Below are 57,671 nucleotides of genomic sequence, written 5' to 3' on the forward strand. Positions count from 1 at the left end.
CCATACAAACCACCTATACCACAAGCTTTAACGGAGGGTCGTTAGAAATTATCGAAAAAAGAACTTCGGACAATTATGCTCAGATAATAAACATGAATGGTAATCCAATGATGTCTGTACTTATTAACGACCAGGAAACTATCATTAAACAAGGACCTAACACGGTACCTGTTTCACCTGAGATGATTAATGATCTGCAGAACGCCGTAGGTGTGTTCCCAGAGCTTAAGTTGCTCAGTAACCAAAGCGTTACCCTTGCAGGCATTGCCAAAGTTGAAGGAAAAGACACCTATCAGATCGATGTTCCAGGGGAGGTTATTACTACCTCTTATTTTTATGATGTAGAAAGCGGACTTAAGCTCAAAGAACAGTCCATTACTTCAATGAGTGGCCAAAGTCAAACGAATGAAGCTTTCTTATTTGATTATAAAGAATTTGACGGTATTAAACTACCTTCATTAAAGAAAGCTTCTATTGGAGGAATGCCAGTTGAAAACACGCTTTCAGAAGCCTTGATCAATATCGAATTTACAGCTGAAGATTTTAAGTAATCCAGCAACGTAATAAACTCTTTGGAAATCCCCGACTCAGTCTAAATGACCAGGTCGTGGGATTTCTTTTTTCTTAGTCCTATTGGAATTTACCACATATACTCCTAAGAGTATAACTCCCGTTGCCCCGAGATGAACCAAGCCAAACTTCTCCCCATCCAAAACACCCCATAGTATTCCCACAACAGGTGCTAAATAGGTCACCGAGGTGGAAAATACAGGTGACGTAATCTGGATCAACCGATTAAAAACAATAATGGTAATACCAGTTCCAACTACTCCTAAAATGGCCACATAGATCAACGAATTTACAACCCTAGGCTCCTGGAAAGTATAGGAATCAAAAAAGCCAGTGTAAATTAGAATAACTAAGGCAGGTATTACTATAACCACAAAACTCCCTACCGACATTGCCATTACAGAAACATCTTGAAGTTTCGATTTGATCACATTTGCATTTGTGGCATATAAACAAGCTGCAAGAACAACGAACAAGGCATAATAATAATTTTGACCAGGATTAATTCGTGCTCCTTGTACAATGAGCAGAATTGCACCTATCAGACCAATGATAACACCTACTAATTGATTGCCCTTAAACCGAATTTTAAAAACTACAAATCCGATCAGGATGGTAAACAATGGTACCAATGAATTTAATATCGCCGCGATACTGCTGTCAATTTCTTTTTCTGCAAAAGCGAACAAATAAGCAGGTGCTAATATACCGCAAAAGGAAGATAGAGCGACCCACTTCCATTGCACTAAGGTTAATTGGAAGACAGATCTAAAACCGATGCAAAAAAGGAAAATAGCAGAAAACAATACCCGAAGAGACCCCAACTCAATAGGGGTTAATCCTATAAGACCTTTTTTAATTAATATATAGGAACTACCCCAAATTACAGACAAAAAAAGCAGGTAAACCCACTTTAATTTATTTTCATCCATAGAATCAATCTTTTGACGACAAAGATCCTAAAATTAAGTTTAAAATGATTTCCTTTGTAGTTCTTTTTATAACATGTTTTACTTGTGAAAACAAGATGGATTCCAATAGCGTTTACATTTCTTTACATGCTTGCCATGCTTAAGCCTGTAATGCCAGTATTCGACTATGTTATCAATCAAGATTACATTGCAGAGTATTTGTGTATTAATAAGGACAAACCTGAGATGGACTGTAATGGTAAATGTTACCTTATGGAAATGTTAGAAGAGGAAAATCAACAAAAGAAACAAAATCTTCCAGCGATTGATCTTAGAGAATATCCCATTGGTTTTGTTCAAGTACTCCATATTCCTTCTGTCACTCAGCTGAGCTTTAAAACTAAAAACAACACTATTTACACAAGGCAATACAGCTCCCTATTTAATGATAGTTTGTTCCACCCTCCCATTGGATGTTAGTATATTTTTCCCTTTTGTAAGAATTCACCCAGGACCTTTTTTGGATGTGATTTGATATGAGGTTTACCTAATTTTTTAAACTGGGTTTACTAGACTGAATGGAATTGAACTCTTACCCATCAATAAAGATATATTTAACTATATAATCGCACTATTACGATTATACAATTTACACATTTAACTCAAAAAATGAAACACATATTTGTGCTTATTCTATACCTTGGAATAAGCATTCAAACTATCGCACAAACCACTTACAATGGACGGATAATGGATACGGGCGAACACCCAATTAGTGGGGTTAGTATTCAGTCCAGCACGAATCCTTCTATTGGTGTTGCCACAAACATCAACGGAGAATTCACTATAGAACTTGACCACAAAGAGGTCAACATAACGGCTATGGGATATCAATCCGTGGTTGTTACACTACAACCTGGAAACAATACAATTGTACTTAAGCAATCCCAAGAGGAACTACAACAGATTATTGTCTCAGCTAGTAGAGAAGCTCAAAAGCGGGCAGAAATTCCAGGTGCTATTTCAGTAATTACATCTGGGAGATTGGAAGAATTAAAACCATTCACAATAACACAAATCGTAAATCAAGCCCCTGGAGTATTTATGTCCAGCTCTGTAGCTTCGGGAAATGAACAGCATATGACTTCGGTTCGATCTCCGATCTCTACCAAGTCCCTCTTTTTATATTTAGAGGATGGTATTCCAATTCGTCCGACCGCAGTGTTCAACCACAACGCTTTACTTGAAATGAATGATGTTTCTTTTGACCGAGTAGAGGTTTTAAAAGGGCCAGCTTCGAGCATTTATGGAAGTGAAGCCATTGGAGGGAGTTTTAACTTTATCACTAAGCATCCCAGCAGAGATTTTAGTGGGAGTTTGGGGTTTCAAATAAACGATCTTGGGCTATCAAAGTACACTCTGGAAGTATCTGATTATGCAAATGAAAAGTTTGGTTATTATCTAGGTAGCCAGTACACTAAACGAAATAACGGCCCTATAGGACACAGTGATTACGAGAAATTCTCGACCACCTTTAAGACCGTTTATCACTTTAATTCCTCCACCACTTGGATAAATACCATCGATCTGATCGATTATCGCACAGATACTTCTGGATCCTTAACAGAATCAGATTATAACACCGGGGATTACATAAGTGATCAGACTTTCACTGAGCGTAGCGCTAATGCGTTTCGATTAAAAAGCACTTTGAATAAGTACTGGAATGATCGAAGCAAAACTACCTTCAATGTAATTTTAAGAGATAATCAAACGGATCAAATCCCCTCTTACAGAATTCGGCAATTCCGTGAGCAAGGAGAACTTACCGGTAAAGGAGAAGGAGAAATTAACTCAGATCGTTTTCAAAGTATTGTTGGTTTGATCCAACACAAAATTGATTTTAATTTAGCTAATGCATCCCTTATACTAGGATCAAGCATTGACTATTCTCCTCAAAGGTATCTAGCTCAAACTATAGAGGTAACAGTAGACACACAAACTGCTAAAAACAGTGCATATAGGATAAATCAAGGGGATTATATCTTGAACTATAAGGCAAATATTTTAAATTATGCAGGCTACGCACAATTTGAATTTAACCCTATGACCAATCTTAAATTCACCACAGCGTTACGATACGATGGCTTCAATTATGATTACGACAATCAATTAGATGGACAGGTTGGAGCAGCAGATGCTGTTAATAATTACAACAATTTTTCACCTAAAATCGGACTCAACTATAACTTCAGCAAAAATTCAGGTTTGTACATCAATTACGCCAATGGATTTTCACCTCCGCAAACCTCAACCCTGTACAGAAACAAATATGTTGAAATCGAGGGGCAAATCCTAGGTCTTAAACCTTCTAGATATAACAACTATGAAGTTGGAGGTTATTTTGCTTCAAGGAAATGGAAAGTTGATTTTGCCCTATATGTCCTGGATGGGAAAAACACCTTGGTTACCCTTAGAAATGATCAAGATCAGTACTATAATTCCAATGCAGGTAAAACACGATCATACGGTATAGAATATGGGATTAACTATACTATATTACCAGAATTAAGAATTTCACATAATGGTAGTTTTGCCAATCATCGTTATTTAGAATTTTACGATTCTGGTGTAGATTATTCAAACTCTAACATGGAAACTGCACCACAACTATTAGGAATTACCCAGGTAAATTATACGCCTTCATACTTACCTAAACTTGATCTCGGATTGGAATATGAATTGGTAGGTTCCTATAATACTAGTCTGGAGAATCAACGCCAAAATCAAGATGGAAATTTAGGCACTTCCACCTATGGAGGCCATCATATTTTTAATCTAACGGCTAGCTATAGTTTGAAAAACCTGGTGCTTTGGATGCATGCATTAAATATTTTTGACCGTCTCTACTCCACTCGGGCTTCCTACAATGTGTACACCAATGAGAATAATTATGAGCCTGGAGGACCACGCGCATTCCATCTCGGAGTTCGTTACAAATTTTAAGTATTGAAAATGAAAAATAAAAAGTTAAATAAATGGATGTGGAAGTGGCATTTTCTCTCAGGAATCATTGCACTTCCTTTTATAGTTCTACTATCTACAACCGGGATCATCTATTTGTTCAAAGACACCTATGAGCAAAAGGATGTTCTATCTTATAAAGAAGTAGCTGTCACATCAAAATCACTTTCCTACCAACAACAATGGGAAGTAGCTAAGACTCAAACAGAGCAGCATCTCTCCTCAATGGTTATTCCTAAGGCGGATAATCAAGCTACAGAATTTGTATCAGGCATGTTTGAAACCCATCACAGCCTTTACATTGATCCTTATAAAGGGGTTGCCACTGGAATAATTGAAACACGCAGTACAGACATGTACAAGGTGAGAAAGCTCCATGGAGAGCTCCTTTTGGGAAGCTATGGGACTAAAATTATAGAACTGATAGGGAGCTGGATGGTCGTCTTAATTATTACGGGGCTCTATGTCTGGTGGCCCAAGGATTCTTGGAGGTTAAAATCTTACTTTATACCACGAATTAAAAGTGGTCGCCGCACTTTTTTTAGAGATGCTCACGCTATCACGGGTTTCTGGCTATCGGCTCTTTTTCTTCTTATTCTTGCTGGCGGGCTTCCTTGGACCGATGTATTTGGAGGGGGATTTAAATGGATACAAGAACAAACCCAAACGGGATATCCTACTACATGGAATAGTTACTCACAAAACAATTACGCGCAAGGTACTGAAATGGTTTCTTTAGATGCCATTGTTGAAAAAGCTAATTCATTACAGCTCCCAGGAACAGTAAGTGTATCATTTCCGAAAAGTGAAAAAGGGGTGTTCAGCGTCCAGAACACTTACTACAAAGATCTCAGCAAGCAAAGCAAGTACCATTTTGATCCTTATAGCGGTAAACTATTAAAGGAACATACCTGGGCAGATGTTGGTATTCTTATGCAGGGTCGTATGTGGGTTATGGCTTTTCATCAAGGGAAATTCGGCCAATGGAACTGGATCCTAATGCTAATTACCTCCTTTTTATTACTCGCAATGAGTCTTTCTGCCATAATCTCCTATTGCCTTAGAAAAAGAAAAAATAGCCTAGGTGTTCCCAAAGTTCCTAAGAAGTTTTCTTTAGGAATTGGAATGTGCATAATTATTGGATTTCTTTGTCTCTTATTACCACTATTTGGCCTGAGTGTGATAATAATCCTTATTTTTGAACAATTGAGAACCTACCGTAAATCGGTCACATTAAATTAAAAAATATGAGGAAATTTAGTTTATTATTATTGATTTTAACCATGGCAGTAATATCTTGTAAAAATGGTGAAAAGAAATCAGAAGGGCCTACTCAAATGGAAGAAGTGATGGCGGTACATGATAATTTAATGCCTAAAATGAGTGATATATCAAGCCTGATGAGTGAATTAGAAACCAAAATCGACAGCAGTGAGTCAAGCGCAAAGTATCAAAAAGCAATTGATGATCTTGCAGCCTCACATACAGCTATGATGGACTGGATGAAGGATTTTGGAGCTAAATTTGATGTCGATGAAATTCTAAGAGGTAAACCACTCACAGAGCAAAAGCAGCAACTTTTAGATCAAGAACAACAAGAGGTAGATGAGCTTAAGAAGCAAATCGAATCCAGTATTGCAAATGCAAAGAGCTTGCTAGGAAATTAAAGCAATTCCACTATCTTTTAAAAAAATGTAAATAACAAAGAAGTCTTTTGAGTTTATCTCAGAGGACTTTTTTTTAGCCAAAAATTAATTAACAACGGTCCAACTAAAACTTTCCATGATTTTACGGATGTCGTTCTGCAGATACACCACAGCTGGTAACAAAGAGTCATAATTGGGTTTTGCCTTAAAATATAAAGAACCCGTCACAAAATGACTTGTGCTATCCGTTAGATAAAATTGTGAATTTGAAGCAGCATCTCCAGTTATGACATAAAACATCCCATATACACTTCCCTTTGTATTTACAAAAGGCTGTTCTGTGATATTATCAGCCTTGGCCACATGCTCATAGGTGAGTTTTTGAGCATCCCTTAGCAATACATCCAAATCTTGGTGCACTTTTTTATATGTTATATACATGGTAGCATTCATTTTAGGATACTCTATGAGCATAGAACAATCACTTTTTGAGCTCACCCTTGCATTGACATTTGATTGAAAAACAAATGGACATCCTTTTGAAATATTATGGTAGGCAGGCTGTGGGAATTCAAGTTTGAGTTCAGCCTGAGGTTTTGGAATCGGATCATCAGCACATGAACACACCATTACTGCTAGGCCAATAAGTGACCATATATATCTTAAGATTCTCAATCTATTGTAACTTTAATTTGTTTAATACGCTTATTATCCAAAGCTTCCACTACAAAAGTGATGTCGTTAAAGATTACTTTTTCCCCTTTTTTAGGAAAGCTTCCAGCGATTTCCAACACAAAACCAGCAATGGTTTCTGATTCTCCTTTATTATCTTCGAATGCTGATTCATCATCAAGGGCAATGACCTTATAAAAGTCCTTTAACACCGTTTTGCCTTCAAAAACGAAATTCTTTTCATCTAACTTAGAGTACACTAGATCTTCATCGTCAAATTCATCGCTTATGTCTCCGACAATTTCTTCAATGATATCTTCTAATGTCACAACCCCTGATGTCCCACCATACTCATCTACGACAATAGCTAGGTGAATTTTCAAATCTTGGAACTCCCTTAATAGGTCATCAAGCTTTTTATTTTCTGGAACAAAATAGGCATCTCTTTTTAATGAAATCCAGTCAAAGTTTTTTTTATCGATATGTGGCAACAGATCCTTTACATATAACACGCCCGTTACTGTATCCATATTCTCTTTGTAAACTGGAATTCTGGAATAGCCATTTTTAACGATTTGCTTAACTACTTCCGAAAACTCCATGTGCTCACCTAGAGCAAAAACATCGATTCTAGGTTGCATTACCTGCCTGGTATCTGTATTTCCAAAAGATACGATCCCGTGTAGTATCTTTTGTTCTTCTTCGGTGGTATCACCTTCAGTTGTGATTTCCAGAGCATGGGATAGCTGATCCACGGAAATATCCGATTTCTGTTTTCCCAAACGCTCGTGAAAGTACAAAGTTATGGCTTGCATTGGTCTATTGATTGGGGTAAGAATTTTATCCAAAATATTTATTGGATTAGCCATTAAATGAACAAACCTGTAATTATTTTTACTCGCATAGAGTTTTGGAAGTATTTCACCTAAAAGCAATATCAAAAAGGTGACTATGACAAGTTCTATAACAAGCCGCAGTTCTATTACCCCGAACAGTTCTTTTTCAAAACTTGGGAACAGCCGATCCCCCACGGAGATGAACAGCAGCACAAAACTCAAGTTAAAAAGAGTTTTGGCTACCATTAGGGTGGCCAAAAGTTTTTTAGGTTTTTCTATTAGCCTCACAATGGTTTTCCCATGCCTTGTCTTGGATTCTAATTCACATTGAATATCTGTAGATGACAGTGAAAAGAAAGCTGCCTCCGCTCCTGAGACAAGTGCGGTGGAAATTAATAAAACGATGAGTACTGATAAATTAACAATTGTTACAGTATCCACTTCAAAAAACAATGGAATAAAACTCGAGGGCTCTGGGTCCAATATAAGTTATTTTAGTTCTACTTGATTAAAATGGCAAATCATCACCTTCCTCTTCCGGATTTGATGGTGTTTGAGATTCAACCTTTTGTGTCGTTTGAGAATTTTGCTGTGATCCAACATTTTCAGTTTGACCATCTCCTTTGTTAGAAAGGAAAGTAAAATCAGTAACCTGGACCTCGGTGGTATATCTGGTTACACCATCCTCACCTTGCCATTGTCTGGTTTTTAATCGTCCTTCTACATAAACCTTATCCCCTTTACTAAGGTATTTTTCGCAAATCTCAGCAGCCTTATTTCTAACTACAACATTATGCCATTCGGTATTACTCACACGCTCCCCGGTTTGCCGGTTCGTATAGGTTTCATTAGTTGCTAGTGGGAATCGCCCAATGCATCCACCCCCATCAAAATACGTCGTCTTAACATCGTCACCTAAATGACCAATCAGCATTACTTTGTTTAACGTTCCACTCATTTGATATTATATATTTAATTTTAAAAACTTCTTTAAATTTAAGAAAAATTCCAACTTTATAATCCAAAATCTTTCACAAAATTGGCAATTAGTACTGGCACTGGATATTCACGAATGTTTTTCCTGTGAATTCCATTTGGAATTGGTTCCTTTAGTTCGACAATCCAAAATTGTGTATAAATGTGTTGATGCGACAATTTATGAACTGATACCTTTGGATTGAACAAGCGAATATCGTAAGATTTACCTGAAATCAAATCCAAAAAGTCTTCTTTTTTCGTCAGCTCATCTAAGCTGAGATTATCGTTGGATTCCACGAGTGGAAACTGATACAAATGTTGCCAAATATCTTTTTTGGTTCGAGCCTGAAGTAAGGTGTGCTGGTGGTCTAAAAGAACAATATAATTGAAATAGCGCTTTTTAATTTTATTCTTTTTTAATTTAACGGGGAGTTTATCCACCCTCTGTAACTGAAACGCAACACAGCTTATTTGTAAACCACAGCTGGCACAAAGTGGTAATTGTGGTTTGCATTGCATTGCCCCAAATTCCATTATGGCCTGATTGTAATCCCCTGGATGTTCCAAATCCAATACTCTTGTAGCTAATTCCTTGAAATAACGTATTCCTTCGGTAGCATTTATAGGGGTATCCACCCCAAAATATCTACTTAAAACCCTGTATACATTTCCGTCTACTACAGCCACAGCTTCGCCATAGCAAATGGAAGCAATTGCACTAGCAGTATACTCTCCCACGCCTTTTAGCTTTTTTAACTCGCTAAATGACTTTGGAAAAATACCCTCCATTTCATAAGCCACTTCTTTTGCTGTATAGTGTAAATTTCTAGCCCGAGAATAATACCCGAGGCCTTGCCAAAGTTTAAGAACTTGCTGTTCAGAAGCTTCCGCTAAATCAAACACTGTTGGAAAGGTTTTTATAAAACGAAGATAATACGGCAGTCCTTGATCGATTCTAGTTTGTTGTAATATGATCTCAGACAACCAAATACGATACGGGTCACTACTTCTTCTCCAAGGTAAATCCCTTTTATTCTGCAAGTACCAAGAATTTACAACTTCCCTAAAATCAATTTCATTAGCCCTATTTTTCAATACGATTTCTTTATTTGGTTAAATTTTAATTATTTACGCTTTATTTATTGGTTAATTAATTTATATATTTGCATCCCCTAAATTGACAACACTGTAAAACAAATATATAAAAATGACTAAAGCAGACATTGTAGCTAAGATTTCAGAAAAACTTGGCATGGAAAAAGGAGATGTTCAGGCAACTGTAGAATCTTTTATGGAAGAGGTTAAAAATTCACTCGAAAGTGGTGATAATGTTTACCTTAGAGGTTTTGGAAGTTTCATTATTAAAACTAGAGCTGAAAAAACTGGAAGAAATATTTCGAAAAACACTACAATCAAAATTCCAGCGCATAATATTCCAGCTTTCAAACCCGCAAAAGTATTTGTTGAGGGTGTTAAGACTAGCGTAGAAGTAAAATAAAGTATTAACATAAAACATTTAAGTAGATGCCAAGTGGTAAAAAAAGAAAAAGACATAAGGTAGCAACGCACAAGCGTAAAAAGCGAAACAGAGCTAACCGACACAAGAAAAAGTAGTTAATCTAACTACTTTTTCTATTTTTGAAGTGTATTCACTAGAATACGATCGTTCATTGAAATGAAATTCCCTCCAAAAAGAGGAGTTTCACAGGGTTATCAAAAGAAAACCTGTAATAAGAATTTATTACATTGATAAATGTGATATATTTATTGTTTAATCCATCGGTCATTCCCATGTATTTATGACAAGGTTTGACAGATAAAATTTCATTCAGAGTGAATAAAGAAATTATTGTTAGATCTAGTTCCTCTGACGTTGATTTTGCCATATTAAAGGATGGAAAACTTAGTGAATTGCACAAGGAAGCTGAAAGCAGTGACTTTTCCGTGGGTGATATTCTACTAGCAAAGGTACGAAAACCAGTAACTGGTTTGAATGCCGCATTTGTAAATGTAGGATACGAAAAAGATGCATTTTTGCATTACCACGATTTAGGACCTCAACTTAGTTCCTTGCTGAAATTCATAAAACGTGTAAGCACAGGTAAATTAAAAGATTTTTCTTTAAAAGACTTCCCATTTGAAAACGATATAGACAAAAATGGTACTATTAATAATGTATTAAAGGCCAATCAATCTATATTAGTACAAATTGTCAAGGAGCCTATTTCAACCAAAGGTCCTAGAATTAGTTCCGAATTGTCCATCGCTGGGCGTTATTTGGTACTTGTTCCCTTCTCTGACAGAGTCTCTGTCTCGCAAAAGATAGAGAGCAAAGCAGAAAAGGATCGATTGAAAAGGCTAGTACAAAGCATAAGACCTAAAGGTTTTGGTGTTATTGTGCGCACTGTGGCAGAAGGCAAAAAAGTCGCCGAACTAGATAAAGATTTGAACAACCTATTTAAGAAATGGAATGGGTTGTGTAAAAAAATTTATAAAGCGCCTCACCCCTCTAAAGTCCTTAACGAAATGAATCGAGCAGCCTCTATTTTAAGAGATGTTTTTAACGATGATTTCACAGGGATCTATGTAGATGATGAAACGCTTTATGAGCAAATTAAAGAGTACGTGCATGAAATTGCACCAAAGAAAGAATCTATTGTAAAGTTGTATGAGTCTAAAGTTCCAATCTTTGAAAAGTTTGGAGTAGAAAGACAAATCAAAACCTCTTTTGGAAGAACCGTATCAACCAGTAAAGGAGCCTATTTAGTTATTGAACACACCGAAGCACTACACGTGGTCGATGTCAATAGCGGAAACCGCTCTAACAAGGCAAAATCTCAAGAAGAAACTGCATTGGAGGTTAATCTTATTGCTGCCACCGAATTGGCTAGACAATTGAGATTAAGAGATATGGGAGGAATTATAGTTGTCGATTTCATCGATATGACAAACACTGAAAATCGAAGAAAGTTATTCGACCATTTAAGAGAGGAAATGAAAGATGATAGAGCCAAACACAAAATCCTACCTCCTAGTAAGTTTGGCCTTATACAAATTACAAGACAGCGCGTCAGACCAGAGGTAAATATTAAAACCCGAGAGGAGAACCCCAATGGTCGAGGTGACGAAATTGAAGCACCTATAGGATTGATCGACAAAATCAATATCGATCTTGAGCGCATATTAAATTCAGAAAATGGCACAAATGGAATTATACTTAATACACATCCATTTATTGCCGCATATTTAACAAAAGGATTTCCATCCATACGTTCTAAATGGTTTTTAGAACACAAAAAATGGGTCAAGATTTTACCTAGAGATGCTTACACATATTTAGAATACCGTTTTAAAGATAAAGACGGAAAAGTCTTAAAATAACATAAAAAGTCACATTGTAAAAAGTGTGACTTTTTTTTATGCCTAAAATTTTGAGAGTACCTTTCTAAGGATTCTTAAAAAGTTTCCTTGACAGATTCCTTCGATGTCACTGCTTTGATACCCTCTTGCCTCTAATAAGCCTTTTATTTTCTGAAGATCAGCAATGGTATCTACATCATAAGGTGATTGCTCCTTACCAAATCCGCCGTCCAAATCAGATCCTATCCCCACATGCTTTGAATTACCTGCGAGCTGACATATATGATCAATATTGTCGACGATTTGCTTTAATCCAGCATCTGCACTTTGAGGAGTTGAAACACCCTTTTTCCAATTTGGAACCATCATCCATGTATCCAAAACCCCACCAATAACAGCACCTCTACCTATGAGTTCCTTTAATTGCTGGTCTGAAAATTGTCGGTTATGGTTAACGAGTGCTCTACAATTGTTATGACTCGCCCATAGAACACCATCAAAAACCTCCAAAGCCTCCCAAAAACTTTGATCGCAAAGGTGGGTAACATCAAGAATTAGACCTAGCTTTTCCATTTCTTGGAGTAAGTTTTTACCTTTCTCACCTATTCCACCTGTGGAGTTCGTACCAAAAGCGTATGTTCCAGGCCCGTAATGTGCAGGGCCTACAGCTCTAAGTCCATAATCAACTGCTTGGTGCAGATGCTCCATACTTACGATAGAATCTGCTCCTTCCAAGCTCAGTACAAAACCAATCGATTTTTTGGCATCCATTGAGGTTTCCCAATAATTTAAATGCGACTCAAGGGTTTGTAAGTTGGTGATTTGGGTGAGCTCCTTAACTCTTACCATTTCTTTGTACCATGCGAGTTGCGCCTGGGTATGAGCCCAAGCTTGCTCAGGAGAGTTCCATCCTGGAAGGGAGTTTGTTGGCTTTACATACCGAGCAATTTGTGTAGCCACACATAAACCAATATTACCCTTACGCATTTCTTGAAAAGTAACGGTGTTTTGACCACGTCCTGGAAGATCCTTGAGATCTTTTTCAAAGTTTCGCAGTGTTACTATGTCTGTTCGAAGATCGCGATTCCAGTCAATAGCATTCATAGAAAGATCTAAATGTGCATCGAGTATCATTTGGAAATTAGAGTTTTTAAGTGAAACGAAGTTTAATTATTAGCTAAATGGATATTTTTTGCCCTCTTGCACCCACCTTCCAACGGCCCACAACTTCGCCGGATTTTACTACCTGCAAATGCTCATATTTAGCCACCGTTGGGCAAATATGCATCGGTATACCATAAATCAAGTCTCCGATTTTATAAGATGCCCAGTGATCGGAATTAAAGACAAAGTGTTCTTCACTTTGACTAACTTGTTCTAAATCCTTTGCGTTTAATAGTTTAATTCTTGGAAAGTTCATTTCAGGTGCTATAGATTTATGCCCTAAATCAGATGTTATAACTCCTTGTGAAGGTTTACTGATAATCCTTGAAATCAATACTGCCGCTTGTTGCATTTGCATTTCAGGGAATCGTTTACCATATCCAGCATCCCATAATAATACTGTCCCAGGGCTTAGTTCCACCTGTTGTCTTAAAGCGTGAATCGGAAAGCTAGGTGAACCTCCAGCAATAATGGTATCTACGCTAATGCCTTGAACTGAGAGCTCATCTTTTAATTGAAGTACAGCCTGAAAACATTCATCACATTGCTTTTTTCTTTGTTGAAAATCTGAATCCCGAAGGTGGCCATCATATACATGAAAACCCATTGCTTGTACATGGTTATTCTCTGACAGAAACTTAAATAGTTCTTGGGCGCTTTCATCTGGAAGAATTCCTGTACGATTCATCCCAACGTTAATATCCATCCACAAAGGGGTTATTACCTTATTGTGACTAGATCCTTCGCAGAGCAATTTTGCGTGCTCTAAATCATCTACAAGCATCGAAAATTTAGTTGCAGTATAAGTTTTGACAAGCTCAAAGAAGCGATCGACATTTTGACCTACTAACTGCATAGCTATTAATACATCCTTCGCCTCACACTGTGCCAAGAGTTCAGCCTCAGCAATGGTAGCGCATTTAAACTTCTCTATGCCATAGGCCTGTTGCATCCGAATTATCTCGGCATTCTTATAAGTTTTAACATGTGGTCTGAGCCTATTCACATCACCCGCAATCTCAATCATGCGTTTAATATTATGCGTAATTCGTTCTGGATACACTAGCAAGGCAGGTGTTGCTACCTGGTGAGCATTTTGAATTTCATACCAATTATTTCCCTCCAACATCATTTTCTATTTATTTGTGTAGTTCAAAAATAGCTTCGACCTCAGCTGGAATATTATCAGGCAGCATCATTCCAACTGCACTTCTGACGCCAATTCCGTTTTCAGTTCCGAAAATCTCCGCCATTAATTCACTAAATCCATTAATCACCATGGGATGTTTTCTAAAATCAGGCGTGCAGTTAACCATACCGAAAACTTTCACTACTCGTTTTATACGATTAATATCTCCAAAATGATTTTGAATGGTTGATAACATAGTAAGACCTACCTGTCTTGCACCTTGATAACCAGCCTCCACGTCCAAATCATCACCTACCCTACCTGACATCAGGCTCCCATCTTCCAAAACAGGACCCTGCCCTGAAACATATAAAAAATGGTCAACCACTAGAATTGGACGGTATACTCCAGCAGGTTTGGGAGCAGGTGGCAAAATAAGGCCTAATTCGGAAATTCTCTCAGAAGGTTTTTTCATAAACATACTGTGGAAACCCATGTTTTATTTAAATATGGGAGGAAAGCAGTTGTCCCCTTTGTTACTAATTATTTTTACTTGCATGACAACTAATGTACAATTTCAAATGACAATACTCACCCATAAAACTAAGGTAAAGTATGTAGTACACAAGTAACCTCATAACAACTAACCATAGGAAAGCTGTACCAGTCCCTACATTGGTTAGTGTTTTTCTAACTAATATTAACTTTAAATATTATGCTAATTATACGAAAAAATTCAAAATTAATACCCCTATAAGCCCCATGACACCTACAGAAGTTTCCATCACAGTCCAAGTTGATAAAGTTTCCTTTACAGAGAGATTAAAATACTCCTTAAACATCCAAAAGCCACTATCATTTACATGAGATAACATAAGACTACCAGAGCCAATGGCAAGAACCATAAGTTCAGCACTTACTCCTTGACTTTGCGCTAGAGTAGACACGATTCCTGCAGTAGTTAATCCTGCAACAGTTGCCGAGCCAACACACACTCTAATAACCGTAGCAATAAGCCATGCTAAAAACAATGGAGATAGATCGGAGTGTTTAATTAAGTCAGCGATGTAATCACTTACACCACTATCTACTAAAATTTGTTTAAGTGCACCTGCTCCTGCAATAATCAGTAGTATCATGGTAATACTAGAGATGGAATCCGTTAGCGAATTCATTAGCTCAGTCATTTTCTTTCCTCTTGACAACCCTAAGGTGTAGATTCCCACTAATACAGCGATAAGCATCGCAATTACTGGGTCACCAACAAAGCGTAAAAGAGTTGAAAAGGTGGTCTGGGGATCTAAAAAGTGTGTTCCGATGGTTGAAATACCAATGAGAATAACAGGAAGTAAAGCAGTGACAATACTCACTGTCATTCCTGGTAATTTACTTTTTTCAATAGGTTTTGCATTGTAGAATTCCTTTAAAGGTGTTGCATTTACCCGTTGGATCAAAGAAGTCCTAGCAAGCAATGGCCCACAAATTATTATAACTGGTACCGCTATAATTATTCCGTACAATAAGGTTTTTCCGATATCTGCATTAAACTGTTCCGCAATGGCCGTTGGCGCTGGATGTGGTGGTAAATACCCATGAGTTACTGATAATGCGGTGAGCATTGGCAGTCCAACATATAACAATTTCACTCCACTAGAAATTGCGACGGTGAATATTAGTGGTATAAGAAGTACAAATCCAACAGAATAAAACATGGGAATCCCTACAATAAATCCTGTTAATACCACAGCCCATTGGATGTGTTTCCTCCCAAATTTTTCAATGAGTCTATCAGTAATTTTCTGGGCTGCTCCACTATCGGCAACTAACTTTCCTAACATGGCTCCAAGACCCAGTATAAGTACTAAAAAGCCTAGTGTACCACCGATTCCCGTTTGAATCGAGGAAACAACCGCATCGAGTTGCATGCCGCCGGCAATACCGACAAATAAGGACACAATGACAAAGGTTAGAAAGGCATTGAGTTTAAATTTTACAATAAGCAGAAATAGCAATAGGATCCCAAGAAGAACTATAAATAATGGCATTGGTTGGTGTTTGATTAAAAATTAAAAACTCAATTAAAGGAGATTCTTTTGGTTAGTTTAACCTTTAATGAGCTATTGTTAGGTATTGTGTTTTCCACTGTTTTGAAAAAAATGAGACTTGGTCAAAACACTTGAATTTCTCCACAACCCAGACAATAAATATACAATAATAGTTTTTAATTCTAAGCTCCCTTAGCTCCTGTTGAAGTTTGTTAACAATTTTTTCCTATTGGACAAAATTTATAAAATTTTTTAAATCCCTCAATATCAGGAATAATCTTCTATACTTTGATATATATTTTTCGTTTATCCATCACGTAGGCAATTCCCCAAAGAATCATAGTAAAGCACACAGCAAAGACAAAGGATCCAAAATAATCACCTAGCCAGGACATAAATAAATTTTCAGCTATCCAACCATAGGACGAACTTCCCTCTATACTAAAGATGAATAATAATTTGACGAATAATCCTGAGAGGATGTATATAAATAGTGGGTTTTTACCTAAAACTTCAAAGAAATAGGTCCATTTCTTTTTTTGTAAAATTTCAATACCATACACTAAAAATGCAAGTACCATAACATCTATTCCAACTGTGAGTAGAACATAAGAACTCGTCCATATCTTCTTATTTATTGGAAATAAGAGGTCCCAACCTAGCGCTAAAAATACTAAGGTTGCACCACCAATCATTAGTAATGCTATGGTTTTAAAGTTCTTTCCACTTTGTTGTAAAAATAACCCAGCAAAATATCCGAAAATAACATTCACAGTCGCAGGCAAGGTACTCAAAAGGCCTTCTGGATCAAATGGTATTCCCTCGCCTTGGTATAAATGGTTTGGTCCTAGGAGCCAAAGATCTAATTTTAAAGCAGCATTCCCTTCTAGGGTGTAATCACCCATGGTATACATAATAAGGTGATAACCCAACAATGCAACCATGCTAAAAACTAATGCACCTTTAATTTTAAAATAATGAATCACCAATGATGCAAAGAAATAACAAAGTGCAATTCGTTGTAAAACGCCGAAAATACGAGCATCCTCTAAAGGCTTTAATTGCCCATCTCTAAAAAAAGGAAACCAAGACAACAAAAATCCGATGGCAAATATTACAAAGGTTCTTTTAATTACCTTTTTTAAAAATGCAGCTTGGGAGGTTTGTTCAAACTTTCGCATGCTAAAACTCATCGCATTCCCCACCACAAAAAGAAATGTTGGAAACACTAAATCGGTAAGCGTAAAACCATGCCATGATGCATGGCTTAAAGGCCTATAGACACTCCCCCAGGAACCAGGAGTATTCACAATAATCATCAGAAATAATGTCAGACCGCGCAGTACATCTAAGGAGAGGTATCGTTGTTTTAAAGCACTCAAAATTAGCTAGGTTTTTAGTTTGCTTTAAAAGTAACATAATTTTTTAATTCTTAATACCTAACGCATGTCATATTAAAAACCTCCTTGAATTCACCAAGCTTTAAAATTGAAAAACAATTGCAATCCAAAAGAGCTTTTTGTTCCTTTACACTATGCATAAAAAAACTGGCTATACCGTTAATGAGGCAACCAAAAAATTGGAGCATTACTGCGCCTACCAAGATCGATGTCACAAAGAAGTTGTTGCTAAATTAAAGGGTATGGGTATGATCCCAATAGCTATTGATACTATTATGGGACATTTGATTACCAATAGGTTTTTAAATGAAGAACGATTCGCAAAAAGTTATGCAAGGGGGAAATTTCAAATCAAAAAATGGGGTAAAAACAGAATAGTTCGAGAATTAAAAGCAAGAGATATCTCTCGGTTTAATATTCAAACCGCTCTTAAAGAAATTTCGGATTCGGATTATTTTGAAACCTTTGATCACCTAGCTATAAAGAAAGCTGACCAAATCAAAGAAACCAATCCCCTTAAAGCCAGAAAGAAATTAGTGGACTATCTTCTTTACAGAGGGTGGGAGTCACAAATGGTCTATGAAAAAGCTGCTGAGCTTTATCCATTCTAAGTATCATTTTTCGTTGATATTCCTAATGCCTCGTGTGTTCGAATAATCGCCTGATTATTTTTATGATCGATCCATTTTTGGCCTTTCCAACGACGCATTAGATTATCATAATGACGCATCACCAACACATTATACGCGGCTTTGGCAAAATGTAGAGGTTTTCGAGGTAAAGAACGTAAACTCATAGAAAAACCGGGAGTCACATACTTCATGTAATGCCAATAGCCCTCTGGCATATAGAGCATATCCCCATGCTCCAAATGAGCGATATAACCCTGAGCTTTTTTCAAAGCTGGCCAACGATCGTAATCTGGATCATCAAAATCAATATCCTCTCTTGAGATTAGTGAATGCGGCACCTTGTACATATACTTACTCTGGTCAGGGGAAAATAGAATGCATTGCTTTTTACCGTGGAAATGAAAATGCAGGATATTGGAATAATCAATATCAAAGTGCATAAAGACCTTAGAGTTTTCACCTCCAAAAAACAACATTGGGAGTTGTTTGACAAGTTTGATTCCCAGGTTAGGCCATCTAAAATCTTTTTGTAGAGAAGGCACTTCCTTCATCAGGTTGTAAAGGAAAATGCGATAGTTAGTGGGCTCCTTTTCTAATAGATCAATGTAATCCCCCATTTTCATTTTAGCATGAGGCTCATTAAAACCATCCTCATGAGTTACTGGGCGATCATCATACAAAGGAACCGTTTTATCCTTTGCGATAGTTCTAATATAGTCAAAATGCCATGTCTGGTATGCTGGCCAATCCTTGGTAATTTGGGCAACCACAATAGGTTTTTGAGGTTTTACATAATTATTTACAAACTCTTCTTTACTTATGCTCTCTAATCGAGGTATTTCTCTTAGCTCCATGTAAACGCAAACTTTAAAAAACAACCACTAAATTACAATTTGTTTTCTATATCTATTGTGAAATTACAATAGGTAACTTCGTATCGAACAATAATTTAAGAATTTTGAAGCTTAAACAGCTTTACTTTCTTTGGCTTTTTGTTTAGCAACCTCATTTCTTTCTATCGTATGACCTGGGCGAGTCCATCTAGGGTTCTCTCCGGTTTGGTCAAATTTAGAAAACTCAGCTTCCACACTTTCTGGTTGCGCTTTTTTCACAAATGGTTTTTGTGGTATAAGACCTAATTTTTCGAACATAGCCATATCCTCATTTACATCGGGATTCGGTGTAGTAAGAAGCTTATCTCCTGCAAATATTGAATTAGCACCGGCGAAAAAGCACATCGCCTGTCCTTCTCTACTCATTTGAGTACGACCTGCAGATAATCTTACTTGAGTCTGTGGCATCACAATTCTAGCGGTTGCAACCATACGAATCATATCCCAAATCTCAACAGGCTCCTGCTCTTCCATTGGCGTTCCTTCAACTGCTACTAGGGCGTTAATTGGAACAGATTCTGGTTGTGGATTAAGGGTTGACAAAGCAACTAACATCCCCGCGCGATCTTCGACCTTTTCCCCCATACCAATGATTCCACCACTACAAACCGTTACATTGGTTTTGCGAACATTACCAATGGTTTCTAGACGATCTTCATATCCTCTTGTTGAAATGACTTCTTTGTAATACTCCTCAGAAGTATCCAAATTGTGGTTGTAGGCATATAGGCCGGCTTCAGCTAAGCGTTGTGCTTGATTTTCTGTAACCATTCCAAGGGTACAACACACTTCCATATCCAATTTATTGATCGTTCGAACCATTTCCAAAACCTGGTCGAATTCTGGACCATCCTTTACATTTCTCCAGGCAGCTCCCATACAAACACGTGAACTACCCGCTGCTTTAGCTCTAAGGGCTTGCGCCTTCACATGAGGAACAGTCATTAAATCATTACCCTGAATATCGGTATGATATCGAGCAGCTTGTGGGCAGTATCCACAATCCTCAGGGCAACCTCCAGTCTTTATCGATAACAATGTTGACACTTGGACAGTATTAGGGTCGTGATATTCCCTGTGTACGCTAGCTGCTTGGTATAACAGCTCCATTAAAGGTTGATTGTAAATATCTAAAATCTCTTCTTTGGTCCAGTTATGTCTAGTTTCGCTCATGGGTTATATTTTTAAAGTTTAGTTTTCATCTTGAATTTGAGAACCACTCTGTGGGCTCAAAAATACTAATTAGAATTTTTAAAAACTCCTATATGGTTGAATATTTATATGGGCCTCTAGTTTAATTACAGTTTAAACATACCGTTTCGTTTTTAGATAATCCCCATAGATTGAAGTAAAAAGTATGCATTCATATTTTCACATTTGCCTGGCTTCAATGTATAATCAAAACTAAGGTTACCTTCCTGAATAAATGCTTCGAAGAAATAATTTTTCACCTGAGCATACTCACCCGAAAGCTCACATAGGCTTAGATCATGAGTAGCTATAATTCCTGTGGATTCAGAAGTAGTTAACTTTTGGATAAACTTCTTAGAACCAATTTCTTTGTCCTTACTATTGGTTCCTTTTAAGATCTCATCTAGTACTATGAAATAACGATCTTCCTTCACTTTATCGACAATGTATTTAAGTCGTTTTAATTCAGCGTAAAAATAAGAAGCATCCTCTGCAAGAGAATCAATGGTTCTCATACTGGTAATTAACTTAATAGGACTGTAAACACTTTTTTGGGCGCATACAGGTAGCCCCGTATTTGCCATCATTATATATAAAGAAACAGTTCTTAAAAATGTACTTTTTCCAGCCATGTTAGCCCCAGTGATTACAAAGAATTGCCCTTTATCGATGTCAAAAGCATTTGAAACTAGATTTTGTTCCTTTATTAAAGGGTGTCCTAAACCTTCTGCTTTAATAACCATAGAGCCATCGCTTATCTCTGGATAACTATAACTAGGATGATTAAAGGCAAAATTACCCAAAGAGTTATAGGCATCAAAAAAAGATACCACATCAAACCATTTCTCTACCGAGTCCTTATGTTGGGATATCCATTTTTCAACTTTATAGGTATTGTAAATATCCAGTAATAAAAAACCGTTTCCCGGTATAGAAACTAAAAGATTGTTTCGCTGCTCTAGTGCATCTATTGCTTTGGCGAACTTTTTAAGGGTTCCTGAGGTGGAATCGACCTTGTTAATCAAAAGGTTTTGTTGCTCTTTGAGCAGCTCACTTTGAAAGGTTGTATTTTCAATTAAAGAGATCAAATGTTGGTACTGCCGAAAACTATCCTGCACTGCGTCTAAGCTATTGGATAATACACTGATTCGTTTAAAAAAGTAGCCAGTAATGGTTAGCCCTAGAATTAACCAATACATCAGTATATTCCCAGAGATCATATTAAGGTAAGCAAGAGTAAAAATCACTATAGATCCAATGGAAAAAATCAGCGGTAAACTTTTAAATATTCCTTTTACAATTGGTTTATGCAATCGTAGACGGTTTTGTATCACCCCATTAGGGAGCTCTGTTTTGACTAGTGCAGCGATTGCAGAAAATTCTTGTCTCCACTGTGGCATGGCGGCAAGTTCCTTAATAGCTTGTTGTTTGGCTTGAATATTCTGATGAGTATTAGCGGTAAAAATACCAGCAAGCATGACCTTGCCCTCAGAGGTTGCACTGCGATTAGAGTACTGGAAAAAACTACGATCACCAAATAGATCTATGTCATGACTAAATTCATGCAATGGATCAATAAATTGAGAACCTGAATCAAGAAAATCAAATTGCTTATCCAATACCTTTAATTCTTTCACATTGATATCAAGCAGCTTTTCTAATTTTTGCTTTATGTTTCTTTGGTTTTTGTATTTAAATACTAAAAATAAAAATAACATTAAACCTAAAGGAAAGCCAATACTTAGTTGGAGGGTTTGCCCCCAAAATTGGTATACCACTGCAATTAAAATTAAAAAAGAAAGCAGCCTTAAAAAACCTAATAATCGAAGTTTTTTTTGGACTGCTTTAATTTGTTCTCCGTATTGAATTACGTTCTGGGAGTAAAAAGATTTTGGATCAGACATTTTTGAAAATAATTAAGCATTAAAATTACTCAAATATTTCGTAAATCCCTTTAATTTACTCTTCCAAGGAACGCAAATAACGTTCTCTATATATTGCTTTTTCTTTATTTTTTCTTCGTACTTCTGAAGGCTTTGAATATTGTTGTTTATCTCTTAAAGTGTAGAGCACTTTGGTTTTTCTATATTTGTTTTTAAATCGCTTTAATGCCCTTTCGATATTCTCACCTTCTTTAACAATGATTTTTAACATAGATCAATTTTAGATTAAACTTCGATGAAATATAATATAAGGAAAAAGCATCAGAAAACTGTTAAAATTGCATTAAAACTATAATATATAAGTATTTAAGTACAAAATGAGTTGTGTAAATTGCTATCTTTAAATTCTCAATCGGGTTTGATCACCAATAGTTATACCTGGAGAATTATCGTTCCAAAATTTTATCTTCACTTTTTTTACCAGCCGATAAGTTACTTATTATCCGAATATCATTTTAATAATTAGGCCCTAAGACCTCGATTTTAAATTCGAAAAACAACCAGTGTAAAAATGAAAAATAACCTCTATGTGATAACAGGTGGACCTGGAGCAGGAAAGACCACCTTAATAGATGAATTGAACAGATTAAATTTTATAACAATCCCTGAAGAAGCCCGTAAAATTATAAAAGAACAAATTAGTATTCAAGGTGATGGGTTGCCATGGAAGGATAAAGCACTCTATGCTAAATTAATGTTTGATGAGTCCATAAAAACATATCACAACATTTTAGATAAAAACCCACAAGGAAAAATTTTCTTTGATCGCGGGGTAATTGATACTTTTTGCTATCTCAGAATGGAAAACATTCCAATTTCTAAAGAAATGACCGCATTAATTAACAAAGTAAGCTATAACAGAAAAGTGTTTATACTACCTCCTTGGAAAGAAATTTTTAAAAACGATGGAGAAAGAAAACAGAATTGGGAAGAAGCCGTATTGACCTTTGAAAGTATTAAAGAAACCTATGCTTATTACGTTTATAACCTCATCGAGATCCCAATTGGCACTATAGAAAGTAGGGTGAATTTTGTACTTAATAATGTTAGATAGGTTCTAAATCTGAGGGTAAAACCTAACCCTGGTTTATATCAGGATTTGAACGACTAAAATACATTGTAAACTAAGGGCTGAAACTTTATCGGCTAATACTCACACAAGGAATAAGGATGATTCAGTCTGCTAATGGACCTCAATAGTTGAAGCTATAAATCTATCGTCGCGATGTAGATGGATCCTTTACACGGGATTCGTTTTGTTTTACAAAGGAATCCCAACCTGAATAACTTTTTGCCACCTTAGTTGTTCCGCTATTATAAAAATGACAGACGGCCGCCGCTAACCCATCCGTTCCATCTAAATTTTTTGGCAGTTTCTTCAGGGTCAATAAACTTTGCAACATTCGAGCTACTTGCTCTTTACTTGCATTTCCATTTCCTGTTATGGCCATTTTAATTTTCTTAGGCGAATATTCTGTTATAGGGATTTGTCTTGACAATCCAGCGGCCATCGCTACTCCTTGGGCTCTTCCTAATTTTAGCATCGACTGCACATTCTTTCCAAAAAAAGGCGCTTCAATAGAAATCTCATCTGGGTGATGCTCCTCGATTAGATAAATAGTATGTTCAAATATCTTTTGGAGCTTTAAATAATGATCGGTGTATTTCTTAAGGATTAATTCATCAATCTGGATAAGCTCCATATCCTGCCCTACACATTTAATCACACCGAAACCCATTATGGTTGTTCCAGGATCAATTCCTAATATGATACGTTCTTTGCTGGGCAATAGTATATTATTTAAACAGGTACTTATTCTTTTTCTTTTAGCGAAGGTAGCCATTTAATCTAAAACGCTCCAGCTTTTAAAATTATTGGAAGCTGAATTTTCATATTCACTGGAATATTACGCTTTAAAGCGGGATACACCTTTGGTAGGGTTTCCACGCTATGTGCTATCAGTGTATCGATTTCTGGGATTTGCTGAGCAATATCTTTAGACTTTTTAATCTGTAGGATTGTAACATCACCTTGCTTTCCAATTAGAAGATGAACTTTTATAGTATCATTTAAATTTTGGTGAACCACCAAGGTCTCTAATTGTAGCGAATTTAAAAAATGCTTATTAAAACCATTCTGAAAACAATGTTTTTGCTGTTCTCTTGAAAGGGTTTCATCACAATCCTCAAAAAGGGGATATCTGTCCACATCATTCCAATTAATGGCATCCAATTCCTTTTGGATTAAATCTTCTTTGACTTCCTTTTTAGAAACAAGCCAATTACAGGAAATAAATAATAAACAACAAAAAAGCACCCCAAACCTTTTCATAAAAATAACTTTGAAACTGAAAAGTACAATTTTTTAAAGGATAAAGCCGCAACAGCAACGGAAAATCAAAGCTAAATTTTAAAATCCAATAAAAAATTCTCAAATTACTAGAGCCCTAGAATCACTGTAATGCGTTCCACCAGCTTTTGAATTTTACAAAATAATTTACGTACCTTTTGCATTGTTTTTAAAACTAAAACGATTTAAAACTTAATAATTTAAAATGAAACGTAGAAACTTTATTAAAAATGCAGCAGCAGCCAGTAGTGCCTTGTATATTGTTCCTTCACACGTTCTAGGAGGAAATCACATTCCACCTAGTGACACGCTATACGTGGCAGCTTTTGGAGTTGGCGGGAGAGGCTCTGGAGTAATCAATAATTTAGATCAAACAAAACAGGTTAAGTTCGTGTCCCTATGTGATGTGGACCAAGCAAGAGCAGCCGCGACTTTTAAAAAATTTCCAAAAGCAACACAATACAAGGATTTTAGAAAGGTGTACGATAAAGAGTTAAAGAATATTGATGCGATCATGGTAGCCACTCCGGATCATACGCACGCCACAATAGCCTTGCCTTTTATGAGGGAAAACAAACATGCCTATGTTGAAAAACCACTAACGCATAATATAGCAGAGGCACGACTTATGGCTCAAGTAGCCAAACAACAAGGTATCGTTACCCAAATGGGAAACCAAGGGAGCTCTTCTGATGGAGCTAGAACAACCCAAGAATGGTTGGAAGCGGGAGTCCTTGGAAAGGTACACCGCGTGGATTGTTGGACGAATCGACCAGTCTGGCCACAAGGTACTAGACCAGTACCGCAAGGGGAACCAATTCCAGAAACATTGGATTGGGATTTATGGTTGGGTCCAGCTGCGTATAGACCGTATAATTCTGCTTACCTTCCCTTTAAATGGCGCGGATGGTGGGACTTTGGAACTGGTGCCCTCGGAGATATGGGTTGCCATATAATGGAAACACCTTTTAGAACATTAGGTCTTGGACACCCTACGGAGGCTGAAGCTAGTTGTACAACCGTTTGGTCAGGAGATTTCGTAGAAGCAGACTATAGTGAATCTTGTCCACCTTCTTCCATTGTTAGACTCAAGTTCGATCATAAAACTCATGGAAAAATAGCTTTAAACTGGTATGATGGAGGAATTATGCCTGATATTCCAGATCATCTTGAAGAAGGAGAAACCATCGGAGATCCAGGCGGAGGTTCCATATTCTATGGATCAAAAGGAGTAATGGTTACAGATGCGTATTCGGAAAATCCCAGAATTTTAAATTATTATAAAGACAAAGTAGGACCACTACCAAAAGAGCGCTTAAAAAGAATAAAAGGGGCTGTGAGTGGTCATTATCAAAATTGGGTAGATGGATGTTTAAAAGGTGTAGAAACATCGTCTCCTTTCGATTATGCAGGACCATTAACAGAAGCTGTCCTTATGGGTAATCTAGCCATTAAAGCATTTCAATACAAGGTACTAAAACCAGGAAAGAAATCTGGTGATTGGGATCCTTACAACTATCCAGGAAGAAAGAAAATTCTTTGGGATGGCCAAAATATGAAGGTCACAAATTACCCAGATGCCAATAAATGGGTACATGGAACGTATAGAGATGGATGGAAGCTTAAATAGTGTAAAAGGAAAGAACCAAGTAAAAAACTTCTCAAATTTTAGGTAAATAAAAAGGGTGGAATAAATCCACCCTTTTTGCCCCAAATCTTACCATGAACTTAACCTACTTATGCTATGGTATCGTAAAAGTACTATATTTTCATGTATTATCAAAACAAAATTAGATATGATGCGCTTTTTATCAGTTTAAAAGCGGCATAAGATTAAATACCCAAAAAACCTCTTGTGAGAAAATAAGAATTACCGGAAAATAAAAAAGGTGGAATAAATCCACCTTTTTTGCCCCAAATCTTACCATGAACTTAACCTACTTATGCTATGGTAGTCCAAATATACGCCCATCAATAGATGTGACCATATAAATAAGATATAATGCACGGATTTTAGATTAATGGTTAAAATAGTGATGACAAAAAAATAAATAATCGCTGTGAGCGGAAATTGAGAAGGAATTACTGGAAAATAAAAAAGGTGGAATAGATCCACCTTTTTTGCCCCAAATCTTACCATGAACTTAACCTACTTATGCTATGGTATCTCAAAGATAAGATTAAGGAATTATCTAAGCGTTAATAATCAGTTAAATTACAGAAATTAACGTTGAAATGTATCTTGGCTTTGCAACCTTAGTATGCTCTACCTTGTACACCCTCGTAGAAATTCATAAAGGCACGATTCACAACTCTATTTCCTCCATTGGTTGGGTAATTTCCAGTAAAATACCAGTCTCCAAGATTCTTAGGACAAGCAATATGCAGATTGTCAACAGTTTGATAAATAATTTTAACTGTTGCCTTCATCCCCTCAGGACATAATAGCTCTGATATTTTCTCGGAGATTTCTTCGTCAGTAAAAGGCTCATAAAACCGCTGCACTGAATTTTGAATTTCTTCTGCTGGCAAACCTACCTGATTTTTACAGTCTTGATAGATTTGTTCCACTATGGATTCGGTACCTCGATCTTTGTGAAGGCTAAGGGCCGCTCTAAAAGCAATAAGATCCTCTAATCGTGCCATATCAATTCCATAACAATCTGGGTACCGAATTTGGGGTGCAGATGAAACCACAATGATCGCTTTTGGATTTAGACGGTCAAGAATTCGTAGGATACTTTTCTTAAGTGTGGTTCCCCTAACGATACTATCATCTATGATTACAAGGTTATCAGTAGGTTTTACTGATCCATAGGTAACATCATAGACATGTGTTACCAAATCATCACGACTACTATCCTCTGTAATGAAGGTACGAAGCTTAACATCTTTAATAGCTACCTTTTCTACTCTTGGTCTACTAGAGAGAATTTCATGAAGGCGCTCACTTGTCAGCGAACTTCCTTCTTTTAAGATAACTTCTTCTTTTCTTTTATTTAAGTAATCCTGCGCTTGTTTAAACATTCCGAAAAAGGAAGTTTCCGCAGTATTTGGAATATAGGAGAAAACAGTGTTCTCCATATCGCCATCGATAGCTTTTAATATTTTTGGAAATAGTAAACGGCCCAATTTTTTACGCTCCTGGTAGATTTCCGAATCACTACCTCTGGAGAAATAAATTCTTTCAAAAGAACAAGCCTTCCGCTCAAGAGGATCTAAAATTCTTTTCTTGCGAACAATCCCATTCTTCTTTATAATTAAAGCCTTTCCTGGATCAAGTTCTTTGACTTGATCGAACTCAACATTGAAAACCGTTTGAATCACTGGTCTCTCTGATGCTACCACCACTACTTCTTCATCTTGATAATAATAAGTAGGACGTATTCCTGCTGGATCTCTTAGCACAAAAGCATCGCCATGTCCTAATAAACCAGCCATGGCATAACCGCCATCAAAGTTTTTAGCTGCCTTACGAAGTATCTTAGCAACATTCAAACGATCGGCAATTATTGGTGAGGCTTCCATTTTATTGTAACCTTCCTTTTTAACATCTTTATAGAGTTTGGCCACCGCATCATCCAAGAAATGTCCAATCTTCTCCATGACAGTAACTGTGTCAGTCATCTCTTTAGGATGCTGTCCAATGCGTATCAAGTTTGAAAACAATTCATTCACATTGGTCATGTTAAAATTCCCAGCAACAATTAAGTTGCGGTGCATCCAATTGTTTTGTCTTAAAAACGGGTGGACGCTTTCAATACTATTTTTTCCAAATGTTCCATAACGAACATGTCCCATCATAAGTTCTCCAACATATGGCATATGTCGTTTTTGAAGCTCAGTGTCATTCTGATACTCAGGATGCTCGGAAAGTTCCTGGTTTATACGTTGATTGATTTGGGTAAAAATATCCTGTATGGGCTGTGCTTGATTGGACCGTATGCGGCTCATATAACGTTCACCAGGCTGCATATCAAATTTAATACTTGCAAATCCTGCACCATCCTGCCCCCTATTGTGCTGCTTTTCCATCATCAAGTACATTTTATTTATTCCGTAAAATGCACTTCCGTATTTTTCCTTGTAATAGTCCAAGGGTTTTAGCAGTCTAACTAAGGCAATTCCGCATTCGTGTTTTATAGCGTCACTCATAAATTATGTAAATAAAAAGCCCCGATACTATCAGGGCACATTTGTTTTATTATGAAAGTTCTATGTCGAACTGTGTTAACTTTTTAAATTGTTCCAATCTTCTATAGATGGTCATTGTATCCAGATTCTGCAGTCTTTCAGTTCCGAATTTTTCCACGTTGAAGGAGGCTAGGTTCGATCCTTGAACGACAGCCTTTTTCATGTTTTCAAAACTGTAATCCTGGGTTTTGGTTAAATACCCTGTGAATCCACCTGCGAAGGTATCACCTGCTCCAGTTGGATCAAAAACTTCTTTAAGAGGAAGAGCAGGGGCAAAGAATATTTCTTCACCTTGAAATAACAAAGCACCATGTTCTCCTTTTTTAATCACGATATACTTTGGACCCATAGCGTGGATTTTAGCTGCTGCTTTTACTAGTGAATACTCTCCAGATAATTGCCTGGCTTCTTCATCGTTTATGGTAATCACATCAACTTTTGCTATGACCTCTAACAACTCATCTAAGGCGTTATCCATCCAAAAGTTCATGGTGTCTAAAACCGTTAATTTTGGTTTTTTCTCCATTTGTGAAATTACGCTTAATTGGACGGATGGATTTAGATTTCCTAACATTAATACTTCAGCATCCTTATACTGATCGGGTACTATAGGATTAAAATCGGCTAAAACATTTAGTTGGGTTTCAAGGGTATCTCTAGAATTTAGATCATTATGGTATCTTCCTCTCCAAAAAAAGGTCTTTCCTCCTTGTACAATATTAATTGCACTTATATCTACATCATTATCACTTAACAAGTCCAAGTACTCCTGTGGGAAATCATCACCGACTACTGAAACAATGGCGCTTTCAACATTGAACTTGGATGCGGCGAGCGCTATGAAGGGTGCTGCGCCACCAAGAATTTTATCTGTTTTACCGAAAGGAGTTTCAATAGCGTCAAAGGCTACACTTCCTACAATTAACAATCTTCCCATTCAAAATTTTTTGCAAATATACATTTAGTTTTCCAGTATTTCTTTCAGATTTTCAAAAGAATGGTAGGGAAAACTCACCATAATACTGTTAACAATCCATGCTGGAAGTGCACCATTGGGATCACCGTACATTTGTTGAATGATCAACACTGATTCTTCATTTAATTCTTGAACTCTCCAATATCCTTTAAATAAATTCATACGGATCACGTTCTTTTGCTGCTGATACACCAAACTATCTTCTACATCAATGTCGATCTGATAAGTCTTGTTGTTTAATTTCTTCAACTTAACTCTTGAAATATTATCACGATCATTCAACGGCCAAGGGAAATCATTTCTCATCCAAATAACAAACTCGTTATCAGAGATTTTTTCTAGTTGCTTGCTCTGAGGTGTTTTATAGGTCCATCGATTTAGGCTATCTCCGTTTGTGAGCACCGTTAGTGCCTTTTCCATGGTTGTTTCTGCTATTAACACCGCTTTGTATTCGTTGAATTTAGTTGAATCCAATTCACGGATATATACCTGAATATCTCCATCATCTTTCTTTAACTCCCACTGTTGTGCATTCACGGCAATTAGAGGTAAATTAAGTAACAATAGCAACCATTTTCTCATAAAAAGCATACCATAAGCATCATGGATTCAGGATTAAACAGCTTATACTTAAATCTGAGAAACACCTTTTTTTATAAAAATAAATAACTATCCATTTTTGCGTATTACTAGGTTGCAGATTTACGAAAGTCTGGTCAATTAAACAAATAATCCATTGGATTTGAGATTCATGCGCACTTAAAAAGTGTTCATTTTACTCTTCTAAAGCTCAAAGCCAGCGTCGACAGGCAAGTCTTTAACCTTGGAGGATGCAACGGCTAGAAAATCACAACGTTCATTTTGAGGATGACTGTTATGTCCTTTAACCCACTGAAGCACAACGCTATGTTTCCTGTATTGCTCTAAAAAAAGTTTCCACAAATCGGGATTCTTTTTACCCCTAAATCCAATTTTCTCCCAATTAAACACCCAACCTTTTTGAACAGCATCAACTACATACTTGGAGTCTGAAAAAATTTTGACGTTCAAATTTTCCTTTTTTAATTTTCGAAGGCCTTCTATAGCAGCTAAAAGCTCCATGCGGTTATTGGTTGTTTTACGAAATCCTTGAGAAAATTCCTTTTTATAAGGCTTCCCTACCCATTCCATAACAATTCCATACCCGCCAGGTCCAGGATTTCCTCTTGAAGAACCATCAGTATATATATAGACATCAAATTTTTCCATTCAGTAGCTTTTCAATGATTTGGGGAAAGTGCTCATATTCTAATGCGTGTACTTTTTGTGCAATATGATCAGGAGTGTCTGTATCAAGAACTTCAGTTTTTGCTTGAAAAATCATATTTCCTTTATCGTAGTTCTCATTGACAAAATGAATACTTATCCCCGATTCGGTTTCCCTATTTTCTTTAACTGCCTTATGCACGTTCATTCCAAACATACCTTTTCCTCCGTACTTAGGCAACAATGCTGGGTGGATATTTATAATTTTACTGTCAAATGCTTCTACCAAATCGGTAGGAACCTTCCATAAAAATCCCGCTAAAACAATTAAATCAGGATTCAATGCCTTAAAAAGTTCGACAATTTGTCCCCCTAAAAAAGCAGTTTTATTAAAATAATAAGCCGAAATTCCCAATTTTGAAGCCCGCTCTAACACTTTTGCATCTTTTTTATTTGAAAAAATTGCAGTGACTTGAACGTTTTTGTTTCCCTGAAAATATTTCACAATATTTTCAGCGTTCGAACCCGAACCAGAAGCCATTATAATAATGCTTTTCATAGGTTGTAAAGATTTAATTTCTAGGCAAAAAAAAGAATAATTTTTAACAAAGTGAAGCCAAAAATTAAATAGTTGTGGGAAAAATTATTAACTTTAAGTGCACATTTTAGCTCCAAAACGTTTTTTTAAAGCAAAGTTTTATATTTTTGCCATCAATTAAATTTTAAAATAAAAAAATTATGTCAGACATTGCATCAAGAGTAAAAGCGATTATCGTAGACAAATTAGGTGTAGATGAAAACGAGGTAGTGCCAGAAGCAAGCTTCACTAATGATCTAGGCGCAGACTCATTAGACACTGTGGAATTGATAATGGAATTCGAAAAAGAATTTGATATCCAAATTCCAGATGATCAAGCTGAAAACATTGCTACTGTTGGTCAAGCAGTTAAGTACATTGAAGAAGCAAAATAAACGTTTTTATAGAAAGATAGACCAAAAATTTATTCATGCCCTAAAGGCGTGAATAAATTTTTTTGGTAGTTTATTACTTGTCAGAATAAAAAGATATTCATGATGAAATTAAAGCGAGTTGTAGTCACAGGACTGGGAGCATTAACACCAATAGGTAATACCATAGATGAATACTGGAACGGCCTAGTAAATGGTGTGAGCGGAGCTGATCTGATCACCCATTTTGATCCCTCTAAATTTAAAACGCAATTCGCTTGTGAAGTGAAAAATTTCGATGCTACGGACTTTATCGATCGAAAAGAATCACGTCGTATGGACCCATTTGCTCAGTATGCGATGGTAACATCCGATGAGGCTCTTAAAGATTCTGGTTTAGACATTGAAAAGGTTGATAAATTAAGAGTAGGAGTAATCTGGGGAGCCGGTATCGGGGGATTAAAAACCTTTCAAGAGGAGGTTACTAATTTTGCCCTTGGCGATGGAAGTCCTAGGTTTAATCCTTTTTTTATTCCAAAAATGATCGCGGACATAGCGCCAGGTCTTATTTCCATAAAACATGGTTTTATGGGACCAAACTATACCACAGTTTCTGCTTGTGCTTCTTCAGCAAATGCCATAATCGATGCTTTAAACAACATTCGATTAGGAAATGCTGATGTTATAATCACAGGTGGATCGGAGGCAGCCGTCACCGAAGCTGGTATGGGAGGTTTCAATGCCATGCACGCCATGAGTACTAGAAATGATGACCCAAAATCAGCATCTAGGCCATTTGATGCCAACAGAGATGGTTTTGTCTTGGGAGAAGGTTCAGGTGCTTTGGTCATAGAGGAATATGAACACGCAGTTGCCCGTGGAGCAAAAATATATGCTGAAGTAATTGGAGGCGGATTGTCTTCAGATGCTTATCATATGACAGCGCCACACCCTGAAGGACTAGGAGTTGTTGCAGTAATGCAAAATTGTCTGCGTAATGCTGGACTCAAACCTGAAGATGTGGATGCCATAAACACGCACGGAACCTCAACACCGCTAGGAGATGTTGCAGAGTTAAAAGCTATAGGTAAAGTATTTGGTGATTACGCCAAGAATATTAATATCAACTCTACCAAATCCATGACTGGTCACCTTTTGGGTGCGGCAGGAGCTGTAGAAGCTATAGCTTCTATCCTCGCTATGGAGCATGGAATCGTTCCACCTACCATCAACCATTCTACCGTTGATGAGAATATTGATCCAGCACTTAACTTAACCTTAAACAAGGCGCAAAAGAGAGAAGTTAATGTGGCTATGAGTAATACATTCGGGTTTGGAGGTCACAATGCCTGTGTGGTGTTTAAAAAGCTAGATTAGATTTAAACTAAGTGAATGAAGTTCATTCGTAAAATATTAAATTCCCGCTCTAAAGAAGACGGGGATTTTTTTTTAGAAATCTGGCAAATACTGGGCTTTAAGCCTAAAAACCTGAACCTTTATCGAAAAGCGTTCACGCATCGTTCTGTAAATTTAAAGGACCCAAAAGGTTTACCACTGAATTACGAACGATTAGAGTTTTTAGGAGATACAGTCCTGGGTTCTATTATCTCTCATTATCTATACCAACAAGTGCCAACAGGAGATGAAGGCTACCTCACTAAGATGAGATCAAAAATCGTCAGTAGAGAACACTTAAATGAACTCGGGAGAGATTTAGATCTAATCAAATTCGTCAATAGTAGAATCCCAAACGAGCATTTTGGTGACAATATACACGGTAATGTTTTCGAGGCCTTAGTGGGCGCTATATTTCTGGATAAAGGGTACTATTGCTGCGAGAAATTCATTCACCAAAGACTCATTAAACCTTATGTAGATATCGAAAATCTCGAAGGTAAAATCATCAGCTATAAGAGCCTAATTATTGAATGGTGTCAGAAAGAAAAAAAAGAGTTTTTATTTGAGACCTACGAAGATGACGGAAATGACGATCTAAAACATTTTGCAGTAAAATTATTTATAAATAAAAAATTAATCGCCAAAGCACGAGCAACTTCTAAGAAAAAAGCAGAAGAATCGGCCTCCAAAAGAGCCTATTATGCATTGCAAGATAAAATTGACGAGCTCACTTTGTGAATACTATATCGTTTTCGTATTAAAATCAATAGAATCAGTGTTCTAAAAGTTGTGAAGTCATAGTTATAATCATATATTTACATTCCTGTGCACATATGATATGGCAGTCTATAAACTATTAGATGAAGATTTTGAACATGCATATACCTTAATCGCTATACACGCATCTTTAGAGGATTACAGGTTAGCATATTTTTTAAATTCAGTTTTAAATTTAAGACTAAAGCGAATGGATAGCCAAGATGTGGCATCCTATAATGCGAACGTAACTGCTTTTGAATGGTTTGATGAAATACATCAAGTTTTCTGGGGATTGTTGAAAAACAAAACAACCGAAAAAACACAACCTTCAAATTCAGGACTGTTCGAGGATAATGAAACCACACGTACCGAATATGTAGTACCGGAATTTAGTCGAGCTGATTATTTATTAAAAATTGATGACCAGCAAGGTGCATATAGTGCAACAGAAGAAGTAGTACGTGAATTAAAAAAAATACCAGGTATAATAACAACCTATACCATTGAAGTACAGGAATTAAAATCAAAAAATAATTTAATTTTTCTTACGAATGCCTAACAGGAAAAAGACAAAGATTGTTGCAACGCTCGGCCCCGCAACAAGCACCAAAGAAGTCATAAAACAGATGATGGAAGCGGGTGTGAATGTATTTAGAATAAATTTTTCACACGCCGATTATGATGATGTAAAGGAGCGAATCCAAATAATCCGTTCGCTTAATAAAGAATTCAATTACAACACTGCAATTCTCGCTGACTTACAAGGCCCTAAACTTCGTGTAGGGGTTATGAAGGAAGATGTCATCGTTAGTAAAGGAGATGAGATCACCTTTGTTACTGGAGAACCTTTTGAGGGAGATCTTGAAAGAGTCTATATGAACTACAAGGAATTCCCTCGGGATGTAAATCCAGGAGAACGCATTTTACTTGATGATGGAAAGCTCATTTTTGAGGTTCTTTCGACAAACAAAAAAACAGAAGTTAAAGCAAAAGTCCTTCAAGGGGGGCCTTTGAAATCTAAAAAAGGGGTCAACCTGCCAAACACAAACATCTCTTTACCTGCTTTAACTAAAAAGGATATTGCGGATGCTATTTTTGCCATAGAGCAGGAGGTAGATTGGATGGCATTATCATTTGTTCGCCACAGCGAAGATTTGATGGACCTACAAAAACTAATCACTGAGCATTCGAAGTACAAAATTCCAATCGTTGCGAAGATTGAGAAACCAGAGGCGGTGGAAAATATCGATAAAATAGTTGCACATTGTGACGGCCTTATGGTAGCTCGTGGTGATTTGGGAGTTGAAATTCCAGCGCAAGAAGTTCCGCTTGTTCAAAAACAATTAGTACTTAGAGCTAAGAAAGCAAGAATACCTGTTATTATTGCTACACAGATGATGGAGACGATGATATCTAGCTTGACTCCGACAAGAGCCGAGGTAAACGACGTTGCAAACTCAGTTATGGATGGAGCTGATGCGGTAATGTTATCTGGAGAAACCTCAGTAGGGGCTTATCCAGTTCAGGTGATCGAAAAGATGACCAGCATTATCAATAGTGTAGAGCATTCTCACTTAATTAAAGTTCCACAAGAACCGCCACATATTAAAACTAAAAGATACATTACCAAATCGGTTTGTTTCCACGCTGCTAGTATGGCCAATGAAATCAATGCAAAGGTTATTACCACCCTTACCAATAGTGGTTATACGGCATTTCAGATTTCAGCATGGAGACCGAAAGCTCACATATTAGTATTTACTTCGAACGAGAGAATAATGACACAGCTCAGCCTGTTATGGGGTGTAAAAACTTTTCATTACGATCGTTTTGTAAGTACAGATCAAACCATTGAAGATGTCACTGAAATGGCTTGTGAAAAAGGATTCTTAGACAAAGGAGATATGATGATTAGCCTTGCCGCCATGCCAATCCAACAAAAAGGAATGGTCAACACACTAAGGGTCACTGAAATCTAACCGAAATCCTTTAGAAATGAATAAAAACAAAAGACCTCTACAGCAATGATGAGGTTTTTTGTTTTACACAACTTTTTTAAACGACCTCTAAAGTTCAAAATTCTACTTTTGCCATTTGTAAAACAAACGTTTCTATGAATACAAAAATAGCCATTAGCGCCCTATCCTCTATCTCTTCTCTGGGTAGTGACACAGATACAATCTGGAAGAATTACAACTCCGACTCGCATTTTCTATCCCCTGGAATCTATGGCAACTATCAAGCGATGGCTGGCGCATTAAGCGCTGAAGAACTTGACAAAATACAAGCTCTTAGAGTGGAAGATCCAAAATATAAGCCCTTGGACAATTCAGTTCTTTATGCCATGTTGGTTGCCAGGGATGCTTTAAAATCAAGCGGATGGCAAAAAGGGGATGTATTTGGAGTAAACATCGGTTCATCCAGAGGTGCTACTTCCTTATTTGAAAAATTTTATGATGATTTTCTTAAAGATGGAAACTCCTCTACTCTTGCCTCCCCGACGACAACTCTTGGTAATATATCTTCTTGGATTGCCCATGATTTGCAAACAAAAGGACCAGATATTTCTCATTCAATTACTTGTTCTACTGCCTTACATGCAGTGGTAAACGGTGTTGCTTGGATAAGCAGCGGCATGTGTGATAAATTTATGGTGGGCGGAAGTGAAGCTGCACTGACTCCTTTTACTATTGCGCAGATAAAAGCCTTAAAGATCTATGCTGAGGCCAATGATAACTATCCGTGTAAAGCCTTAGATTTGACAAAAAAAAGAAACACCATGGTTCTGGGAGAGGGCGCTGCAGTGGTTTGTCTGGAAGAAAATCCAAAGGTTACTCCTCTAGCTTATATCAAGGGCATTGGATACGCTACAGAGATCTTAAAACATAACATCTCTATTTCGAAGGAGGCGGATTGCTTTCAAGACTCAATGAATATGGCCTTAAAAGATACTGATAAATCAGAAGTAGACGTCATAGTCATGCATGCTCCTGGAACTATTAAAGGTGATCTTACTGAACTTAAAGCTATCAATAAAGTTTTTAAAGACAAGGTTCCAGCTTTAACGACAAATAAATGGAAAATCGGGCATACTTTTGGAGCCTCAGGAGTACTGAGTTTAGAATTAGCGATTCTAATGCTAAAACATCAGAAATTCATTAAGGTACCCTATATAGAATATGATAAAACACCCAAGAATATAAAAAACGTAATGATTAATGCTGTGGGGTTTGGTGGAAATGCTGTCAGTATTCTTGTTGGCCTAGAAGATTAAAAACCAAAGGCTATCAAATTGATAGCCCTGGCTTATATTTTATTATTCTATGTGGGTTTTAAATTGCTTTGATCATAAAATAATTCTTTTTCCCACGTTGTAATAACACAAACTTATCGTTGATCAGGTCCTTTTGGGTAACGACATAGCTCTCAGTAACTTTATCCTTGTTCACCGCGATAGAGTTTTCTTTAAGTGCTCTTCTAGCTTCTCCATTGGATTTAAGAAAGTTTGAAGCAGAAGACAAAGCCGCAATAATATCCAAACCATCTACAATGTCTGAACGTTTTATTTCAGCTTGAGACACTCCTTCAAATACATCTAAAAAAGTAGCCTCGTTTAATTGCTTTAAATCCTCAGCACCGCCTGAAAATAAGATATTAGAAGCCTTTACAGCATTTTCATACTCTTGTTGACTATGTACAAATACGGTCACCTGTTCTGCTAATTTCTTTTGTAGAAGTCGCATATGTGGAGCTTCTTTGTGTTGAGCAATTAATTGATCTATTTCATTCTTACCTAAAAAGGTAAAGATCTTGATGTATTTTTCTGCGTCTTGATCAGTTGTATTTAACCAGAATTGGTAAAACTTATAAGGAGATGTTTTATCGGCATCAAGCCAAACATTACCTCCTTCTGATTTTCCGAATTTACTACCATCGGCTTTGGTAATTAAAGGACAGGTCATCGCATATGCTTTGGCCGGTTCTCCATCACTTTGAGTTACATTCATTCTACGAACTAACTCTGTTCCTGTGGTGATATTACCCCATTGGTCACTACCTCCCATTTGTAACAGACAACCGTATTGCATGTTTAGATGGTAGAAGTCATATCCTTGAATTAATTGATAAGTAAATTCTGTAAAAGACATACCAACACCAGAATCAGCACTAAAACGCTTTTTAACAGAATCCTTTGCCATCATATAGTTGACAGTAATCCTTTTCCCTACATCTCTAGCAAAATCAATAAAGCTAAAGTCTTTCATCCAGTCGTAGTTATTCACTAAAATTGGCGCGTTTTCTTCTTTAGAATCAAAATCAAGAAATCTTGACAAAACTGAACGAATTCCAGCCACATTTTTAGCTAGGGTTTCTTCATCCAATAGATTGCGTTCGTCTGATTTTCCTGATGGGTCACCAATCATCCCCGTGGCACCACCAACTAGTGCTATCGGTCTATGGCCAGCTTTTTGTAAATGGACTAACAAAATAATCGGAACCAAGCTTCCTATGTGTAAGGAATCTGAAGTGGGATCAAACCCTATATAGGCAGTGGTCATTTCTTTATTTAGTTGCTCTTCGGTACCAGGCATGATATCGTGAACCATACCTCGCCATTTTAATTCTTCTACAAGATTTACTGTCATTTTAAACTACTTTTGCAGCGGCAAAGATAGTACATGTTACAAAGCGACAAAAGCTTTGTTATGTTGATTTGTTAGGGGATTATAATTTTTGCATCTTCGATCCCAATTTCAATAGATAGTTGTATTTTAGTTCTATGATACTAATTAGCGGAGGTACTGGTTTAATCGGTGGGCATTTACTTCTCTTACTTTCAAAAGCAAGTGAGCCTATACGGGCAATCTATCGATCTCAGTCCAGAGTAGAGAATGTCAAAAGCTTGTTTAAAGATCAAGGCAATCCTAATTTTGATAATATTCAGTGGGTAAAGGCTGACCTTTTGGATGTACCTTCTTTAGAAACAGCATTTGAAGGGGTTACCAAAGTGTATCACTGCGCAGGCCTTATTTCCTTTGATCCCGATGCGTATAGGGAGCTTCGAAAGGTCAATATTGACGGAACTGCCAACCTGGTCAACCTTTGCATTGCAAATAAAATCCAAAAACTTGCCTATATAAGTTCAATCGCTGTTTTTGGGGATCACGCAACTCATAAACAAATAGACGAGACTTCCTACTGGAATCCCGAAGCTGAAAACAATGTTTATGCCATTGCCAAATACGGTGCTGAAATGGAGATTTGGCGAGCTACCCAAGAAGAAATCCCTGTGGTAATTGTCAATCCTGGAATCGTTTTAGGAGAAGGTTTTGAGGACTCACCCAGTAGTGCTATTTTCAATCGCATCGCAAAAGGATTATCATATTACCCACCAGGAAGTAGTGGATTTGTGGATGTCAAAGATGTTAGTCGAGCCATCCATTTACTTATGGAATCTCCCATTTTTAACGAGCGCTACATATTAGTAGGAGCCCTTTTAAAATACAAGACTGTCCTGAATCTTATCGCTGAGAATTTAAATCGTACCCGCCCTTCGAGAGAACTTAACCGATGGCAACTACAATTGCTGTGGCGATTGGATGCTGTGGCTACATTTCTCTTTCGAAAAAAGCGGATACTAAGTAGACATTCAGCGCAGTCCCTATGGAATTCTTCTCAATATTCGAGCGATAAAATAATCAAGGAGTTGGACTTTGAGTTCACAGATATTTCCACAACAGTTAGGCGTATCTGCAACACTATAAAACTAGATAAGTCAAAGGCCTAAAACTATTTATTAGCAGGTTTTTTGGCCGGTTTATTTTTATTCATCTTAAGTTGCTCAAGTTTATTCCTACGAGCCTCAACAGTATCTTTAAGACGCTGCAAGCGCTCCTCTACCCTAGTAAACATTTCAAGTTGTAGGTTTGCATTAGATGTATAATAAATACTGCTTTTAGATAATTGGGTGCTATCAATTCCATACTTTTCAAACAAAAATTCACTTGGTTCTAGATCAATGTTTTCTAATTTGTCCGCACCCGTGGATTTTAAGCTATTAAGGATAGAAATATCGTAATAGATATCAATCATAACATCTTTTTCAATCAGATTCTCTGGCTTCTCTACCACATCTGTACCACAGCTAATAAAACACAGTACAATCAATGCTATTATGTATCTTTTTTTATCCATTACCTTTCAAAAGTAAGTCTTTTTGCATTTCTAACCGTAGAAAAGTTCCCATTTTCATAAGCCAGATGACCATTTACAAAACAATGCGTAACTGTTGAACTAAACTTAACACCTTCAAAAGGTGACCAACCACATTTGTATGCAATATTGTCTTTACTAACATTCCAGCTTGAATTGGGATCTATTAAAACCAAGTCTGCATAATATCCTTCACGTATGAATCCACGTTTTTCAATATTAAATAGAATCGCTGGGTTGTGACACATCTTTTCAATGAGACGAGTCAAAGAAATTTTGCCTTCTTTTTGCTTTTCCATAAGGGCCACTAAGCTATGTTGAACAAGTGGTCCTCCTGATGGGGCTGAGGTATACACATTGTTTTTCTCCTCAAGAGTATGTGGCGCATGATCGGTAGCCAAAACATCTATCCTATCGTCATTTAAGGCACCCCATAAGGCATCCCTGTCTTGGGCTGTTTTTACCGCAGGATTCCACTTTATTAAACTACCCATTTCATTATAATCCTCACTACTAAACCACAAATGGTGAGTACACACCTCAGCAGTTATACGCTTATCTTTCAGTGGGATATCATTTCTAAAAAGTTCCGTTTCTCGTGCCGTTGACACGTGAAAAACATGTAATCGGGCATTGGTTTTTTTAGCCAAAGCAATGGCATTGGAAGAAGAAACATAACAAGCCTCCGCACTTCGAATTAGAGGATGTGAACTCATTGGGATATCATCACCATAGCGTTCCTTATACAGCTCCATATTGGTTCTGATAATATGCTCATCTTCACAATGGGCTGAAATGACCATCTCGGTGCTACTAAAGATACTTTCTAATACCTGTTGATTATCCACAAGCATATTTCCAGTAGAGGATCCCAGAAATAATTTTACACCTGCACAGGCATTTTTATCCAAGCGCTTTAACTCTTCCAGATTATCGTTTGTACCTCCAAAATTAAAGGAGTAATTGGAAAAAGACGATGCATTTGCTGTTGCCATTTTATCTTCTAAAGCAGCGATAGTTACGGTTTGTGGAATTGTATTGGGTTGTTCTATATAGCTAGTAATACCTCCTGCTAGGCCAGCTCTACTCTCAGTTGCAATGGTCCCTTTATGAGTAAGCCCTGGTTCTCTGAAATGAACCTGATCATCAATAACACCAGGAATTAAATACTTTCCTTGTGCATCAATAACCTCGGCCGTTGGATCGGATAATGATTTGCCGATTAATTTAATATATTCACCTTCCACTAATACGTCAGACTCAAGGATCTCCCCTTGATTGACAATGGTGGCGTTTTTTATTAGTATCTTTTTCATTTTTTTAAAAATCTTTCTTATTCCACAAACTACGCCATTTGAGTTTCAGCACTCCAAAGATGGCTTCATTGATAATTTTACCATTCATTTTGGATTTTCCTCGTGTTCGATCCTGGAAAATAATAGGCACCTCCAATAATTTAAAATGCTTTAAATGTGCTTTAAATTTCATTTCAATCTGAAATGCATAACCCACAAACTTAATGGCATCTAGGTTTAATGACTCAATGACTCTTCTTCTATAACAAACAAATCCTGCGGTTGGATCTTCAATTCGCATTCCGGTAATTAATTTCACATACACTGAAGCTCCATAGGATAGTAATACTCTACGCAATGGCCAATTCACCACATTGACCCCCTTAATATAGCGAGATCCAATAGTGAGATCCGCATTTTGGTTGACAGCGGCATTGTACAAACGAATCAAATCTCTGGGGTTATGCGAAAAATCAGCATCCATTTCAAATATATATTCATAAGAACGCTCTAACACCCATTTAAACCCATGTATATATGCGATCCCTAATCCAGACTTCTCTTGACGTACCTCTAAATGTAAACGATTTGGAAATTGCGCTTGTAAATCACGTACCTTATTTGCTGTCCCATCAGGTGAATTATCATCTACAATGAGAATATCAAAAGGTTTTTTAAGTTCAAAAACTGCAGAAATAATTAGCGCTACATTCTCTATTTCATTGTAGGTAGGGATTATAACTATACTATCTGATTGCATGCCATCTTTCATAATTGCACAAAAATAGCATTAAATAAAAAGTATTTACCCTAAGTTTTAGTTTTTTAGGTTGATTTTAAGGATTTTTGCAATTAAAAATTTCCGTAATTTTAGATTTTACGACCACACAGTGGCCAAGGGGTATGAAAATAACGACAATAACTTATGGTAACTAGAGAACGTTCACACAAGATCCTGTTCAGCTTTCTAATATTTGTACTTTTTTTAAATTTAGCTCAAAGTCTATTAACAGATATCATATTTGACGAGGCTTACTACTGGTATTATGCACAAAATCTAAGTTGGGGATATTTCGATCACCCTCCCTTAGTTGCATTTCTGGTCAATATCGGACTCTCCCTTTTCGATGGCGAATTAGGCGTTAGGTTTATGGCACCATTTTTATATTGTGCCAACGTATTGTTGTTATGGCTTTTGATTGATAGTGAGAAAAAACATCGCTTTGTCTGGTTATTTATTGCCTTTGTGAGCAGTGTTGGTCTATTAACCGCCTATGGATTCATGATGGTTCCTGACACCACCCTGATTACCTGTGCACTTGTTTTTCTATGGGGCTACAAACGCTTTTTAATAAAAGAGGATGTTATAAGTATTATTGCTACTGGAGCGGGGATGGCCCTTGTGATGTATGCAAAATATCACGGGATCTTAATTATAGGATTTGCAATACTTTCCAATTTAGCTCTTCTGAAAAATGGTAAATTTTGGTTCGCGATATTGCTTGCGCTTTTACTATTCACCCCACACCTCTATTGGCTATACGAAATGGATTTTGTATCCCTTAAATACCATTTATACGGCAGGGTGAATAGTTCTTGGAAACCTAGATACACGCTGGAATACCCATTACATTGCCTGGCTGTAGCAGGTTTGTGTGCACCACTCATGTATTGGGCGCTCTACGCTTTGTCTTCCAAAGATAAATTTGATAAAGCCCTGAAGTTCATTTGCTACGGTATCATTATCTTTTTCTTTATTTCTAGTTTCAACAGAGGAACACAAGCTCAATGGGTAGTGTTAGCGGTCATTCCACTTATTATATTCGCCCTAAGATATGCCTACATACATGCAAAGTATAGAAAGTGGTTAATGGGCATAAGCTTGTTTTCCGCTGTAGTGATCCTATTTTTAAGATTCGCCCTTATTTTTCCTTCAATCTCTCCTATTGAGTATGAGGCTTTTGGTAACAAAGAGTGGGTTGCCCAGTTAAAAAGTGAAGTCGGGGACAGACCAGTAGTATTTCACAACTCCTATAGGGATGCTTCCATGTACGCCTTCTATTCCGGGAGCACTGTATTTTCTTCCAATGACATCATTGCTAGACAAAACCAATTCGATATTGATAGTTCTGAATTCAAAGTCCGAAATAAAGAGGTGGCCTATATCAGTGGAACTATGGAATATAAACTGGATTCGGTAATTAAGCTTATCAGACCTTTTGGGAATCATTATATGCGAGGACACATCATAGATACCTTTACTAGTTATCGCAAAATGGAACTGGATATAGATAAAGACCAATTTCAAACAGAAATTCCTAGGAACTTTACCGCTGAATTATCAAACCCCTATAGCGATAGCATTAATGTTAGCAAGCTAAAATTTGAAGGAGTCAGTATGAATTCACATAAGGCCATTATAAAAATTTATCCATTGACCATGGATCTTGCAAAAGATACTTATATAGGATCAAATCAAAGGATTAAATTAAACTTTAAAATACCAGACACAGTAGAACTCCCAGAGAGTTCCAAATTCCGAGCGGGCATCTTAGAGTATGGAGTACATCCTGGATTCCAGGGGGAAATTATTGAAATAGAGGATTAATTTGGATCAAACACTTAGAAATATTGACAATCATTCCATAGAAACAATATTACTTACAGTTGCTTTGGTGTGTTTAACGGTAGCAAAGTTTAAAAATGAACAAAAGTTTCATTCATTTATCATGCTTTTTGTTAATTATCAATACCTCAAGATCTATAGTAAAGAACCTGGGCAAACTACCTCAACATTTAACTTATTGTTGTTCATTGTTCAAATGATCTCCTTCTCTCTTGTACTGTGGATAGCTCTACCCTATTTCGATCCAAACCATGAGGTTAATTTCTACCTCATCATGCCTTTTTTAATTCTATTTATTCTTTTCAAATTCTATTTAGAAAAACTAATTGCGACCATTTTTGACATCAATAAGTTCACAGAAAGTTTTCATTTTCACAAGGTGACTTATAGAAATCTAACCTCATTATTACTACTTCCAATGATTAGTTTATTCATTTACAGTAATTTAAGTAGTATAATTGCATTATACGCAATACTTCTATGTTTTTGTTTATTAAATGTTATAGCTTTCGTTTTAACTTTAAGAAATCATCAAAAATTGATTCAAAAATATTTATTTTATTTTATTTTGTATCTTTGCACGCTAGAAATAGCACCTTATTTATTACTGATAAAATTTTATTTCGGAGATAAGGTATAAACGAATCATATATTTATGAAAGTTAAGACAATTCTGGTTTCTCAACCCGAGCCCAAGGTAGAAAATTCACCGTATTTGAGATTGGTAGAAAAGCAAAAAATCAAGGTTGACTTTAGACCATTCATTCATGTAGAAGGAGTAAATGCAAAAGATGTAAGACAACAAAAAATTGACTTAACACAGTTTACAGCAATTATACTAACTAGTAGAAATGCAGTAGACCATTTTTTTAGAATTGCAGAGGACATGCGATTCAAAGTTCCAGACTCCATGAAGTATTTCTGTCAGTCGGAAGCGGTTGCTTATTACCTACAAAAATACGTAGTATACCGAAAAAGAAAGATTTACGTAGGGACACGTACCTTTCAAGAGCTTGCTCCACTGATCAAAAAGTACAAGGACGAAAAATTCCTTTTACCATCATCGGATGTACTAAAACCTATAGTACCTGAGACTTTAGATGATTTAAAAGTTAACTGGACAAGAGCTATCCTTTATAAAACAGTGATTAGTGATTTATCGGATTTAAGAGATGTTTATTACGATATCTTAGTGTTTTTCAGCCCTTCAGGAATTGAATCATTATTAAAGAATTTCCCTGATTTCAAGCAAAACGACACGCGAATTGCAGTTTTTGGAAACACAACGGTGAAGGCGGCTACCGAAGCAGGACTTCGTATTGACATCGAGGCTCCAACACCAGAAACACCTTCGATGACTATGGCCTTGGAGAAATATATTTCCAAAGTCAATAAGAAATAAGAACAATATAAAAAAAATCGACACTAAAGGCTTTGGAGAAAATTCCAAGGCCTTTTTGTTTGTAACTATCACAACAAGTTTTGAAATCTTTAAAATACAGCAAAAATTAATTTAAACTTAAAAACAGTTGTATTTTTGCACCATGAACCCATATGCTTTATTAGAGACGATCAATGACCCTGCCGATTTACGGAATATGCCTGAAGAGCAATTGGGTGAACTCGCAAAGCAGCTCAGGGAATATATCATTGAAATTGTCGCAACCAAAGAGGGTCATTTGGGAGCGAGCCTAGGAGTGGTTGAGCTAACCATTGCCCTTCATTATATTTTTAACACTCCTGATGATCTACTAGTTTGGGATGTAGGTCATCAAGCCTACGGACACAAAATACTAACAGGTCGTAGGGAACAATTTCATACCAATAGGCAACTTGGTGGTATAAGTGGATTTCCAAAAAGAACTGAAAGTGTCTTTGATACTTTCGGTACTGGCCATAGTTCCACTTCAATATCAGCAGCACTGGGCATGGCCATGGCTTCTAATTTTAAAGGAGAAAAAGAAAAACATCATATCGCAGTTATTGGCGATGCCTCTATTGCCAGTGGAATGGCCTTTGAGGCCCTTAACCACGCAGGTGTAAGTCAGGCGAACCTTTTAATTATCCTCAACGACAATGCCATTGGAATTGATCCTAGTGTAGGAGCCTTAAAAGAATATTTAACTAATATAAAAGTAGATCGAAAACTAGCCAAAAATAACATCATACGAGCATTGAATTTTGATTACAGTGGCCCAATAGATGGACATAATTTACCTAGATTACTAAAAGAACTAAAACGACTACAGAAGAAAAAGGGTCCAAAGTTTTTACATGTCATCACCACCAAAGGAAAAGGATTGCGCCAAGCCGAACAGGATCAAGTTCGTTACCATGCGCCTGGCAAGTTTGACAAAAATTCAGGAGAGTTACTGCCAAAACCAAAGGGGGACTTACCTCCCAAATACCAAGATGTTTTTGGTCACACCATAGTTGAGTTAGCTGAAAAGAATGCAAACATCGTCGGTATTACTCCAGCAATGCCAACGGGAAGTTCTCTTAAATACATGATGGAGAAATTTCCAGAGCGTGCCTTCGATGTTGGAATCGCTGAACAACACGCCGTAACGTTTGCTGCAGGAATGGCTACTCAAGGCTTAAATGTCTTTTGTAACATCTATTCCACTTTTTTACAAAGAGCCTATGACCAATTGATTCACGATGTAGCTCTTCAAAGAATTCCCGTGATTTTCTGCTTAGACAGAGCTGGTCTAGTAGGCCAAGATGGAGCAACTCATCACGGAGTTTTTGATTTAGCATTTCTACGATGCATTCCCAATCTCATTATATTTGCTCCTAGGGATGAGGTAGATCTGAGAAATATTATGTATACTGCTCAATTAGGGCTTTCAGATCCTATTGCCATCCGCTATCCACGAGGCAGAGGAAAGAACCTTGATTGGAAAAAACCCTTTTCACAGATCACCATTGGAAAAGCAAAACAATTAAGTAAGGGCAATAAGATAGCGGTTATCTCTATTGGAACCATTGCAGAAAACGTTAGCCAAGCTATTTCAATACTCTCCGCAGAGAAGCAAATCGCACATTATGACTTGAGGTTCTTAGCCCCTTTAGACTCCGAGCTTCTCCATGAAATATTTAAACAGTACCAAATTATTTTCACAGTGGAAGACGGCGTTTTAAATGGCGGTATGGGAAGCGCTATTAGTGAATTCACAACTAAGTACAATTACAACTACCAAAAGGTAGTATCTTTGGGGGTTGAAGAACAATTTATAGAACATGGAACCGTTGAAGAATTACAACAAATTGTAGGTATTGACCCAAAATCGATGGCTAAACAATTTGAAAGATTTTTATAACATAACTATTTTTAGCATTTTTGCAAAGTATAAAAACCTATTATTCAGCTAATAATGAAAGGATATCTTATAATTTTTTGTGTTTTTTGCTGCTATATTAGCCAAGCTCAAATCCAAAAACAAGAACAAGAAGTCTATACTAATCCAAAAACCCAGGAGGTATTTATTATCAAAGGCATGGACACCATTAACCTTTCCAAGGTTATCAGTGAATACAAGCCACTTCCTCCTCGCTGGAAAAAAGTTAATAAAATAGGAATGAATGTCAGTGAGATTGCATTTATCAACTGGAGTGCAGGGGGAAATAATTCTATCAGCGGATTGAGTAACGCACTTTTCGAGCGAAACTATAAGCATGAAAAAGTGCAGTGGAATAACGAATTAATTATGCGTTTTGGACTAAACATTCAAGATGGCCAAAAGATAAGAAAATCAGAGGACGCTTTGGCTATAAACTCGACTTTAGGTTTTAGAATGGATAATTTATCAAACTGGTATTTTTCTGCAAAGGCCAATTTTAATACCCAGTTTGCCAAAGGTTATAAGTATCCAGATCGGGACAATCCGATCTCTCAATTTATGGCTCCTGGTTATTTTCTATTTGGTTTTGGTAGTGAGTATTCTCCTGAAGGAAAGGATCTAAAGCTTTACCTTTCTCCAATCACACAAAAGTCAACCTTTGTACTAGACCAAGACTTGGCAGATCAAGGCGCTTTTGGTGTGCCTAAAGCGGAATACGATGCCAATGGAGTCAAAATACGTGATGGACAAAACGTTGATACAGAAATTGGAATTCTCGTTACCAATTCTTATCAGACCAAAATCTATGACAATATGTTCTTGTCTAACCGTATAACACTCTATACCGATTATCTGAACAGCTTTGGAAATGTCGACATCAACTGGCTGATTGACGTTGAATTAAAGGTAAACGAATATGTGGTAGCCAATGTAGGAACTCAATTAATATACGATAATGACATTAAGTTTGAAGAACGCACCCTAGCCAATGGAGAGAAATTCTCTTACAGCCCTAAAGTGCAGTTCAAGCAATCTTTAGGTGTTGGTGTGGTCTATAACTTTTAAACCACCTTTGCACTGATCTTATTGTAAATTAACAAAGCGTTGCCATCTGTTAAACCAGCGATAAACTGTGCCACTGCCATAAGTCCTTTATAGACACCCTGATCAAGCACAAGGTATTTCTTAGGAATTAAATTCATCACTAAATTATCGTAGTTGGTGGTTCGGTTTTGGATGGCTCGAATAACTGCTCCACAGAATGTGTCTAATAGCTGATTGAGAATTTTATATCCGACAATTTCTTTTTGGATAACCTCATCGCTCTGATAGATCTTCTCAACACTTAGATTAATGATATCTTCAACTTGAGCTTTGTAGGCAGACTTCTCCAAAAGAGAACAATGGAAATCCCCATTTAATATTGCTGTTTCATTCTCTAAAAACACCCTAGTAGCATCTTGGATTAATGTACTGATTGAAAGAGCTCTTAAATAACCTAATCGGTCCTCTGTTGTGCTTAATTCGTGGTATTTTTTGGTATTAATACTGTCCTTAACTAGTTTAATCAAGTATTCTAGGGCAAATTCTTCCTGGATTAAACCTAGGTTAATACCATCCTCAAAATCAATAATCGTATAACATATATCGTCGGCTGCCTCCACTAAAAACGTCAAAGGATGTCTGGCGAAGGAAACGTGATCTCCTTGTCGTGTTTGTTTCAAACCTAATTCATTGGCAACATCTATAAACAACTGTTTTTCCGACTGAAAAAACCCAAATTTCTTATCTGAGATTTGTTGAGTTGGACGTTTGGGTAGAGATTCTTTAGGGTACTTCATAAAAGCTCCTAAAGTAGCATAACTAAGGCGAAGCCCACCTGAGATTCCTTGACGGGTTTCTGTCAAGATTCTAAAACCATTAGCGTTGCCTTCAAAGTCTATTAAATCTTGATACTCTTTGCCGCCTAGCTGATCTTTATAAATTTCTCCATTACCCGATTTAAAATATTCGCCTATAGCCTTTTCTCCTGAATGACCAAATGGTGGGTTTCCAATATCATGTGAGAGCGCTGCTGCTGCAACAATGGCTCCAAAATCATTAAATCGGTAGCCGTGAATTTCACTTAAATAAGGATGTTTTTCAAGTACCTTTTTACCCACCGACCTTCCAAGGCTACGCCCAACAACCGATACTTCGAGGCTATGGGTAAGTCGGGTATGAACAAAATCCGTCTTGGAAAGTGGAATCACTTGTGTTTTATCTTGAAGACTCCGAAAAGCCGAAGAAAAGATGATTCTATCAAAGTCAACCTCAAACCCCAATCTGGTTTCGTCTTGCTCTTTGCGAAGCCTTTTATTTTTATCTCCATGACGTTTTAACGACAGTAATGATTCCCAATTCATGTTTTTGTTTATTTGTTGTGCAAGATACTGCTAAGATTGCGTAATATTAAAATTCCCTTTGAAAAATCACTCCCTGATTTCCTTTAAAGGTTAATGATTTTTTAAACTTTAGTTGACACTATCTTTACCACTTTCATTGACCTTTGCAGCAGTAAAAACAAAAGATATTTCACCAACTTTTAGTTTTTGTCGACTTAAGTTTTGAAATAGAAAGCTGTCTGATAAAACAGGCAGCTTCACTTTTTTACAGTTCAATATAATTGTGAAGAGCCAAGATTAGGTTATTGAATTAAAAATGTGTCGTTTAGAATAAAAAGTTAACACAATTATTTTTAATAACTTAACATACAGGAAACAATTTCTTAACTTTATATACTGTTCTTTGCAGCGACAAAAACTAAAATATTGGAATGAAAAATTTGGTAGGGGCATTTTTGCTTGGTCTATTTATGAGTTCTTTTGGCAATGCACAGGATATCCAGGGCCCGCGTTTTGGTAAAGGCATTTTAAATATAAGCGGTAAAGACAGTACATGGAGTATGAATTTCACTACTAGATTCCAATTATTAGGAAGTGGGACATGGCAGGAGAATCAAGATGGAGGCACAGATTTTAACAGTAATTTTCTAGTTAGAAGGGCACGTTTAAAATTTGAGGGCTTTGCTTTTACTAAGAATCTCACATATAAGTTAGAAATAGGACTGGCCAATCAAGATATCGATGGTGCTTCGTATTACACTGACTACGCGGATAAGATTATCCAAGACGCCTACATCCAATGGAAATTTTACAAAAACCTTAGTATTAAAGCCGGTCAGGCCAAATTACCTGGAAATATCGAGCGATTAATTTCTTCGGGTAGTTTACAGTTTGTAGACCGTTCCCTTTTAAATAAAGAGTTCAACATCGATCGAGACATCGGACTTCAATTACTCAACGAACATTATCTAACTCCTACATTTTTAATTCGTGAACAATTGGCATTCTCTCAAGGAGATGGTCGTAACGTTACCGTGGGAAACATGGGAGGGTACCAGTACACAGGACGTATAGAATTACTTCCACTTGGAATCTTTAAAAATGACAATGAAATGGAAGGTTCTGCTTTGGAGCGCGAGGACAAACCACGGCTAATGATTGCAGTGGCTTATGATTATAATGATGATGCCGTAAACACTCAGAGCAACAGAGGTGATTTTATGGGAATTGAGGAGAATCTATACCAAACTGACATCACCACAATGTTTGCTGATGTTGTGTTTAAATACAAGGGCGTTTCCTTATTAGCCGAATATGCTAATCGCTCAGCCGAGGATGCTATCGCCAAAGACGACCAAGGCATCCCAACGGGTGATGTAGTTAGAACTGGAAATGCGTTTAATATTCAAGGAGGGTATCTATTTGACAGTAATTGGGAATTAAGTGGACGTTATACCCATGTGGATTTAGATCAGGAAGTTCGAAGCATCATGGAAGAAAACCAGTACACCCTTGGGGTATCAAAATATATTGTGGGACATAACTTAAAATTACAAACGGATATTAGTTATGCCACATTTGCCGATCAAAGTGATATGGTAATGGCAAGATTACAATTAGAAATACAATTTTAAAAAAAGAGATTGTTTAGCAATCTGAATATTTTATTTTAACACTATGGAAAATATCTATTTACTTATGATTGTTGCCTTGGCTATTTTGGCCTTTGGCGATTTAATAGTTGGGGTGAGCAATGATGCGGTGAATTTCCTGAACTCAGCTATTGGCTCCAAAGCCCTTCCTTACAAGACGATTTTAGCCATTGCTTGCGTGGGTATTTTCATCGGAGCCACCTTTTCGAGTGGAATGATGGAAGTTGCTAGAAAAGGTATCTTCTTACCAGGTGAATTCATGTTCAATGAGATCATGATTATTTTTATGGCAGTCATGATTACCGACATATTGCTCTTGGATTTTTTCAACACTCTTGGAATGCCAACCTCAACCACTGTCTCCATAGTATTTGAATTATTAGGAGCAGCTGTGGCAGTGGCATTAATAAAGATCGCAGGTAATGAAAATGAAACTGTAGCGGATCTCTCTAAGTATATTAACTCAGATAACGCTATTCAAATTATTGTAGGGATATTGCTCTCGGTGGTAATCGCCTTCACCATCGGTGCAATAGTCCAATTTATATCAAGACTTGCCTTTACTTTTCAGTTTGAGCAAAAAATGAAATATGCAGGCGCCATCTTTAGTGGGATAGCGCTCAGTAGTATTACCTATTTTATTTTCTTTAAAGGACTAAAAGGCACTCCTTTTTACGATTATATTGCGCATCTCATTGAAGGGAGTGAATTATTAATTTCATTAGGCTGTCTAGTCGTATGGACACTATTTTCATACCTCTACTTAAATGTTTTCAAAAAGAACGTGCTGGTAATTGTTATTGCCGCAGGTACATTCGGGCTTGCATTGGCCTTTGCTGGAAATGACTTGGTAAACTTTATCGGGGTTCCGATAGCAGCTTGGCATTCATATGAAGCTTGGATAAACTCAGGAATTCCAGCAGATCAATTTGCAATGGGATCCTTAGCAGAAAAAGTGCCAACAGAACCAATCCTTTTATTTATCGCTGGCGCAGTGATGGTGTTAACACTCTGTTTTTCAAAAAAAGCAAAAGCTGTAACAGAAACCGAAATCAATCTTTCAAGACAAACTGAAGGAAAAGAGAAGTTTCAACCAAACCTCCTATCTAGATTAGTTGTAAGGTTATCAACTAAAACAGCAAATAGTATTAATTATATTTTACCTAAGTCAACACAGCAGAACATCAATGCTCGTTTTTCAAAACCGGAATTTGATGAGAAAAACGCAGCACTAAAGGATGCCCCTTCATTTGATCTCATTAGAGCTTCGGTAAACCTTATGGTAGCTGGTATATTAATTGCAATCGCAACCACTCAAAAATTACCGCTCTCCACTACCTACGTAACTTTTATGGTAGCAATGGGGTCCTCATTAGCCGATAGAGCTTGGGGACGTGAGAGCGCAGTTTACCGCGTAGCAGGAGTTTTCAATGTTATTGCTGGATGGTTTTTCACGGCCATCATAGCCTTTGTAGCCTCGGCAACCATCGCCTATTTAATTTACATCGGAGGCTCAACAGCAATTGCTATTCTTTTATTTGTTGCCGTTTTACTCTTGGCAAGGAATTACATCATTTATAAGAAAAAAACTAGCACTACAAGAGAAGAAGATAGCTTAAACAAAGCTGAAAGCAGCTCTATCCAAGGCGTAATAGAAGAAAGTGCCGACAATATAGCAGCTGTTGCTAACCGAGCTAGAAAAATATATAATGGTTCTATGATTGGACTCTCGAAAGAGGACCTTCCTCTACTTAAAAAGTCCAAAAAAGGAAACGCTAAACTCAGCGCTGAAATTGATGATCTTCAAGAAAGCGTCTTTTATTTCATTAAGAATTTGGATGATTCAAGTGTGATGGCCAGCCATTTCTATATCAATATTTTGAGTTATCTCCAGGATATGTCTCAATCTCTTGAATATATCGGAAAGGCCTCATACAAACACGTGAATAACAATCACAAAAAATTAAAATTCAATCAAACACGTGAATTACTAGACAATCAAAATGAAATTGAATCATTATTCAACAACATTAAAAAGACATTTGATAAAAGAGCATTTGAGGACATTCATGAATTGATAGAAACGAAAGATGTCTTATTGGCGAGTATCAATTTAAAAATTGAAAAACAAATATCTAGAACAAGAACTGAGGAGTCAAGTCCAAAAAACACTTCTTTGTATTTCAATCTGCTCACAGAGACTAAAGATCTTGTGGTAGCCACCATGAATTTGCTGGAACTGTATCATCAGCAATACGTTAATGCTGCAGCGGTGGAGACTACACTGCCTGAGGAAACTGAAGAGAAACTCTAGAAATCAGTCAACAGTTAACCTAAAAAAGGGTAGCTATTAGGATCTATTAAGCTCCTTATAGCTACCCTTATTTTTTTGGTTATTATAGTTTAGATCTAGTTGTATGTTTTTGGAAGTTCAAAAAGAAAAAAATTTCTTAACGACCCATTTCCTTCGCGGTCTTTTCAAGTTCATCATACCAAGATTGACCGAATTTATCAATTAAGGCTTGCTTTACAAACTTGTATACTGGAACTTGAAGCTCCTTACCTAAACTACAAGCATCATCGCAGATATGCCATTTATGATAATTTACTGCAGCAAAATCCTGATATTGTCTCACGCGGATAGGATACAAGTAACACGAGATCGGCTTCTTCCAATCCACAGCACCTGCATTGTAGGCTTGTTCAATCCCACAGAGTACAGTTCCGTTGTCCGAAAAAGTCACATATGCACATTCACTTCCTCCAACCAAAGGTGTTTCCCACTCCCCGTCTAAACCTTTTACATAAGTTCCTTGCTTTTCAATAGCAGCAACACCTTCAGGACGAAGAAAAGGTTTGACTTTAGGATAAATTTCATCTAAAATCTTTCTTTCCTCTTCTTCCACCGGAGCACCTGCCTCTCCATCAACACAACACTCTCCTTTACAGGCAGTGATATTACATACAAAATCATTTTCTATGATTTCTTCCGACACTATGGTTTTACCTATCTGAAACATGCTGCAAATATACTCCTTTTTACAAACTAAAGATGATCTGAAATAGGCAGACCCGCTAATACCTGTTATAGTTTAAATTACTAACCAGAAAAAATGTAATCACTCTACAACCAAACTCTAATAATTCCTATGCGTACTGAAACTGACCTTATTACAATAAAGTGCAAGAAGAAAATTGAGAAATAATTTTGTGCTAAATGTTAATAATAATCGAAATGTTGTTATAGCTTTGCATCGTTTTTTAAATAGGCAAAACCATGAACTTTGATTTTAAAGAAATAGTAACTGCAGGAATGATCCTTTTCGCTGTTATCGATATACTTGGAAGCATTCCTATCATTGTTGATCTACGTAATAAGGTGGGGCAGATTCAGTCAGAAAAGGCATCTCTAATTGCAGCTATTTTAATGATTGCATTTCTGTTTATTGGAGAGACTATCCTAAATTTAATTGGGATTGATGTAAATTCATTTGCCGTTGCTGGTGCTTTTGTAATTTTCTTTCTAGCCATTGAAATGATATTGGGAATTTCATTGTATAAAGATGACGCACCCTCAACTGCATCTGTGGTTCCATTAGCCTTCCCTTTAATTGCAGGTGCTGGAACTATGACATCTCTCTTATCACTTCGAGCTGAATATTATGTTGAGAACATCATTGTTGCCATTATTTTAAATGTCATTATTGTTTATATAGTGTTAAAGTCTTCGACAAAAATAGGAAGATGGCTAGGAAAATCAGGTTTGGCTGTGATACGAAAAGTATTTGGCGTAATTTTGTTGGCCATTGCTGTAAAGTTATTTGCAAGTAATGTAACTGGTTTATTTTAAAAATTTTGTACATGAAAACCTTTGTCGTAATTCTCGTTCTTATTGCCGTTAGTATGATTGGTGTAAACATCACCATGTTGGATTTTGATAACCCTTTAGAGGGTGATAGCTTGGTCGCTGTTATAGGAATTGGTGCTGCTCTTGCAGCGGTATTACTTTTAGCCATTTTTTGGCAATCCAGAAGAATACAAGAACTCATCAAGGACAAAAGTAATGTATGATGCAATAGTTGTAGGTGCAGGTGCTGCGGGTCTTCAATGCGCCTTGGTATTAGGCTCGGCTATTAAAGCCCCTTATGCCGCAGATAAACGCATTGGCATTATCATGCATCAAAAAGCTTCACATTTGCAATCAGCACTTTTAAATAATGTGCTAGGAGTGGCGTCACAAACCTCTGGAAAGGACATTTTAGCCTCTGGTAAAGATCAATTAACCACAAATTACCCACATGTGGAGCAAATTGCTAGTCAAAAGGTAATTGCCCTTCAGGGTGAGGCAGGAAGTTATACTATAACCACTAACAAAGGAACTTACCGATCAAAAATCGTGGTGATTGCTTTGGGTTATACAGATGTTTTCTCCATCAAGGGTCTTATGAACCTAGTAGAACCGCACGCCCTAAGTCCTAAAGAGAAAAACCGTATTCAACTTAAGAACACACAGCACAAGGTTAAAGAAGGATTATATGTTGCTGGAACACTCGCAGGGTGGAGAAGTCAGTTCGCCATAGCTGCTGGAAGTGGAGCTCAGGTTGCCACCGATATTCTTACCGAGTGGAATAACGGGAAACACACCAAGGTACACGACAAAATAACTTCCTAGAGGCTTTAAGAATTATTTAATGATCCGCCACCTCTTCTGGAGCGATCTGTTCTTCAATCAGATGCAATACTGCCTCAATCATAGGATCATCCTGGCTAAGAATTTGTTGCTTGATATTCTCATCATACAATTGCTCTGCCAATATAGCTTTAATGTGTAATTTAAGATCTTCCCTATAGGGATCTAAATCAATTTTAAGTCCTTTTTCATCAGCGTAGTAGATAAAGTCATCAACAGTTTGATCATCGATAAAGACTGTTTGCTGAAATTCATCCGATGTAAGGTCATTGTACAGATCACGGTGGCTATCTAAATACTCAAACACATAGAATGACATAAAACCTGAGTCCATCAAAGTATTTACCCATCCATCCATTTGTGAAGATCCAAGAGGAACAAATACATCAGGTATAATTCCACCGCCACCGTAAACGATTTTACCTTTGGGTGTTTTATACACCAAGGAATCGTCTACTTTTATACTATCGGCAGATCGTAATTCACCGTTCTCATAACGCTTATAAAACTGATTATAGTAATCCTTTGTACCATTATCATAGGATCGTTGTATCGACCTTCCAGTTGGAGTATAGTATCGTGAGACGGTCAAACGAACAGCCGATCCATCTCCTAAACTCATCTCACGCTGAACAAGTCCTTTCCCAAAGGATCTCCTACCTACAATAATTCCGCGATCGTTATCCTGAACAGCTCCAGCGATGATTTCACTAGCCGATGCGGACTTCTCATTAATCAGTATATATATATCCTCATCCTCAAAGGAACCTTTCTTGGTAGCAAAAGCCTTATTTATTGCCCCGCTTTTATTTTTTGTAAACAGGATCAGTTTTCCATCCTCTAAAAACTCATCTGCCATTGCTTCAGCAATTCCCAAATACCCTCCAGGATTATCACGCAAATCCAAAATCAACTTATTAGCTCCGCCTAACTCAAGGGCAAGCAAGGATGCTTTAAACTCATCATAAGTGCTTTCTGCAAATCGATTCACCCTGATATATCCAATAGAATCTTTAATCAAAAATGTAGCGTCCACACTGCGAAGTGGCACCTCAGAACGCTTAATCTTAAGTTGTATTGTTTTATCTTCGATCGGCCGGTAGATGCTCATATCAACATTGGTGTTTTTATCACCCTTTAAAATGTCTACGATTTCGTCACTTCGAAGTCCTCGCCCGTATAAGGTGTCCTTATTGGCAATTA

55 protein-coding genes (2 of these 55 cut by a window edge) are annotated in these 57,671 nt (G+C 37.0%); 27 read left to right on the plus strand and 28 right to left on the minus strand.

Going from position 1 to position 57,671, the window contains the following annotated elements:
- Positions 1 to 551, plus strand: the final stretch of a protein-coding gene (locus tag I215_RS00250; RefSeq protein WP_040459634.1) for a M16 family metallopeptidase. The gene continues 1,513 nt to the left of window position 1, outside the view; the window shows 551 of its 2,064 coding nt (coding positions 1,514-2,064); the start codon falls outside the window, past its left edge; the stop codon is at positions 549 to 551.
- A 36-nt stretch (positions 552 to 587) separates the two neighbouring features.
- Here I215_RS00250 and I215_RS00255 read toward each other — a convergent pair whose 3' ends face one another.
- A complete protein-coding gene (locus tag I215_RS00255) occupies positions 588 to 1,502 on the minus strand; it encodes a DMT family transporter (protein WP_008989929.1) in 915 nt (304 codons plus the stop codon).
- An 84-nt stretch (positions 1,503 to 1,586) separates the two neighbouring features.
- Between I215_RS00255 and I215_RS00260 the strand changes: the two genes are divergently transcribed.
- The 4 genes from I215_RS00260 to I215_RS00275 all read left to right on the plus strand — a co-directional run bounded on the left by I215_RS00260 (position 1,587) and on the right by I215_RS00275 (position 6,172).
- Entirely contained in the window at positions 1,587 to 1,961 is a 375-nt protein-coding gene (locus I215_RS00260) for a hypothetical protein (protein WP_237738905.1), read from the plus strand.
- Between the two features lie 189 nt (positions 1,962 to 2,150).
- Positions 2,151 to 4,487, plus strand: a complete 2,337-nt coding sequence (locus I215_RS00265; protein WP_008989931.1) for a TonB-dependent receptor — start codon at positions 2,151 to 2,153, stop codon at positions 4,485 to 4,487.
- Positions 4,488 to 4,496: 9 nt separating this feature from the next.
- A complete protein-coding gene (locus I215_RS00270; protein WP_008989932.1) occupies positions 4,497 to 5,747 on the plus strand; it encodes a PepSY-associated TM helix domain-containing protein in 1,251 nt (416 codons plus the stop codon).
- Positions 5,748 to 5,752: 5 nt separating this feature from the next.
- Positions 5,753 to 6,172 (plus strand): hypothetical protein, encoded by a 420-nt coding sequence (locus tag I215_RS00275; RefSeq protein WP_008989933.1) that lies wholly within the window; start codon positions 5,753 to 5,755, stop codon positions 6,170 to 6,172.
- 84 nt (positions 6,173 to 6,256) lie between these two features.
- Here the strand turns inward: I215_RS00275 and gldD are convergent, their stop codons facing one another.
- The 4 genes from gldD to mutY are packed head-to-tail and all read right to left on the minus strand — an operon-like array spanning position 6,257 to position 9,732.
- Positions 6,257 to 6,781, minus strand: coding sequence for a gliding motility lipoprotein GldD (gldD, locus tag I215_RS00280; protein ID WP_008989934.1), 525 nt, complete (start codon positions 6,779 to 6,781; stop codon positions 6,257 to 6,259).
- A gap of 41 nt (positions 6,782 to 6,822) precedes the next feature.
- Positions 6,823 to 8,142: a gliding motility-associated protein GldE gene (gene gldE, locus I215_RS00285; RefSeq protein WP_008989935.1), complete on the minus strand. Its 1,320-nt coding sequence runs from the start codon at positions 8,140 to 8,142 to the stop codon at positions 6,823 to 6,825.
- 25 nt (positions 8,143 to 8,167) lie between these two features.
- On the minus strand, positions 8,168 to 8,617 hold the full coding sequence (locus I215_RS00290) for a single-stranded DNA-binding protein (RefSeq protein WP_008989936.1): 450 nt from the start codon (positions 8,615 to 8,617) through the stop codon (positions 8,168 to 8,170).
- A 56-nt stretch (positions 8,618 to 8,673) separates the two neighbouring features.
- Complete coding sequence (gene mutY, locus I215_RS00295) at positions 8,674 to 9,732, minus strand: A/G-specific adenine glycosylase (RefSeq protein ID WP_008989937.1); 1,059 nt, start codon at positions 9,730 to 9,732, stop codon at positions 8,674 to 8,676.
- Positions 9,733 to 9,844: 112 nt separating this feature from the next.
- Here mutY and I215_RS00300 point away from each other — a divergent pair, with 112 nt between their 5' ends.
- Both I215_RS00300 and I215_RS00305 read left to right on the plus strand, forming a co-directional pair.
- The gene (locus I215_RS00300; protein ID WP_008611918.1) at positions 9,845 to 10,135 is read left to right on the plus strand and encodes an HU family DNA-binding protein; all 291 of its coding nucleotides are present in this window, start codon (positions 9,845 to 9,847) and stop codon (positions 10,133 to 10,135) included.
- Between the two features lie 335 nt (positions 10,136 to 10,470).
- Positions 10,471 to 12,018, plus strand: coding sequence for an Rne/Rng family ribonuclease (locus tag I215_RS00305; protein ID WP_008989938.1), 1,548 nt, complete (start codon positions 10,471 to 10,473; stop codon positions 12,016 to 12,018).
- Positions 12,019 to 12,060: 42 nt separating this feature from the next.
- Here I215_RS00305 and I215_RS00310 read toward each other — a convergent pair whose 3' ends face one another.
- The 5 genes from I215_RS00310 to I215_RS00330 form a co-directional block, all read right to left on the minus strand.
- Positions 12,061 to 13,131 carry a dipeptidase gene (locus tag I215_RS00310; RefSeq protein WP_008989939.1) on the minus strand — a complete coding sequence of 357 codons (1,071 nt, stop codon included), beginning with the start codon at positions 13,129 to 13,131 and terminating at the stop codon, positions 12,061 to 12,063.
- A gap of 43 nt (positions 13,132 to 13,174) precedes the next feature.
- Complete coding sequence (locus I215_RS00315) at positions 13,175 to 14,293, minus strand: D-TA family PLP-dependent enzyme (RefSeq protein WP_008989940.1); 1,119 nt, start codon at positions 14,291 to 14,293, stop codon at positions 13,175 to 13,177.
- A 7-nt stretch (positions 14,294 to 14,300) separates the two neighbouring features.
- Positions 14,301 to 14,771 carry a RidA family protein gene (locus tag I215_RS00320; RefSeq protein ID WP_008989941.1) on the minus strand — a complete coding sequence of 157 codons (471 nt, stop codon included), beginning with the start codon at positions 14,769 to 14,771 and terminating at the stop codon, positions 14,301 to 14,303.
- A gap of 241 nt (positions 14,772 to 15,012) precedes the next feature.
- Entirely contained in the window at positions 15,013 to 16,335 is a 1,323-nt protein-coding gene (locus tag I215_RS00325) for a gluconate:H+ symporter (RefSeq protein WP_008989942.1), read from the minus strand.
- A gap of 281 nt (positions 16,336 to 16,616) precedes the next feature.
- Positions 16,617 to 17,717, minus strand: a complete 1,101-nt coding sequence (locus I215_RS00330) for an acyltransferase family protein (protein ID WP_040459640.1) — start codon at positions 17,715 to 17,717, stop codon at positions 16,617 to 16,619.
- 152 nt (positions 17,718 to 17,869) lie between these two features.
- Between I215_RS00330 and I215_RS00335 the strand changes: the two genes are divergently transcribed.
- Complete coding sequence (locus tag I215_RS00335) at positions 17,870 to 18,346, plus strand: regulatory protein RecX (protein WP_008989944.1); 477 nt, start codon at positions 17,870 to 17,872, stop codon at positions 18,344 to 18,346.
- Here I215_RS00335 and I215_RS00340 read toward each other — a convergent pair.
- The 4 genes from I215_RS00340 to rpsU all read right to left on the minus strand — a co-directional run bounded on the left by I215_RS00340 (position 18,343) and on the right by rpsU (position 22,605).
- Positions 18,343 to 19,221: a cupin-like domain-containing protein gene (locus I215_RS00340; RefSeq protein ID WP_008989945.1), complete on the minus strand. Its 879-nt coding sequence runs from the start codon at positions 19,219 to 19,221 to the stop codon at positions 18,343 to 18,345. The two genes, I215_RS00335 and I215_RS00340, sit on opposite strands and share 4 nt — an antisense overlap.
- Positions 19,222 to 19,332: 111 nt before the next feature.
- Positions 19,333 to 20,433 (minus strand): biotin synthase BioB, encoded by a 1,101-nt coding sequence (gene bioB / locus I215_RS00345; protein WP_008989946.1) that lies wholly within the window; start codon positions 20,431 to 20,433, stop codon positions 19,333 to 19,335.
- Between the two features lie 152 nt (positions 20,434 to 20,585).
- Entirely contained in the window at positions 20,586 to 22,355 is a 1,770-nt protein-coding gene (locus I215_RS00350) for a MutS-related protein (RefSeq protein ID WP_008989947.1), read from the minus strand.
- Positions 22,356 to 22,410: 55 nt separating this feature from the next.
- Positions 22,411 to 22,605 carry a 30S ribosomal protein S21 gene (gene rpsU / locus I215_RS00355; protein WP_008989948.1) on the minus strand — a complete coding sequence of 65 codons (195 nt, stop codon included), beginning with the start codon at positions 22,603 to 22,605 and terminating at the stop codon, positions 22,411 to 22,413.
- 300 nt (positions 22,606 to 22,905) lie between these two features.
- Here rpsU and I215_RS00360 point away from each other — a divergent pair, with 300 nt between their 5' ends.
- A complete protein-coding gene (locus tag I215_RS00360; protein ID WP_008989949.1) occupies positions 22,906 to 23,448 on the plus strand; it encodes an AAA family ATPase in 543 nt (180 codons plus the stop codon).
- 160 nt (positions 23,449 to 23,608) lie between these two features.
- Here I215_RS00360 and ruvC read toward each other — a convergent pair whose 3' ends face one another.
- Both ruvC and I215_RS00370 read right to left on the minus strand, forming a co-directional pair.
- Entirely contained in the window at positions 23,609 to 24,238 is a 630-nt protein-coding gene (gene ruvC, locus I215_RS00365) for a crossover junction endodeoxyribonuclease RuvC (RefSeq protein WP_008989950.1), read from the minus strand.
- A gap of 5 nt (positions 24,239 to 24,243) precedes the next feature.
- The gene (locus I215_RS00370; RefSeq protein WP_008989951.1) at positions 24,244 to 24,726 is read right to left on the minus strand and encodes an energy transducer TonB; all 483 of its coding nucleotides are present in this window, start codon (positions 24,724 to 24,726) and stop codon (positions 24,244 to 24,246) included.
- A gap of 223 nt (positions 24,727 to 24,949) precedes the next feature.
- On the opposite strand from I215_RS00370, the gene I215_RS00375 reads away from it, so the two are divergent.
- Positions 24,950 to 26,374 (plus strand): Gfo/Idh/MocA family protein, encoded by a 1,425-nt coding sequence (locus I215_RS00375; RefSeq protein ID WP_008989952.1) that lies wholly within the window; start codon positions 24,950 to 24,952, stop codon positions 26,372 to 26,374.
- Between the two features lie 626 nt (positions 26,375 to 27,000).
- On the opposite strand, the gene I215_RS00380 is transcribed toward I215_RS00375, so the two are convergent.
- The 5 genes from I215_RS00380 to purN form a co-directional block, all read right to left on the minus strand.
- On the minus strand, positions 27,001 to 28,899 hold the full coding sequence (locus I215_RS00380) for an amidophosphoribosyltransferase (protein WP_008989953.1): 1,899 nt from the start codon (positions 28,897 to 28,899) through the stop codon (positions 27,001 to 27,003).
- Between the two features lie 49 nt (positions 28,900 to 28,948).
- A complete protein-coding gene (locus I215_RS00385) occupies positions 28,949 to 29,875 on the minus strand; it encodes a PfkB family carbohydrate kinase (protein WP_008989954.1) in 927 nt (308 codons plus the stop codon).
- A gap of 24 nt (positions 29,876 to 29,899) precedes the next feature.
- Complete coding sequence (locus tag I215_RS00390; RefSeq protein WP_237738906.1) at positions 29,900 to 30,478, minus strand: START domain-containing protein; 579 nt, start codon at positions 30,476 to 30,478, stop codon at positions 29,900 to 29,902.
- A gap of 219 nt (positions 30,479 to 30,697) precedes the next feature.
- Positions 30,698 to 31,162 carry a ribonuclease HI gene (gene rnhA, locus I215_RS00395; protein ID WP_008989956.1) on the minus strand — a complete coding sequence of 155 codons (465 nt, stop codon included), beginning with the start codon at positions 31,160 to 31,162 and terminating at the stop codon, positions 30,698 to 30,700.
- Positions 31,149 to 31,718, minus strand: coding sequence for a phosphoribosylglycinamide formyltransferase (gene purN, locus I215_RS00400; protein ID WP_008989957.1), 570 nt, complete (start codon positions 31,716 to 31,718; stop codon positions 31,149 to 31,151). The genes rnhA and purN overlap by 14 nt, the downstream gene beginning before the upstream one ends.
- 179 nt (positions 31,719 to 31,897) lie before the next feature.
- Here purN and I215_RS00405 point away from each other — a divergent pair, with 179 nt between their 5' ends.
- From I215_RS00405 to I215_RS00430, 6 genes are all read left to right on the plus strand, one after another.
- Entirely contained in the window at positions 31,898 to 32,131 is a 234-nt protein-coding gene (locus I215_RS00405) for an acyl carrier protein (protein ID WP_008989958.1), read from the plus strand.
- Between the two features lie 102 nt (positions 32,132 to 32,233).
- Positions 32,234 to 33,484, plus strand: a complete 1,251-nt coding sequence (fabF, locus tag I215_RS00410; protein WP_008989959.1) for a beta-ketoacyl-ACP synthase II — start codon at positions 32,234 to 32,236, stop codon at positions 33,482 to 33,484.
- 15 nt (positions 33,485 to 33,499) lie between these two features.
- Positions 33,500 to 34,243: a ribonuclease III gene (rnc, locus tag I215_RS00415; protein ID WP_008989960.1), complete on the plus strand. Its 744-nt coding sequence runs from the start codon at positions 33,500 to 33,502 to the stop codon at positions 34,241 to 34,243.
- Positions 34,244 to 34,343: 100 nt separating this feature from the next.
- The gene (locus tag I215_RS00420) at positions 34,344 to 34,823 is read left to right on the plus strand and encodes an IPExxxVDY family protein (RefSeq protein ID WP_008989961.1); all 480 of its coding nucleotides are present in this window, start codon (positions 34,344 to 34,346) and stop codon (positions 34,821 to 34,823) included.
- Positions 34,816 to 36,243: a pyruvate kinase gene (pyk, locus tag I215_RS00425; protein WP_008989962.1), complete on the plus strand. Its 1,428-nt coding sequence runs from the start codon at positions 34,816 to 34,818 to the stop codon at positions 36,241 to 36,243. Before I215_RS00420 ends, pyk begins: the two co-directional genes overlap by 8 nt.
- Positions 36,244 to 36,377: 134 nt before the next feature.
- Positions 36,378 to 37,538: a beta-ketoacyl synthase N-terminal-like domain-containing protein gene (locus I215_RS00430; RefSeq protein WP_008989963.1), complete on the plus strand. Its 1,161-nt coding sequence runs from the start codon at positions 36,378 to 36,380 to the stop codon at positions 37,536 to 37,538.
- 58 nt (positions 37,539 to 37,596) lie between these two features.
- On the opposite strand, the gene tyrS is transcribed toward I215_RS00430, so the two are convergent.
- Positions 37,597 to 38,910, minus strand: coding sequence for a tyrosine--tRNA ligase (gene tyrS, locus I215_RS00435; protein ID WP_008989964.1), 1,314 nt, complete (start codon positions 38,908 to 38,910; stop codon positions 37,597 to 37,599).
- Between the two features lie 134 nt (positions 38,911 to 39,044).
- Here tyrS and I215_RS00440 point away from each other — a divergent pair, with 134 nt between their 5' ends.
- A complete protein-coding gene (locus tag I215_RS00440) occupies positions 39,045 to 40,052 on the plus strand; it encodes an NAD-dependent epimerase/dehydratase family protein (protein WP_008989965.1) in 1,008 nt (335 codons plus the stop codon).
- A 2-nt stretch (positions 40,053 to 40,054) separates the two neighbouring features.
- Here the strand turns inward: I215_RS00440 and I215_RS00445 are convergent, their stop codons facing one another.
- The 3 genes from I215_RS00445 to I215_RS00455 are packed head-to-tail and all read right to left on the minus strand — an operon-like array spanning position 40,055 to position 42,532.
- Entirely contained in the window at positions 40,055 to 40,459 is a 405-nt protein-coding gene (locus I215_RS00445) for a DUF4296 domain-containing protein (RefSeq protein ID WP_008989966.1), read from the minus strand.
- On the minus strand, positions 40,459 to 41,793 hold the full coding sequence (locus I215_RS00450) for a dihydroorotase (RefSeq protein ID WP_008989967.1): 1,335 nt from the start codon (positions 41,791 to 41,793) through the stop codon (positions 40,459 to 40,461). Before I215_RS00450 ends, I215_RS00445 begins: the two co-directional genes overlap by 1 nt.
- A gap of 4 nt (positions 41,794 to 41,797) precedes the next feature.
- On the minus strand, positions 41,798 to 42,532 hold the full coding sequence (locus I215_RS00455; RefSeq protein WP_040459679.1) for a polyprenol monophosphomannose synthase: 735 nt from the start codon (positions 42,530 to 42,532) through the stop codon (positions 41,798 to 41,800).
- A 165-nt stretch (positions 42,533 to 42,697) separates the two neighbouring features.
- On the opposite strand from I215_RS00455, the gene I215_RS00460 reads away from it, so the two are divergent.
- The 5 genes from I215_RS00460 to I215_RS00480 all read left to right on the plus strand — a co-directional run bounded on the left by I215_RS00460 (position 42,698) and on the right by I215_RS00480 (position 48,807).
- The gene (locus I215_RS00460) at positions 42,698 to 44,380 is read left to right on the plus strand and encodes an ArnT family glycosyltransferase (protein WP_008989969.1); all 1,683 of its coding nucleotides are present in this window, start codon (positions 42,698 to 42,700) and stop codon (positions 44,378 to 44,380) included.
- 1 nt (position 44,381) lies between these two features.
- Complete coding sequence (locus tag I215_RS00465) at positions 44,382 to 45,038, plus strand: DUF4271 domain-containing protein (RefSeq protein WP_008989970.1); 657 nt, start codon at positions 44,382 to 44,384, stop codon at positions 45,036 to 45,038.
- Positions 45,039 to 45,053: 15 nt separating this feature from the next.
- Positions 45,054 to 45,800: a uroporphyrinogen-III synthase gene (locus I215_RS00470; RefSeq protein WP_008989971.1), complete on the plus strand. Its 747-nt coding sequence runs from the start codon at positions 45,054 to 45,056 to the stop codon at positions 45,798 to 45,800.
- A 142-nt stretch (positions 45,801 to 45,942) separates the two neighbouring features.
- Positions 45,943 to 47,721: a 1-deoxy-D-xylulose-5-phosphate synthase gene (locus tag I215_RS00475; RefSeq protein ID WP_008989972.1), complete on the plus strand. Its 1,779-nt coding sequence runs from the start codon at positions 45,943 to 45,945 to the stop codon at positions 47,719 to 47,721.
- A gap of 54 nt (positions 47,722 to 47,775) precedes the next feature.
- Entirely contained in the window at positions 47,776 to 48,807 is a 1,032-nt protein-coding gene (locus I215_RS00480; protein ID WP_008989973.1) for a DUF3078 domain-containing protein, read from the plus strand.
- On the opposite strand, the gene I215_RS00485 is transcribed toward I215_RS00480, so the two are convergent.
- Positions 48,804 to 50,147, minus strand: a complete 1,344-nt coding sequence (locus tag I215_RS00485; protein ID WP_008989974.1) for a deoxyguanosinetriphosphate triphosphohydrolase — start codon at positions 50,145 to 50,147, stop codon at positions 48,804 to 48,806. The genes I215_RS00480 and I215_RS00485 overlap by 4 nt on opposite strands.
- A gap of 410 nt (positions 50,148 to 50,557) precedes the next feature.
- Between I215_RS00485 and I215_RS00490 the strand changes: the two genes are divergently transcribed.
- Together I215_RS00490 and I215_RS00495 are read left to right on the plus strand one after the other, a co-directional pair.
- The gene (locus I215_RS00490) at positions 50,558 to 51,760 is read left to right on the plus strand and encodes a porin (RefSeq protein WP_008989975.1); all 1,203 of its coding nucleotides are present in this window, start codon (positions 50,558 to 50,560) and stop codon (positions 51,758 to 51,760) included.
- Between the two features lie 43 nt (positions 51,761 to 51,803).
- The gene (locus I215_RS00495) at positions 51,804 to 54,092 is read left to right on the plus strand and encodes an inorganic phosphate transporter (protein WP_008989976.1); all 2,289 of its coding nucleotides are present in this window, start codon (positions 51,804 to 51,806) and stop codon (positions 54,090 to 54,092) included.
- 136 nt (positions 54,093 to 54,228) lie between these two features.
- Here I215_RS00495 and I215_RS00500 read toward each other — a convergent pair whose 3' ends face one another.
- Positions 54,229 to 54,798 (minus strand): DUF3109 family protein, encoded by a 570-nt coding sequence (locus tag I215_RS00500; protein ID WP_008989977.1) that lies wholly within the window; start codon positions 54,796 to 54,798, stop codon positions 54,229 to 54,231.
- Between the two features lie 257 nt (positions 54,799 to 55,055).
- On the opposite strand from I215_RS00500, the gene I215_RS00505 reads away from it, so the two are divergent.
- The 3 genes from I215_RS00505 to I215_RS00515 are packed head-to-tail and all read left to right on the plus strand — an operon-like array spanning position 55,056 to position 56,450.
- Positions 55,056 to 55,628, plus strand: a complete 573-nt coding sequence (locus I215_RS00505; protein WP_008989978.1) for a MarC family protein — start codon at positions 55,056 to 55,058, stop codon at positions 55,626 to 55,628.
- Positions 55,629 to 55,639: 11 nt separating this feature from the next.
- On the plus strand, positions 55,640 to 55,849 hold the full coding sequence (locus I215_RS00510) for a hypothetical protein (protein ID WP_008989979.1): 210 nt from the start codon (positions 55,640 to 55,642) through the stop codon (positions 55,847 to 55,849).
- Positions 55,842 to 56,450 (plus strand): FAD-dependent oxidoreductase, encoded by a 609-nt coding sequence (locus I215_RS00515; RefSeq protein ID WP_008989980.1) that lies wholly within the window; start codon positions 55,842 to 55,844, stop codon positions 56,448 to 56,450. Before I215_RS00510 ends, I215_RS00515 begins: the two co-directional genes overlap by 8 nt.
- A gap of 16 nt (positions 56,451 to 56,466) precedes the next feature.
- Here the strand turns inward: I215_RS00515 and I215_RS00520 are convergent, their stop codons facing one another.
- On the minus strand, positions 56,467 to 57,671 hold the 3' portion of the coding sequence (locus I215_RS00520; RefSeq protein WP_008989981.1) for a S41 family peptidase. The gene runs 412 nt beyond the window's last position; the window shows 1,205 of its 1,617 coding nt (coding positions 413-1,617); its start codon lies beyond the right edge, outside the window; it ends in the stop codon at positions 56,467 to 56,469.

Source organism: Galbibacter marinus (genome assembly GCF_000300875.1).
Lineage (GTDB): Bacteria > Bacteroidota > Bacteroidia > Flavobacteriales > Flavobacteriaceae > Galbibacter > Galbibacter marinus.

Excerpts from the sequence above, each read along its gene's own strand:
- I215_RS00255 (WP_008989929.1), bottom strand. The coding sequence starts at position 1,502 with ATGGATGAAAATAAATTAAAGTGGGTTTACCTGCTTTTTTTGTCTGTA.
- I215_RS00265 (WP_008989931.1), top strand. The coding sequence starts at position 2,151 with ATGAAACACATATTTGTGCTTATTCTATACCTTGGAATAAGCATTCAA.
- I215_RS00270 (WP_008989932.1), top strand. The coding sequence starts at position 4,497 with ATGAAAAATAAAAAGTTAAATAAATGGATGTGGAAGTGGCATTTTCTC.
- I215_RS00275 (WP_008989933.1), top strand. The coding sequence starts at position 5,753 with ATGAGGAAATTTAGTTTATTATTATTGATTTTAACCATGGCAGTAATA.
- gldD (WP_008989934.1), bottom strand. The coding sequence starts at position 6,781 with ATGGTGTGTTCATGTGCTGATGATCCGATTCCAAAACCTCAGGCTGAA.
- I215_RS00290 (WP_008989936.1), bottom strand. The coding sequence starts at position 8,617 with ATGAGTGGAACGTTAAACAAAGTAATGCTGATTGGTCATTTAGGTGAC.
- I215_RS00300 (WP_008611918.1), top strand. The coding sequence starts at position 9,845 with ATGACTAAAGCAGACATTGTAGCTAAGATTTCAGAAAAACTTGGCATG.
- I215_RS00310 (WP_008989939.1), bottom strand. The coding sequence starts at position 13,131 with ATGATACTCGATGCACATTTAGATCTTTCTATGAATGCTATTGACTGG.
- I215_RS00315 (WP_008989940.1), bottom strand. The coding sequence starts at position 14,293 with ATGATGTTGGAGGGAAATAATTGGTATGAAATTCAAAATGCTCACCAG.
- I215_RS00320 (WP_008989941.1), bottom strand. The coding sequence starts at position 14,771 with ATGTTTATGAAAAAACCTTCTGAGAGAATTTCCGAATTAGGCCTTATT.
- I215_RS00325 (WP_008989942.1), bottom strand. The coding sequence starts at position 16,335 with ATGCCATTATTTATAGTTCTTCTTGGGATCCTATTGCTATTTCTGCTT.
- I215_RS00335 (WP_008989944.1), top strand. The coding sequence starts at position 17,870 with ATGCATAAAAAAACTGGCTATACCGTTAATGAGGCAACCAAAAAATTG.
- I215_RS00340 (WP_008989945.1), bottom strand. The coding sequence starts at position 19,221 with ATGGAGCTAAGAGAAATACCTCGATTAGAGAGCATAAGTAAAGAAGAG.
- bioB (WP_008989946.1), bottom strand. The coding sequence starts at position 20,433 with ATGAGCGAAACTAGACATAACTGGACCAAAGAAGAGATTTTAGATATT.
- I215_RS00350 (WP_008989947.1), bottom strand. The coding sequence starts at position 22,355 with ATGTCTGATCCAAAATCTTTTTACTCCCAGAACGTAATTCAATACGGA.
- rpsU (WP_008989948.1), bottom strand. The coding sequence starts at position 22,605 with ATGTTAAAAATCATTGTTAAAGAAGGTGAGAATATCGAAAGGGCATTA.
- I215_RS00360 (WP_008989949.1), top strand. The coding sequence starts at position 22,906 with ATGAAAAATAACCTCTATGTGATAACAGGTGGACCTGGAGCAGGAAAG.
- ruvC (WP_008989950.1), bottom strand. The coding sequence starts at position 24,238 with ATGGCTACCTTCGCTAAAAGAAAAAGAATAAGTACCTGTTTAAATAAT.
- I215_RS00370 (WP_008989951.1), bottom strand. The coding sequence starts at position 24,726 with ATGAAAAGGTTTGGGGTGCTTTTTTGTTGTTTATTATTTATTTCCTGT.
- I215_RS00375 (WP_008989952.1), top strand. The coding sequence starts at position 24,950 with ATGAAACGTAGAAACTTTATTAAAAATGCAGCAGCAGCCAGTAGTGCC.
- I215_RS00380 (WP_008989953.1), bottom strand. The coding sequence starts at position 28,899 with ATGAGTGACGCTATAAAACACGAATGCGGAATTGCCTTAGTTAGACTG.
- I215_RS00385 (WP_008989954.1), bottom strand. The coding sequence starts at position 29,875 with ATGGGAAGATTGTTAATTGTAGGAAGTGTAGCCTTTGACGCTATTGAA.
- rnhA (WP_008989956.1), bottom strand. The coding sequence starts at position 31,162 with ATGGAAAAATTTGATGTCTATATATATACTGATGGTTCTTCAAGAGGA.
- purN (WP_008989957.1), bottom strand. The coding sequence starts at position 31,718 with ATGAAAAGCATTATTATAATGGCTTCTGGTTCGGGTTCGAACGCTGAA.
- I215_RS00405 (WP_008989958.1), top strand. The coding sequence starts at position 31,898 with ATGTCAGACATTGCATCAAGAGTAAAAGCGATTATCGTAGACAAATTA.
- fabF (WP_008989959.1), top strand. The coding sequence starts at position 32,234 with ATGAAATTAAAGCGAGTTGTAGTCACAGGACTGGGAGCATTAACACCA.
- rnc (WP_008989960.1), top strand. The coding sequence starts at position 33,500 with ATGAAGTTCATTCGTAAAATATTAAATTCCCGCTCTAAAGAAGACGGG.
- I215_RS00420 (WP_008989961.1), top strand. The coding sequence starts at position 34,344 with ATGGCAGTCTATAAACTATTAGATGAAGATTTTGAACATGCATATACC.
- pyk (WP_008989962.1), top strand. The coding sequence starts at position 34,816 with ATGCCTAACAGGAAAAAGACAAAGATTGTTGCAACGCTCGGCCCCGCA.
- I215_RS00430 (WP_008989963.1), top strand. The coding sequence starts at position 36,378 with ATGAATACAAAAATAGCCATTAGCGCCCTATCCTCTATCTCTTCTCTG.
- tyrS (WP_008989964.1), bottom strand. The coding sequence starts at position 38,910 with ATGACAGTAAATCTTGTAGAAGAATTAAAATGGCGAGGTATGGTTCAC.
- I215_RS00440 (WP_008989965.1), top strand. The coding sequence starts at position 39,045 with ATGATACTAATTAGCGGAGGTACTGGTTTAATCGGTGGGCATTTACTT.
- I215_RS00445 (WP_008989966.1), bottom strand. The coding sequence starts at position 40,459 with ATGGATAAAAAAAGATACATAATAGCATTGATTGTACTGTGTTTTATT.
- I215_RS00450 (WP_008989967.1), bottom strand. The coding sequence starts at position 41,793 with ATGAAAAAGATACTAATAAAAAACGCCACCATTGTCAATCAAGGGGAG.
- I215_RS00455 (WP_040459679.1), bottom strand. The coding sequence starts at position 42,532 with ATGCAATCAGATAGTATAGTTATAATCCCTACCTACAATGAAATAGAG.
- I215_RS00460 (WP_008989969.1), top strand. The coding sequence starts at position 42,698 with ATGGTAACTAGAGAACGTTCACACAAGATCCTGTTCAGCTTTCTAATA.
- I215_RS00470 (WP_008989971.1), top strand. The coding sequence starts at position 45,054 with ATGAAAGTTAAGACAATTCTGGTTTCTCAACCCGAGCCCAAGGTAGAA.
- I215_RS00475 (WP_008989972.1), top strand. The coding sequence starts at position 45,943 with ATGAACCCATATGCTTTATTAGAGACGATCAATGACCCTGCCGATTTA.
- I215_RS00480 (WP_008989973.1), top strand. The coding sequence starts at position 47,776 with ATGAAAGGATATCTTATAATTTTTTGTGTTTTTTGCTGCTATATTAGC.
- I215_RS00485 (WP_008989974.1), bottom strand. The coding sequence starts at position 50,147 with ATGAATTGGGAATCATTACTGTCGTTAAAACGTCATGGAGATAAAAAT.
- I215_RS00490 (WP_008989975.1), top strand. The coding sequence starts at position 50,558 with ATGAAAAATTTGGTAGGGGCATTTTTGCTTGGTCTATTTATGAGTTCT.
- I215_RS00495 (WP_008989976.1), top strand. The coding sequence starts at position 51,804 with ATGGAAAATATCTATTTACTTATGATTGTTGCCTTGGCTATTTTGGCC.
- I215_RS00500 (WP_008989977.1), bottom strand. The coding sequence starts at position 54,798 with ATGTTTCAGATAGGTAAAACCATAGTGTCGGAAGAAATCATAGAAAAT.
- I215_RS00505 (WP_008989978.1), top strand. The coding sequence starts at position 55,056 with ATGAACTTTGATTTTAAAGAAATAGTAACTGCAGGAATGATCCTTTTC.
- I215_RS00510 (WP_008989979.1), top strand. The coding sequence starts at position 55,640 with ATGAAAACCTTTGTCGTAATTCTCGTTCTTATTGCCGTTAGTATGATT.
- I215_RS00515 (WP_008989980.1), top strand. The coding sequence starts at position 55,842 with ATGTATGATGCAATAGTTGTAGGTGCAGGTGCTGCGGGTCTTCAATGC.